Below are 57671 nucleotides of genomic sequence, written 5' to 3' on the forward strand. Positions count from 1 at the left end.
CTCGACAGGCTTCACGGTCTCCAACTCCACGGCGGTGTCAGTCACTTGACGTCTCTCCCATGATCGTCAGATCCGCCGTTAGATTTACACTCCCGAACCGCGCAAGATTTCTGCTACGAGAGCCTGACGATCATGTGAGACTTGCAGCATGGATATGGGGCGGGAATCGCGTTGGGAGAAGGACGCGATGACAGTGGAGATTATGTTCGCCCTAGTGACGGCTGCTGTCCTAGCCGCAGGCGTGTTCGGCGTGCTCTTGGTCCCAGCACTGGCCGTGGGTGTCTCCGAGCCTGCGGGGAAGAGTCTGCTCATGGTGGGGATCGTGCTAGCGGTCATTGCTGCGGTGTGGCGTGTGACGCGGGTGCTGCTCCGCTTCGATGTGAGTCGGCGCCAGGGGCGTTGACCCGAGGCTGCAAGTGGAGGGCACTGCCCAAGGACTTCCCGCCCTGGCGAACTTGCTATGGATTCATGGCTCGTTGGGCTGCCGCAGGAGTCATCGGGCAGATCCGTGACCAGCTCCGCAAACGCATCCGCCGGGAGATGGGCCGGGCCCCCGGAGCGGTCGCCACCGTCATCGACTCCCAGTTGGTCAAGGCCGCGGACACCGTCGGGCGTGACTCCCGCGGCTACGACGCCAGCAAGAAAATCAACGGCCGCAAGCGGCATCTGGTCGTGGACACCAAGGGCCTGCCGCTGTTCGTCATGGTCACCCCGGCTGACATCACGGACCGCAGCGCGGCCAAGGAAGTCCTCTTCCGGCTGCGGCTGATGCATCCCGAGATCACGATCGTCTGGGCCGGCTCTGCCTGTGCCGGACAGCTCGTCGACTGGGCGATGACTTACCTGAACCTGACGATCAAGACCGTCAGCTGCCCGAAGGACGCCGTCGGGTTCGTCGTTCTGCCCCGGCGCTGGGTCGTCGAACGCTCACACGCCTGGGTCATGCACGCCCGTCGGCACGCACGCGACTACGAACGGCTCATCCAGCACTCGGAATCGCTCATCACCTGGGCGGCGATCACCCTTATGACCAGGCGCATCACCCGCCGAAGCTCCCGCAGGAGCGGACAGCCGGCCTCCCGCGAAGCTCAACGCGACTGATCGTCTCGGCACTGACGGCCAGCAGTCCGGTGGGACCGGAATACGCCAGGAACCTGCCGCGAAGTTCAGTGCCGCTGGCCAGCAGCACTGGCACGGACTCGTGAGCCATCGCCGCATTTCAGAAGCGCACCCGGGCTGTTCTGCCAGCGGCAGAACGCCCGCCCGACCGGACTCGACGGTCACTACAGTCCAGTCTCATGGTGACGATTACCACGCGTACGGTCGAGTACCCGGCCGACGGCCTCACGATGATCGGGCACCTCGCGCTCCCCGCCGGTGTCGACTGCCGGCCCGCGGTCCTGATCGGGCCCGAGGGGATGGGGCTCAGCGATGTCGAGCGCCGCCGGGCCGATGCGCTCGCCGAGCTGGGATACGTGGCGCTGGCCTTCGACCTCCACGGCGGGCGCTATTTGGGCGACCCCGAGGAGATGCTGGCCCGTTGCATGCCACTGCTCGTCGACCCCGACCGGATGCGGGGCATCGGACACGCGGCGCTCGACGTGTTGCGCTGTGAACCGCGGGCCGACTCCGACCGGATCGCCGCCGTCGGTTACGGCACCGGGGGCGCAATCGTGCTGGAACTCGGGCGCGACGGCGTCAACCTGCGCGCGATCGGGACAGTCAACGCACTGACCACGGGCCGACCGGGCGAGGCGGCGCGCATTCGCTGCCCGGTGTGGGCCGGGGTCGGGTCGCAAGACCCGATCATGCCGCCCGCGCAACGGGACGCGTTCACCGCCGAGATGCAGGCCGCCGGCGTCGACTGGCGCCTCGTGGTCTACGGCGGAGCCCTGCACGCCTTCCACCACCCATCGGTCGACCACACCGTGCTGCCCGGCGTCGGCTACCACCCACGGCACGCACGGCGGGCCTGGCACGACATTGTCGACCTGCTCGCCGAGTGCTTGCCCGTGGCGGAGTGATCTGGTCGACAACCGCGATTCCGGGCCGCGCAACAGGCCGGTCGACCGCCACCGGCTCCGGTTGAGGGATGTCCCGTAATGATCTTTGATGGGCCATGTCAGCTTCATGCGGGCGAAGGTGTGCTCGATGTGGGCGCGAACTTGCTTGTGGGACCGGTTGTGTTCTTCTTTCCAGGCCGGGAGTTCGGCTTGCCCGACCGCTCGCCGGTGGGGGATCACCAGTCCGGTGCCCCGGTAGCCGCCATCGGCGAGCGTCGTGGTGGTGCCCACGGCGGCCTTGGCGCCGGATTCCTCCCAGCCGCGGGAGTCATGGCGATTTCCCGGCAGCGGTCGGCCGACCACGACGACCAAGCGGTGACGGCGTCGATCACGACCTGATGGGCAGTCGAGTAGCGGTAGTTTTTGGACTGTTCGGCGATCGAATGGTCGCGCGTGGGCACCAGGGTGCCGTCCACGATGAGCACGGTGTCCTTACGGAACCGCCGACGAGGCTGGAGCGCGAGCCGGGGGCCGAGGTGGTCAATGATGCGGTCGGCCGCGGACTTCGAGATGCCGAAGAGCGGGGCAAGCCGGCGCATCGTCAAGTTTGTGCGCCAGTATGTCGTCACGAGCAGCACGCGGTCTTCCAGCGGCAGACTCCACGGACGGCCCCGCCGCACCACATCCGCGCCCTCCCGTCGCAACGCGGCCACCAACCTGCCGAAGCAGCGCGGGCTCAGCCCAGTGAATGGAGCTATCCAGGACGGCTCGGACGCCGTGATCACAACTGCCACAGCGCGTCATCACCGCAAGGCAAGATCGCTTCGCCTTGAACACGATGGGCGCCCGCGACTGCGCGCTCCGTACCGCAATGCCGCCTCAAGCTGCGATGTCGGCTTCGGGTTGGAGTGCAGGGCCGAGCAGCAGGCCCCCGTCCAGGACGAATTCCGAGCCCGTAGCGAAAGATGCGTCCTGGGAGGTGATGAAGAGCAACAGGCGCGTGATCTCAGAGGGTTCGGCGAGGCGGGGGATGGCGAAGGGATCGGGCGAGTAGAAGTCGGCGATGGCCGGCTGGCCTGCGACGGTGGGTTCGTTGATCAGCGGTGTGGAGACGACGCCGGGGTGGATGGAGTTGACCCGGATGTTGTCCCGCCCCAGTTCCAGCGCGGCCGTCTTGGTCAGCCCGCGCACGGCCCACTTGCTGGCGGTATAGGGGGCGTAGAAGGCCGTGCCGAGGTGGGCCATGGTCGAGGCGATGTTGACGATGGTTCCGCCACCGCCCCTGCGCATCGACGGAGCCACGGCCTTGATGCCGAGGAACTGGCCGGTGACGTTGACGCTGAAGGTGCGCTCCCAGGTGCGGAGTTCGGTGTGCTCGATAAGGGCCGCCGGGTTCTGGACGCCCGCGTTGTTCACCAGGATGGTGATCGGCCCGAAGTGGCCTTCGACGTCTCGCACCACCGCCGCCCAGTCGTCCTCGCTGGCGACATCCAGGTGAACGGACAGAGCCCGATGACCGAGCTGAGCAGCGAGATCGCGGCCGGCGTCGGTGTCGCGGCCGGCAATGACGATGTTCGCCCCCTCGGCGTGGTAGCCCTGCACATGACTGCTGCCCATGCCCCCGCTGCCGCCGGTGACGATGACGGTCTGGCCCTCAAAGCGCCCCATGGTGCATCCTTCCAGGCTTGCATTAATAGTGAGCCGAGTGACTCACCTCCTCTCTCAAGGTAAGAGCGGGACCAGAGGCGAGTCAAGTGACTCACCTCGCAGGCAGGGGCATACTGAGGGCATGACGGCACAGCCTTCGGAATATCACCGGCGCGTGGCAGCGCAGAAGCGGACGTCCATCATCGAGGCAGCCACCGAGCTGTTCCTCGACTCCGGCTACGACGGCACCTCGCTGGCCCGCATCGCCGAGGCGGCCGGAGTGTCGAGGGCGACACTGTTCAAGCAGTTCACCACCAAAGCGGCCCTGTTCGAGGCGATCGTCACCGAACACTGGAAGGTCGACGAGGAGGAGGCTCCCCTCCCCGAGCCGGGGGACCTCCGTGCAGGGCTTGAGGCCATCGGACGCCGATACGTGGCGCTTCTCACCCAGCCCGGCATGGCTGCCCTCTTCCGCATCGTCATCGCCGAGGTACCGCGCTTCCCCGAGCTCGGCGAGACCCAGTTCAAGCTCGGCAAGATGCCCTACTTCGAATCGGTCCGCCGCTACCTGGCGGCGGAGAACGCCGCTGGTACAGCCCGGCTTGACGATGCGGAGATGGCAGCGACCCAATTCCTCGGGATGATCTCCAACTACGTGTTCTGGCCGCGGATGCTGCTCGCACGCTGGGAGCCCGACGACTCCGCCATCACCAACGCGGTCGACCAAGCGGTGCTGACCATGCTCGCCCGATACGGCGCGCCGGGGTCCCACGGCGCCTGAGACGCCAGGTGCCCCACCGAAGCCAAAGGCCGATTGCGGGACAGCCCTTAGCTTGATCTTTAACCTCACGTCGCTGCGGAATGCCTGCCGGTGGAGAAAATGCAGTGCGTGCTGGCACCACGCTGGTCAGACTCATGACATGACTGAGAAGATCACCCGCATCAACCCCGCGCAGCTGCATGAGACACCCGGCTACCACCACATCACCGTGGTGGAGGCAGGCCGTACCGCCTATCTGGCGGGGCAGTGCCCGCTTGATCGGAATGGTGACCTCGTCGGTTCCGGTTCCCTCAAGACGCAGGTCGACCAGGTTGTCGCGAACGCGCTCGCTGCCCTGGCAGCGGTGAGTGCCCAGCCTGAACATGTGGTGCGGTCAGTGATCTACGTGCGGAGCGATGAGAGGGACATTCTCGGAGCCGCATGGCGTCGGCTCACCGAGTCTGCCCTGGGTCCGGCGTTCACCACCGCCAGCACGCTCTTGGGCGTCGCCCAGCTGGGCTTTCCGGGACAGCTCGTCGAGGTGGATCTCACTGTGGCGCTGCCTGACTGACTTCGAACGGCGTATCGAACCGGGTAGCCCAGCTGGGCATTCGCGGGACGCTGGGGCGGCCTTCGTCTGATCATGTGCTCCGGCCAAGGTGCACCGATCAAGACGAAGGCCGTGAAGGTGAGTCTGCTGCCTGACGCCGGTCCCGGGGAAGCGTTCGCGCAAGCGTCACGCTTCCGCGAGGACCTGTTCGACTGCCTGACCGTGCGCGGGGACGAGCTGTTCGGGCTCGTGGACGCATTGCTGTGCGCGGACGGCCCGGTGACCTCGCCGGTGGACCTGACGCTGGTGGCCGAGCACCGGCGTGGGCACGGTGCGATGTACGACGCGCTGAACCACGGGAACGTGGACGTACCCCGGTTGCGGCAGGTGCTGGCCGGTCTGCCGATGCCGCGGGCCGCCGACGGGCCCCTGGTCCTGGCGGTCGATGTCAGCAACTGGCTCCGCCCCGACGCCCCGACGCCCCGACGCCCCGACCAGCGCGGATCGCCTGTTCTGCCACGTCTACGGCCGCAGCGGACGCTCCTCGGACCAGTTCATCCCCGGCCGGCCGTACTCGTTCGTCGCCGCCCTCGAATCGGGCCGGACGTCCTGGTGCCAGCTCCTGGACGCCGTCCGCCTCGGACCCGAGGACGACGTCGCCGAGGCCACCGCCTCCCAGCTCCGCCGGGTGGTCACCGACCTGATCGAGATGGGCCGCCGACACGTCGGCGACCGCGACATCCTCATCGTCTTCGACGCCGGCTACGACGCTCCACGCATATCCCACCTCCTCGACGGCCTCCCGGTCGAGGAGATGGGACGGATGCGTTCCGACCGCGTCATGCGACGGCCGACACCCTCGCTCAGGAAGTACGCCCTGGCCCATCCCCAGGGCGGGCGACCGCCGAAGCACGGCAAGGACTTCCGCTTCGCCAAAACGGACACCCGGGGTGAGCCGGACGCGGCCACGACTCAGGTCACCGACCGATACGGCACCACCCGCGCGATGGCCTGGGACCGTATCCACCCGCGCCTGACCACCCGCTCCGCCTGGATCGAGCACACCGGCGAACTCCCCCTCATCGACGGCACACTGATCCGCCTCCAGGTCGACCGACTGCCCGGCGGAGGAGACCCGCTGCCGCTCTGGCTGTGGTCGTCCGCCACCGGCCTGAACTGCGAGGACGTCGACGTGCGCTGGCAGGCATTGCTGAGGCGTTTCGACCTGGAACACACCTTCCGGCCGATGAAACAGACCCCCGGGCGGACCCGCCCGAAGCTGCGAACCCCCAAGGCCGGCGAGCGCTGGACCTGGCTGATCATCACCGCCCACACCCAGATCCGCCTTCTGCGCGAGGCCGCCGCCGACTTGCGGCAGCCGAGGGAGAAACCCGCCGAGCCCGGCCCACTCACCCCGGCCCGAGTCCGCCGGGGATTTCGGAACCCCCGCCCGCATCTGCACTGCCCGACCCACGCGCCAAAACCCCTCAACCCCCGGACCTGGCAGGCCACTTGACTCGACAAACCGGCGGCCCGCCACCCGTTACGACGTGGTAAAACCGTGAAACGACCAGAGAGCATCACCGAACAAAACCGACTCAAACCATAAAGAACAAGCTGAGTGCCTGTTCCTGATCCGGGTACGCCAAGCGGCGAGAGGATAGCCGACGGAGGACTACTGGCTCTGGCACATGATGCCGGTCCAGGATTTTCCGGGCTGCCGCACCTCCGTGCGGCCTGGTTGTCAGTACACGCTGATACAACTCTTGCGAACGACCCGGCGAGCAGAGGAGACCCCGTGGGCGACTGGGGAACTGGCAACTTCGAGAACGACACAGCCGCAGACCACCTGTCGATCCTCACGGACCGGCTCATCACCGAGGTCGCGGACGCGATGGCCGGCGACCCGGTCGGGATCGAACCCGACGAGTACTGGGGAGTCGCGGTGCCGGCCAACTTGGAGTTGCTGAGCCTCCTGGCGCGGCAGGGTTACGTAGGGGCGTCACTGCCTGAGGCTGATGTGGTCGAGGGGTGGAAGAAGACGTACATGGCGGTGTGGGAGGGCTACATCGACGAGTTGGAGGTCTCATCGGGTTACAAGGACGAGCGACGCGCAGTCCTGATCCGTACTTTCGACGAGCTGGCCGCGCTCCAGAGGAAGGAGAACTCGGACTGAGGCGTGCCCTGGAACGGACACTCACACGGCGTGCAGGACGAGCGGCACCTCCCCTCCACCAACTGGTACGGCGAGCTTGGAGGACCCCGGTCCGCTCGCCAGGATGAGATGCGCAGCCCGACCACCGCACACTGACCAGGCTCTGCGCCGCGCGGTGGGGACTCCCCACAGCCATCTTCCTTTCGTACGGTGGCCGCATGCACAGGGACGGCGCCTCTGGAGGTGGCCGTGGCCGACCCGTCGATCACCCCCGTGGACCTGGGCGGCAGCGGGCCCGTGTTCTGCAGCGCGGCGATCCGGCCGAGTTCGGCTCGTCACGGGACTCGGCCGAGGCACACCTCGTGCGGACGCGCCACAGCCCGGCGGCGCTGCTCCTGCGCCGCGTCCGAAGGTGACGGCCTACCTGCACGGTGCCTGTGTCGGCGCGGGCATCGAACTGGTGGCGTTCGCGGGCCACGTGGTGGCCGCCCCGGACACGACCGTCCGGCTGCCCGAGAGCGGCTGATCCCCGGCGCGGGTGGCACCGTGAGCCTGGCGGCCCGTATAGGTCGGCATCGGACCGCCTGCCTGACCCTTTCCGACACCGCGCTGCCTGCGACGGAGGCACTGCGCTGGGGGCTGGTCGACAAGGTCGTACGGCGTGGTCAGCCGGTCTCCGGGGGCCCCACCCGCACCAGTCCGCTCTGGTAGGCGACCACCACGAGCTGCGCACGGTCACGGGCCCCCACCTTCGTCATGGCCCGATGGATGTGACTGCGGACGGTGAACGGACTGAGGAACAGCGCGTCGGCGATCTCGTCGTTGGACCTGCCGAGCGCGGCGAGGGTGACGACCTCGCGTTCGCGGCCGGTGAGCGCGGAGAGGCTGTCGGCGCAGGCCAGGGGACCGTCGGTGTCCGGAGCGGCGAGGAAGCGGACGATGAGGGCTTTCGTAGCCGTGGGCGACAGCAGCGAGTCGCCGGCCGCCACGGTGCGGATGCCCGCGAGGAGGGCGTCCGCGCTCACGTCCTTGCCGAGGAAGCCGCTCGCCCCGGCGCGCAGGGCACGGGCGACGTTCTCGTCGTCGTCGAACGTCGTGAGCACCAGGACACGGGTGCCGGACAGCTCCTCACGTCCGCAGATGTCGGCGGTGGCGGCGAGCCCGTCGGTCGACGGCATCCGGATGTCCATGAGCACCACGTCCGGCCGGTGGGTGCGGGTGAGGTCGACCGCTTCCTGACCGTCCGCGGCCTCCGCGACGACCGTCATGTCCGGTTCGGACTCGATCAGGATGCGGAAGGTGGCCCTGAGCAGGGCCTGGTCGTCGGCGAGCAGGACGCGGATCGTCATGAAGCGGACCGTTCGTCGTCGTTCAGCGGGAGAGAGCAGAGGACCTCGAAGCCGCCCTGCGGGCGTGGTCCGGCCCGGAAGCTGCCCCCGGCGGCCAGGGCCCGCTCCCCCATGCCGACCAGTCCGAAGCCGCGTTCGGTGCGGCGCCGGCGGACCGCGCCGCCCCGGGGACTGCCGTCGTCGGTGACGGCGATGGTCAGGTCGGAGGGCGTGTAGGTGAGCCGGAGGCGGGCGGTGGCGGAGGCGGCGTGTTTGGTGACGTTGGTCAGCGCCTCCTGCACGATGCGGTACGCCGTCAGGTTCAGTCCGGGGTGCAGGACGCGCGGTTCCCCCCGCACCTCCACGGACACGTCCAGGCCGGCCTCCGCGCAGGTGTCGAGCAGGCCCGGCAGGTGTTCGAGGCCAGGAGCGGGAAGCAGATCGTCGGGGGTGTCGCCGTCCTGGCGGAGCAGGCCCACGGTGCGTTTCATCTCGCGCAGCGCCTGGGCGGTGGTGCCGGACAGGTGCTCCAGCATCTCCACGGCCTGGGCGAGGTTGGAGCGGGCCAGGTGGGCGGCGGTGCCGGCCTGGGCGTTGGCCAGGGCGAGGTGGTGGGCGACGACGTCGTGCAGTTCCCGGGCGATCCGCATGCGTTCCTGGACGACATGGTGCCGCGCCAGTTCCTCCCGTTCGCGCTCCTGGTGTTCGGCCCTCGCGGCGGCGTACTCGCGGCGCACCCGGGCATAGCTGCCGAAGGCCGCCGTCAGAAGCACCCACCCGACCGGGTTGATGAAGACGACGAACATCGAGCCGCGCAGGGACGGGGTGAGCCCCAGCCCGGCGAGCCCCATGCCCGCCGCGGCGGCCGAGGCGCTGTACCAGGTGGTGCTGCGGCCGGTGCGAAGGGCAACGGAGTACAGCGCGGCCAGCAGCGGTCCCATGACGAGCGGGGTCAGCAGGAAGCCGAGGGCACCCAGTGTCATGGTGCACAGGGCGGTCACGGCCAGCACGGTCAGCGGACGGCGGTGCCGCCACCACAGCGCCGCGCTGGCGGCGAGGCTCAGCAGGACGCTGGGCCACATCGACAGGGAGTCGGGTAGGAACCAGGCGGTGGTGAGACAGCTCACCGCCGTGACCACGAAGAGCGCGGCGGGTAGGGCGATACCGGAGGTCCGGGACCGGCTCGTGGTCCGGCGCCGCCAGGCTGTGCTCATCGAACGTTCTCTCCGAGGGGTTACGTGTGACCGGGCCATGTTCGCAGACCGAGCCACCACCTGGTTCGGCGTGGCGGCGACCCGGTCGCGCGTCCGCTCAGATACGGGCCGTTTCCCGCGGGCGGATCTCCTGCTCACCGGACGCGGGCGGCCCGGCGGTCAGGCCGGTGCCCTCGATGTCCACATTGGGCAGCAGCCGGTCGAGCCGGCGGGGCAGCCACCAGGCCTTGGCACCCAGGAGGGCGAGCACCGCCGGCACCAGCGCCATGCGGACCACGAAGGCGTCGAAGAGGACCGCCACCGCGAGTCCGAAGCCGATCGTCTTGATCATGGAGTCGCCCTCCCCGATGAATCCGGAGAAGACCGCGATCATGATGACGGCGGCTGCCGTGACCACGCGGGCGCTGTGCCGGAAGCCGGCGACGACCGCCTCTCCGGGACGGTCCCCGTGGGCGTAGGCCTCCCGCATCCGGGACACGAGGAAGACCTCGTAGTCCATGGCCAGTCCGAAGACGATACCCACCAGGAAGATCGGCATCAGGCTCATGATCGGGCCGGTCTGCTCCACGCCGATCAGCTCCGCTCCCCAGCCCCACTGGAAGACGGCCACCACCGAGCCGAGCGCCGCCAGCACCGACAGCAGGAACCCGAAGGCCGCCTTGACCGGCACCAGGACCGAGCGGAAGACCACCAGCAGCAGGACGAGGGCCAGGCCGACGATGACGGTCAGATACGGCACCAGGGCGTCCTGCAGTGCCTGGGCCACGTCGATGTTCATGGCGGTGGAGCCGGTCACCTCGAAGGTCGCGCCGGTGTCGGCCTCCAGTCCGGCCCGCTCCGCGCGGATGGCCTGGACCAGGTCCTTGGTCCGCTCGTCGGTCGGGCCGGTGCCGGGAACCGCCGAGACGAGCGCGGTGTCACCCGCCTCGTTGAAACGGGCGGGAGAGACGGAGACGACGCCCTCGGTGTCCTTGATCTTTTCGGCGACGGCCGCCGCCGCGGCCTCGGGGTCGTCGACGCCCTTGGCGTCCACCACGATCGTCAGCGGCCCGTTGAAGCCGGCGCCGAAACCGTCGGCGAGCGCATCGTAGGCCCGCCGCTCGGTCGTCGTGACCGGCTTCGACTCCGCGCCCGGCATGCCCATCTCCAGTTGGGCGGCGGGCAGGGCGAGCGCGCCGAGGCCCGCGACACAGACCAGCAGCACGGCGACGGGACGGCGCAGCACGAACCGCGCCCACCGGGTACCGGCGTTGTCCCGCTCCGGGGAACGTCCGGCGCCGGCCTGCTTCGTCTTGCGCGTCCGGCGGGGCAGGACCGCGTTCGGCCACATGCCCAGCAGCGCGGGGACCAGGGTGAGGGCGACCAGTACGGCGACCGCGACGGCACCCGCGGCGCAGATGCCCATCTTGGTCAGCATGGGCACGTTGATCACGGACAGCCCGACCAGGGCGATCACGACGGTAAGACCGGCGAAGACGACGGCCGAACCGGCCGTGCCGACGGCGAGGGCCGCCGCTTCCCGTGCCTCGTGCCCCTTGGCTCGCTCCTCTCGGTAGCGGGAGACGACGAACAGGGCGTAGTCGATGCCGACCGCGATGCCGAGCATTGAGGCGAGCGTGCCGGTGGTGGCGGTCAGGCCGAAGGTGCTGCCCAGCACGAAGATCGCACACATGGTGACGCCGACGCCCATGAGGGCGGTCAGCAGCGGCAGCCCGGCGGCGGCCAGCGAGCCGAAGGTGACCAGCAGGACCACCGCGGCCAGCGCGAAGCCGATGACCTCCGCGGCACCGCCCGCCCCAGGCGTCGTGGCGAGTGCGTCGCCGCCCACCTCGACGGTCAGTCCGGCGTCGCGAGCCATGTCGATGGACTTCTCCAGCGTGGTCTTGCTGGCGTCGGTGAGGTCGGCGGCCTTGACCTTGAAACTGACCGTGGCGTAGGCCGTGGAGCCGTCTTTGCTCACCGCGTTCGCCTGGAACGGGCCGGTGGCGGCGGCGACCTGGCGGCCGCCGCCGGTCTCCTCCACCAGCTTGTCGATGGCGGCGCGGTGGTCGGTGTCGGTGACCTTCTCCCCGCTTGGTGCGATGAAGACGATCCGGGCGCTGGCCCCGTTCGCGTCGGTGCCGGGGAAGCGGTCCCCGATCAGGTCGAAGGCTCGCTGCGCCTCGATGCCCGGCATGAAGGAGGCGTCGTCGTCACTGGCCCCGGGCGCCTTGGCGGCGCCGGCGCCGAGCGCACCGAGCAGCACGGCCCACAGCAGTACGACGAGCCATCGTCGCCGGAAGGCCGTACGGCCCACTCGATACAGGAAGGTAGCCACGAAGAAGGTACTCCAGGTCGGGTCTTGGGGAGATATCCAAGATCGCCTGTCGCCCCGGTCCGCGTCATCGTGCGTCTGCCGTCATTGCGGCTTGGTCGCTCCCTACCAGGCGAGACGACCAGCTCCGTCCCGAGCATGAGCGTCCCCTCCTCCTCAGGTATGAGTCGTGCACATGACAAGATGCCCCCGGTCAGCCTCAGCGTGCCGCCGGGAGCACTGTCCCATCGCACCCTCGGATCCGCCGCCGGTGGTGAGGACACGACTGAGGCAAGACCACGGCCACTGGGGCGGTTCGAGATCTTCCCGGCTCGGCCTGGATCTACGAAAGTGAACGCGGCACCGTATCAGCCGTCGGCGCAGTCTCAGACGACGAGACTGGAAGCTCTTCTCGATCACCCACTGCCGCTCGGCAACGTCCACGAGCCGGTTGACGTCGGTGCGCACCGGCGCATGGTCGCCCCGCAGCAAAGGCGGCGGGCTTTCCCGCCCCGGGCAGGAGCGGCGCATCCCGCTCGGGTCTGGGCCGAGCGAGCAAATACAGCCCTATGGACAATTGTACGGTCGTACAGCACCCTCCTATACACACGTACAACACCGTGCCCGGGAGGACATGTTGAGCCGAACAGCAGTGGTCACCGGCGGGGCGTCGGGGCTTGGGCGCGCGGTGTGCGCGCACCTGGCCCGGCACGGGCACCGGGTGGCGGTGCTCGACGTGCACGCCGCTGCCGCCGAGGAGGTGGCGGAGCGGTTGCGCGCGAACGGGGCGCGGGTGATCGCCGTGCGGGCCGATGTGACGGACCGCGCCGCCGTCGACAAGGCCTTCGAAGAGGTACGCGCCGCGCTGGGGCCTATCGAGGTGCTGGTCACCAGCGCGGGCATCTCGGCGTTCACGCCGTTCCCGGAGGTGACGGCGGACGACTGGGACCGGATGGTCCGGGTCAACCTCACCGGCACGTTCCACTGTCTGCAGGCCGCGATCGGCGACATGACGGCGGCCGGGTGGGGGCGCATCGTCACCGTCTCCTCCGCGGCCGGCCAGACGGGGTCGATGCGCCAGGCGCACTACGCGGCCTCCAAGGGGGGTGTCATCGCCCTCACCAAGGCGGTGGCGCTGGAATACGCGGCGCGGGGCATCACGGCGAACACCGTGCCGCCGTTCACGGCGGACACCCCGCTGCTGCGCGCCGCCCAGGAGGCCCGGAAGCTGCCCGGACCGGACGTGCTGGCGCGGATGGTGCCTGCGGGCCGCCTCGGACAGGGCGACGACATCGCGGCGGTGTGCGCGTTCCTGTGCTCGGACGCGGCCGGTTATGTCACTGGACAGGTCATCGGAGTGAACGGAGGGGCCGTCACATGAGTGACCGGTTCCGGCTCGACACACGGGTGGCCGTCGTCACCGGTGGCGGCACCGGCATCGGCCGGGCCTCGGCCCTGCTGCTCGCCGCGTACGGCGCCGATGTGGTCCTGGCCGGGCGGCGGCCCGGGCCACTGGGGGAGACCGCCGAGGAGATCGAGGCACTGGGACGGCGGGCGCTCGCCGTGCCCACCGACGTCAGCTGCGCGAAGGAGTGCCGCGAGCTGATCGACGCCGCGACGACCGCGTTCGGACGGCTGGACGTGCTGGTGAACTGCGCGGGCGGTGGCCCCACCAAGAGCCCGCTCAAGTGGACCGACGACGAGTGGGACGACATCCTGGCGCTCAACCTCGGCAGCGTCTTCCACCTCTCCCGCGCCGCCGCCGGGCCCATGCTCGCCCAGGGCAGCGGGTCGATCGTGAACATCTCCTCCGGGGCCTCGCTCCTCGCCATGCCTCAGGCGGCACCGTACGGCGCGGCGAAGGCGGCGGTGAACAACCTGACCGGCTCACTGGCCGCGGCGTGGACCCGCAAGGGAGTACGGGTGAACTGCGTCGCCGTGGGCGCGGTCCGGGCGGCGACCCTGGTGGACGAGGCGGAGCGGCAGGGCGTCGACCTCGGCACGATCGCCGCGACCAACGGATCGGGGCGACTCGGCGAACCCGACGAGATCGCGCACGCCGTACTGTTCTTCGCCTCCGACGCCTCCGGTTTCTGCTCGGGCCAGACGCTCTACGTGCACGGCGGCCCCGGGCTCGCCGGGGTCTGAAGGGGCTCCAGCCGGTCCAGGTACCGCTCCACAAAGGCGATCGTCTCGGCGTGGGCGGTCGTCATGCCGGCCGCTGCCTCCATGGCCATCACCCGGGGGATGTTCGTCATGAGGAAGACCAGCACCTCCGGCGCGGGTTCCACCGCCCCGGGCCCGGCGGGCACCGGGGACGGCGGTGCCTTCGCCAGGGCGTCGAGGGCCATCGCCCGGGCCTCCTCTCCTGCCCGTGCGATCTCGGCCCTGATCGTCTTGCGGTGATTGGACAGTGCCATGAGTTCGTAGGTGAGCGTGGCGGCGATCCAGTCACTTGCGTACGCCCACACCGCACGCAACGGCGGTCCCTTCGCCAGCCCTTCGGCGAGCAGGGCGAGCCCCTGCTCGCTGCGGTGCCGGACCAGGGCGGTGAACAGGTCGTCCAGGATGGGGAAGTAGTACTGGACCAAGCCCGATGTGACGCCGGCCCGGGCGGCGACGGCGCGGTAGGTGACCGCCGCGTACCCCTCGTCGAGCATGAGCTTCTCGGCGTGGGACAGCAGGGCCGCACGGGTCTTGGACGTCCGGTTGCCGACCCGCCGGGTTCCCGCCATGTGCCCTCGCTCCTCGCTTCCGCCGACCACGTGGGTCCGCGCCCCGCGTCGGGGCGGGGCGCGGCGTCGTCCGAGTCTATGAACCCGCACTGTCTTCGCTGCACCACCCCTCGACAATTGTACGACTGTAAAGCACGATGCCTTACGAGCGTACAGCGCATGTTGCTGCACCCCCGTCGAGGAGAGCCGATGTCCCAGACCGGCCTGTACTACGACCCGTACGACACCGTCCTGGACCAGGACCCCTATCCCACCTACCGTCGCCTGCGCGACGAGGCGCCGCTCTACCGCAACGACCGCCTGGGCTTCTGGGCGTTGAGCCGCTTCGCCGATGTGGACGCGGCCCTGAAGGACACCGTCCGCCTCAGTTCGGCCAAGGGCGACATCCTTGAGGTGGTGCAGGCCGATCCGGTGATGCCGCCCGGCGTGTTCATCCACGAGGATCCGCCGCAGCACACCGTGCACCGCGCCCTGGTGTCCCGCGCCTTCACGGCGCGGCGGATGCGGGCGGTCCAGGAGAAGATCCGTGCGTTCTGCCGCGCCTGCCTGGACCCGCTCAGCGGAGCCGACCGGTTCGACTTCGTGGCGGACCTCGGCGCCGAGCTTCCCATGCGGACCATCGGGATGCTGATCGGCATCCCCGACGCCGATCAGCCCAAGGTCCGTGACCACGCCCAGCGCAACCTGCGCAACGAGCCCGGCAAGCCGCTGCCCATCGACAAGGACAACTACGTCGACCCGGGCATGTACGCCGAGTACGTGGCGTGGCGCCGGAAGAACCCCTCGGACGACCTGATCAGCGAGTTGCTGGAAGTGGAGTTCAAGGACCTGGACGGAACCGTCCGCAAGCTGCGCGAGGAGGAACTCCTCACTTTCCTCACCGTGGTGGCGGGAGCGGGCGTGGAGACCACGGGCCGTCTCTTCGGCTGGATGGGCAAGGTACTCGCCGACCATCCCGCCCAGCGCCGGGAACTCGTAGCCGACCGGTCCCTGATACCCAACGCGATCGAGGAACTGCTGCGTTTCGAGCCGCCGGGACCGCACGTGGCCCGGTACGTCACCGAGGACGTCGAGTACCACGGCAGAACCGTCCCGGCGGGCTCCGCGATGCTGCTGATGGTGTCCGCCGCCAACCGGGACGAGCGGCGCTTCACCGACCCCGACCGGTTCGACATCCACCGCGACATCGGCCACCACGTCACGTTCGGTCACGGGGCGCACTTCTGCCTGGGTGCGGCGCTGGCCCGGCTCGAAGGCCGCATCGGCCTGGAAGAGGTTCTGGACCGTTTCCCCGAGTGGGAGATCGACGATGCGAACGCCAAGCGCTCCCCCACCACCACGGTGCGCGGCTGGGACAGCATGCCCGCCGTCCTCGCCTGACCGGGTGTCAGGCATGCCTGCCAGCGGGTCGCCTCGATGCCCTGCTCTGTGTGCGCCAGTTCCCAACGGTCCACTCGCGTACCGGAGTTGTCCATGACGCTGACGTCGTGGGTCGCGGTGGCCCAGTCCCATCCGATGAACACGGAAGCTGTACTCCTGTGACTTCGACGGAGCACCTGCCCGGTGGTGAGGTCGTCTGCCGGAAGCTCATTAATCGGCCCTCAGCGGGGCGTGTCCCTGAAGCCGATCAGACGGCCTCGGCCCGGCGGGGCCGGCATAACTCATGCTGGCCATCGCGTAGCACGCGAGCGCGGCCGTGCACCCGCCGGGACCGAGAGGTCACAACCCTACCCGTGAGGGCTGCAGAAGGGATGGTCCTCTAATGAGCGGCACACCGGAGCCGTCGGAGTTCTCCGCCGAGCGGCTGGCGCGGCTGGAGCGCGACGTGCGGTATCTGACCGACCGGCAGGAGATCCTCGACTGCGTCGCCCGGCACGCGCGCGGACACGACCGGTTCGACGTGGACCTGCTGACCGCCACCTACCACGAGGACGGCGTCGACGAGCACGGCCATGCCGTCAATTCAGGCCCCGAGTACGCGCGGTGGGCCAACACGGTGCACTCCGGGGCTGCCGAACTGCACACGCACAACATCACCACGCACCTGTGCGAGATCCACGGGGACACCGCACACTGCGAGAGCTACGTCCTGGTCGGCCTGCTGTCCCACGACGGCAGGACCACCCAGCTGATGAGCGGCCGCTACCTCGACCGACTGGAGCGGCGCGACGGCACCTGGCGCATCGCCGTACGCCGCAGCACCGTCGAGTTGGCGCTCACCGCGGACGCCTCCCTGCTGCAGTCGGGCTTCTTCAAGAAGCAGGGGTTCGTCAAGGGCACACGGGACGACACCGACCTGTCGTACCACCGGCCGCTGGACCTGGCGGACGAATCCGCGCAGCGGTGGTGACGGCTCTGCCTCCGGCAGGAGGACGGAAGGGAGGACGAGCGTGCGCATCGGACTGACCGGGGGCGCAGGCAGCATCGAACGGATGGTGCGGCAGGCCGAGGATGCGGAGCGGGACGGGTTCAGCTCGCTGTGGTACGCGAGCGCGGTGGCGGGCGACCCGCTGGCGGCGCTGGCGGTCGCCGGCCGGGCCACCTCGTCGATCGAGCTGGGCACGGCCGTGCTCCAGACCTATCCCTGCCACCCTGTCCTCCAGGCGAGCCGTGCCGCATCGGTGCCGTTCGCCATGGGCCGGGCGGGCTTCACCCTCGGCATCGGTCCGTCCCACCGGCCACTGGTCGAGGACGTGCTGGGACTGTCGTACGACGCTCCCGGAGCGGCCACGGAGGAGTACCTGCGCATCCTGACCACCCTGCTGCGGGGCGACCCGGCGGACGTCACCGGACAGCACTGGTCCGCGCACACCCCGCCGCCCGCCGTGCTGCCTCAGGCGGGGGTGCCGGTGCTGCTGGCGGCGCTGGGGCCGCGGCTGCTGCGGGTGGCCGGTGAGTGCGCGGACGGGGTGGTGCTGTGGATGGCCACAGACCGGGCAGTGGGTTCCCATGTGGCTCCGCGCCTGCACAAGGCCGCAGCGGACGCCGGACGCCCGGCCCCGCGGATCGTCGCCGGGCTGCCCGTGGCCGTGCACGACGATCCGGACGCCGCCCGGGAGTCGACGGCCCGCACCGCCGCGGTCTACGGCGACCTGCCCAACTACCGGCGCATCCTGGAGATCGGCGGCAAGTCCTCCCCCGCCGAGGCCGCCCTCGTGGGTGACGAGGCAGCCGTGCGCCGCCGGGTGCGCGCGCTGCTCGACGCAGGAGCCACCGACGTCTGGGCGTTCATCGTCCCGGTGGGGGACGACGGGGACAGCCGCCGGGCCTCGGTGCGCCGGAGCAGGGAACTGCTCCGGGAACTGGCCACCGAGGCCGAGTAGGTCCTCCGGTCAGAACTCCCGTCGCTCGGCCGCGGAGACGAAGCCCTTCATCAGCTGCTGGGGGACCGCCTCGCGCAGCTCGGCGTGCAGCGAGATCTGGCCGCCGCCGGGCACCGAGAACACGGCGCCGCTGATGCCGGCCGCCTCCTGCGTGGCGTTGAAGGAGAGGTGGCCCGGTGACGCGGCCTGCGGGCAGTACGCGTTGACGGTGATGCCGAAGCGCGTCAACTCCTTGGCGGCCGTCTTCGTCGGCGCCATGCTGCACATCTGGTTTGTGGGGACGTACGGACGGCGGTCGACCTGCCGGTCGGCCGCCGTCCGTACAGGCCACTCAGCTCGGTGCCGAGCCGAGCCGCCGGGCGATCGGCTCGAACTCCGCGTACGTGCTGACCAGCGGGGCCGACTCCCACGTCTGCTGCGCCATCACCCGCAGTCTCGGGAAAAGGGACTCGGTGGTCTTCTCCTCGGTCCAGGTGGTGGTTTCACCATCGTTCCAGAAGTGCACGGCGGAACCGCGGTTGGCGGGCTCCGCCGGATCGAGGTCGTGGAAGGGATACCCGCTGCCGTTGTCGTCGGTGTAGGCGAAGCCGTGGAAGCGGTGTACGGACCAGTTCTCGTACATGGCCCGGGGTGTGGCCGCGGGCGGGTTGAAATAGTCGGGGTAGGCGTAGGTGGGGTAGAAGCCGGCGTTGAGGACGGTGTAGCCCTGGGAGACGAGTTCTTGCGGGGCCACCGGGTTGGTGCTCGGTATCGGGGTGTTGAGGTCGGTCCACCACTCCACGATGACGTTGTCGTCGACCGGGAAGGCACTGCCGGGTATGAAGGTGTCGTTCCAGACGCGGAGAGTCTTGCCCCGGGATCGCACCAGGCTGTTGAACTCGTTGATCAGGCCGTGGATGCCGTCCAGCGCCGTGGCGGACGCGCCGAGCGTCTCCTTGGCGTACTGCTCCAGCTGCGGGTAGTCGGCGAACTCCGCCTCGCCGAGGAACTCGTCGGCGCCCATGTGCCAGTAGGGACCGGGAAACAGCGGCAGGAACTCCTCGACGATCTCGCGCAGGAAGTCGCGGGCCGCCGGAATCGAGTAGTCGAGCTTGTTGGGAGCTGCCTTGCCGTCCGCGTCCTTCAGCTGGAACTCGGGGTGGGCCTTCAGTGCCCAGCCCAGGTGGCCGGGCATGTCGACTTCGGGCACCACGGTGATGTGGTGCCGTGCCGCCAGTTCGATCAGGCTGCGTACCTGGTCCTTGGTGAGGAAGTCCGGTGACTGCAGGCCCGCCTCACTCTCGATGCGCCAGCCCTGGTCGTCGCTGAAGTGCCAATGGAGGTGGTTGAGCTTCAGGTAGGACAGTTCCTTGATGTGCTGTACGAACCAGTCGTAGGAGTGGTGCTGGCGGGCGGTGTCGATCATCAGACCGCGTTCCGCGTAGCGCGGCCAGTCACGGGCGGTGCCGGCGGGGACCGTTGTGTTCTGCCGCAGGAGCTGGAGGAGGGTGCGAGTGCCGTAGAAGACTCCGGTCGACGCCCTCGCGCTGATGCGGACGCTGTCGCCGACGGCGAGCTGGTACCCCTCGGTGCCGAGGACCGTGTCCCGTGCACACAGGTCGAGCACCACGTCACCGTCTCTGGGGGCGGCGTTCGTCACCACGACCGGGCAGGCCACGCCGGTCAGTGCCCGCAGGTCGTCAACGAAGAGCCGGACGTCGGAGCGAAGGCGTCGGGAGTCGGCGGGCCGGACGAGGATGCGGGAGGACGGGCCGAACCGGAAGGAACCGGAACGTGCCGCCCATTCCCGCAGTGCGGGGATGGTGACCGGCCGGGCCGACACATCGGCTGCGGACGACGCCGCGGACGCGGGGAGCGTGGTGGCCTGTGCCGTCTGTGCCGCCGCGGCGCCGGCCAGTGCGCCGAGCGCACCCGCCATGATCCTGCGCCTGCTGGGACCGTTGGTGCTCATAGCCAGTTCCTCTCTCGTGGACGACGTCCGGCCAGTCGGACGGGCGTCGGGAGTACGGACATGAACAGGGAGGGGCGGCCGGCACCCCGGCGGGGCACCGGCCGCGAGGTCACTTCACGGCGCCCGCGGAGAGCCCGGACTGCCAGAACCGCTGCAGCAGCAGGAACGCGATGACCAGGGGGGTGATCGATATCAGGGCGCCGGTGATGACCACGGAGAACAAAGCCTGCGCTCCACCGCCGGCGTTGGCGGTGGCGTTCATCTGGGCGAGTCCGACCGTGACGGGGTACCAGCGCGGGTCGCTGATCATGACCAGGGGCAGAAAGTAGTTGTTCCAGGTGGACACCAGGGAGAACAGGAACACCGTGGTGAAGCCCGGCACGGTCATCGGCAGGGCGATGCGGAAGAAGATCCTGGCCTCACCCGCCCCGTCGATACGCCCGGCCTCCAGCACCTCGTCGGGCACCGAGTCCGCCACGTAGGCGCGCATCAGATAGATGCCGATCGGGTTGACCAGCGAGGGCAGGATCACCGCCCACGGGGTGTCGGTGAGTCCCGCCTCGCTGAACATCAGATAGGTGGGGACGGCCAGTGCCGTCGTCGGCACGGCGATCGTGCCGAGGATCAGGGTGAACATGCCGGACCGGCCGAAGAAGGCGAACTTGGCGAACCCGTACCCCGCCGAGGTCGCCAGCAGGGCTGCTCCGAGTGCGCCGGCGATCGCGTACCAGGCGGAGTTGGCGAGCCAGTGCCAGAACACGCCGTCGGAGTACGCGAAGAGCTCCCGGACGTTGTCGAACAGGTGGAATCGCCCGGAGAACCAGAAGCCGAAGGAGTCGAACAGGTCACCGTTGGTCTTGGTCGCCGAAACGATCAGCCAGAAGAACGGTACGAGGAAGTAGCAGAGGAAGGCCAGGAGGAAGGCGGTCGCGATGACCGACTTCCGGTCCTTGCGCCGCCCGGTCCGGGCTTCCGAGGGCGCCGGCGTGCGGGAGACGGCGGGAGTGTCGAGGGTCTGGGTCATCGTGACCTCCGCAGCTTTCCGAGGCCGAAGACCAGGTACGTCGCCAGGAGGATGACCAGGCCGAGGGCGAAGGAGACCGCGGCGGCATAGTTGATCTGCTGGTCGGTGAAGGCGAGGTTGTAGACGTACAGGTTCGGTGTCCAGTCCGGCGTGATGGCCGCGCCCGCCGACGGGATGAGCACCTGCGGTTCGTTGAAGAGCTGGAACGCTCCGATGATCGAGAACAGCAGGATCACGCCGAGCGCGGGCCGCAGCAGGGGCAGTTTGACGTACAGGGCGGTACGGATCGGCCCGGCGCCGTCCAGTGCGGCTGCCTCGTAGAGATCGCCGGGGATGGCCTGGAGCGCCGCGTACAGGATGATCATGTTGTAGCCGGTGAACTCCCATGTCACGACGTTGGCGATCGAGGGGAGGAGGTGTCCGGCCGACAGGAAGTCCGGGTTGGACAGGCCGATGGATTCGGCGAGTTGGGTGAAGGCGCCGAACTTCCGCCCGTACATGTAGCCCCACAGGAGGCTGGCGACGACGGCCGGGACCGCGTACGGGACGAAGAACGCCAGCCGGAACACTTTCGGCGCCCACACCCGACCGGAGTCGATGAGCAGGGCGAAGACGGTGGCCAGGATCAGGGAGAGGGGGACCTGGACGAAGAAGAACTTGACGATGCGGGACAGGCCCGCGCGGAGCTGGGGGTCATTGAAGGCGTCGATGTAGTTGTCCAGGCCGGTGAAGACCGTGCCGCCGACGATCTGTTCGCGGAACAGACTCAGGTAGCCGGCGTAACCGAGCGGGGCCACGAACATCGCCGTGAACACGAGCATGAACGGTGCGACGAAGAGGAACCCTGCCAGGCCGTGCGGCCGGCGCTGCCGGGGGCGCCCTCGACGCCCGGAAAGTGCGAGAGCCATGACTCAGCCGGTCACCTTGAAGCCCTGCTTGCGGGCGTAGGCGGTGAGCGCGTCCTGCCACGCGTCCAGCGCGTCCGAGAGCGACTTCCTCCGGGTCAGGGCGGTGCCGAAGGTCGGGTTGTAGCTGCTGGTGACGTAGTCGTTGAACGGGCTCCACTGGAAGTCGGTGCTGACCGTCCCCGAGTACTCCGCGAACATCCGGTTGACCTGCTGGCCGCCGAAGAAGGCGGACTTCTCGTCGATGTAGGCCGGGTCCTCCAGCGTGCTGCGCAGCGGCGGGAACAGGGACAGGTCGGTCGCCATGCCCAGGGACGACTGCTTGTCATGGTTGATGAACATGGCGAGGGCGGCCGCGGCCTCCGGGTGCTTGGTCTGCACCGTGACCGCGTTCGTCGACCCTCCCCAGTTGCCCGACACTCGCGCCCCGTCGCTCCACTGCGGTATGGGTGCCACCCGCCACTTGCCGGAGCTTTTGGCGGCCGCGCCCTCCAGGAAGAGCGGAGCCCAGCCGGCGGTGACCCAGGTGGCGTACGTGCCCTTGGTGAGGCCGGCGTACCAGTCGTTGTTGAAGTCCGCGTCGGCCGAGACGACGCCCTGCTGCACGAGCGGGGTCCAGAAGTCGGCCAGTTCCTTCATCTTCGCCGAGTTGACACCGATGGTGACTTTCGTGCCGTTCACCTTGAAGGGCCGGGCGCCGGCCTGCCAAGCCAGCCCGAACAGGTTCGGCGCGTCGTTGTTCGGCAGGTTCGTCATCGCGATCGCGGGGTTCGCGGCGTGCAGCTTGCGGCCCTGCTCGGCGAACTCCTCCCAGGTCTCCGGGACGGTCAGCTTGTAGCGGTCGAAGACGTCCTCGCGGTACAGCATGCCGAGCGGGCCGGTGTCCTGTGGAAGCGCGTAGACCTTGACGCCGTCGGACACCTGCTTCCACGTCCAGTCGACGTAGTCGTCCTTGAGGTCGCCCGCGCCGTACGGTGCCAGGTCCAGCAGGTCCTCGGTGACCACGAAGGCGCTGAGGGTGTCGAAGCCGATCTGCACCACGTCGGGCGCGCCCTTGCCCGCTTTCAGGGCCGTCCTGAGCTTCTTGTACTCGTCGTTGCTCTGGCCGGCGTTGACGACCTTGACCTTGATGTTCGGATACTTCTCCTCGAACATCGCCACCTGCTTCTTGAGATCGACCCAGGTCCAGAAGGTGATCTCCGCCGGCTTCTTCAGCGCGGCGGCCATGCTCGCCGACGACAGCGGCTCGACCGCCTTGTCGGACGAGCCGTCCGAGCCGGAACAGGCGGTCAGCGCCGTCCCCGCGGTGGCCAAGGCGCTCGTGGCGAGGAAGGAGCGACGGCTCCACCCTCTCGAACGGTTCTCCTGCTGACTGGTCATGGGTAGCGCACTCCCTCTTCCGGGCGATCGAACGCCCAGGTGCTGTCGAACATCGACCGCGACGGACACTGCATGTCGGCACAGAGCGACTGCGTCGCCTGGTTACGGGCGCAACGGTTCGGTCACGCCGCCGCCTGAGCCCGGGCGGACGTCCACCCTGACCCCAGGGGGCGCACCACGCCTGCGCGGCACAGTCCGTGCCGGGACGCGGCGGACCGTGCCGCCGGCGCCGCTCGTGTCCCTTCCTCGATTCGGGGCGACGATCTCCGGTGGGTCACGGACCCCACCGCCGGTCTGTCTCCCGGCACGGCGAGACCGAGCACGGCGGCGATCGCTCTGCGAGCCCCCTTCGTCTTCTGCCTGACTACGAAGTCAAGCGGTACCCTGAACGCTCGGGCGCACACGTGTCAAGAGTGTTGCCACTCCCAGTTTCTCTGCCTCACAGTCACAGATCGGTGGCGCCGGATGGGCGGCGATCTGAATTCTTCCCATTCCGAGGATGACTACGTAGTCTGAGCGCGTCCAACTGCCCGGCGCCGAGTCACCACCGGGCGGATCGAGCGATGAAGGGATCGGTGAGCCGTGGTACCGACCGGCGGGGACGGGGTCGCTCCCCGGCCTGCGAGCACCGACGTGGCACGCCTGGCCGGCGTGTCACAGAAGACGGTGTCCCGGGTGATGAGGGGCGAGCCGCACGTTCGTCCCGAGGTCCGGGAGAAAGTGCTGCGCGCGGCGCGACAGCTTCGGTACCGCCCCAACGCGGCGGCCCGCAGCCTGAACTCCGGGCGCACGGGGCGCATCGGTGTCGTCGCGCTCGGCGCCCGGCTGTACGGTCCTACGACACTGCTGGTCGCCGCGGAGGAGGCTGCGCGCAGGCTGGGTTACGCGACCATCGTCGCGCACTCCGACGAGGACGACGGTCACGCTCTGGTGGGTCCCATCGAGCGGCTCCTGGAACAGGGCGTGGACGGCCTCATCCTTCCCGAGGACATCGATGAGGGCCCCCTCGCGGTGACCGTCGACGTGCCGGTGCTCACCATGGGACGGTTCCACAGCATCGCCGCCCCACGCCGTATAGAGGCGGCGGAACGCGCCGATCGCAGTGGCTATGTGGCCACCCGCCACCTCATCGACCTCGGCCACACGGAGATCCGCCACGTCTGCGGTCCCGACCGCTGGTGGGCGGCGCGGGACCGGGCCGACGGCTGGCGCTCCGCGCTCACCGACGCCGGTCTTCCGGTGGCCGACCCGGTCGAGGGCGACTGGTCCTGCGCGGGCGGCTACGCGGCAGGGCTCCGGCTCGCCGAGGACGCGGCCATGACCGGTGTTTTCGTCGCCAACGACGAGATGGCGATCGGTCTGATACGGGCCCTGCACGAGCGGGGACTTCGGGTGCCGGACGACGTGAGCGTCGTGGCCATGGACGACATCCCGGCGGCACGCTTCCTCAACCCCGCCCTCACCACCATCGTCCAGGACCTGGACGCCATGGCGGCCGAAGGTGTCGCGCTGCTCGTCGAGGAGATCGCCTCTCCCACCCCCACCGGCCGCCGTATGCATCTCGGTGAACCGACGCTCGCCGTCCGCGAGTCGACCGCGCCGCCCAGATGACCGACAACGCACAGTCAGGAGTATTCGTGACGGACACGACGCGTCTGCCACGCCGCGTCCTCTTCGGAGCGGCCTACTACGCCGAGTACCAGCGCGGCAGGCGGGTCACCGAGGACTTCGACCGCATGGCCTCCGCCGGATTCAGCGTCATCCGCGTGGGCGAGTCCGTGTGGTCGACCTGGGAACCCGAGGACGGCCGTTTCGACCTGGACTGGCTGCAACCGGTTCTCGACCAGGCGCACGCCCGGGGCATCCGGGTCGTACTCGGTACGCCCACCTACGCGGTGCCGCCGTGGCTCGCCCGTAGATACCCCGAGATCGCCGGTGAGACCTCGACCGGTGTGCGCGTCGGCTGGGGCGCGCGCCAGGAGGTCGATTTCACCCACGCCGCCTTCCGCTTCCACGCCGAGCGGGTCATCCGCGCCATCATGAACCGCTACGTCTCCCACCCCGCGGTCATCGGCGTCCAGGTCGACAACGAACCCGGCTTCCACCTGCTGCACAATCACGGCGTCTTCCAGAGCTTCGTCGACCACCTGCGCCACCGCTACGGGGACATCGAGACGCTCAACGAGGAATGGGGGCTGGTCTACTGGTCGCATCGCCTTTCCGACTGGTCCGACCTGTGGCGGCCGGACGGCAACGTCCAGCCGCAGTACGACCTGGCTTGGCGCCGCTTCCAGGCCGAGCAGACGGCTCAGTTCATCCGCTGGCAGGCCGGTGTCGTGCGGGAGTACACCGAGCCCGGCCAGTTCGTCACCACCTGCATTGCCTATCAACTCCCAGCCATGGACGACCAATTGGTCGCTCGCGAACTGGACATCACCTCCGGTAACGCCTACTACGGCATGCAGGACTCGCTACGGCTGCCGCAGCCCGAGCACCTGCCGCGGTACTGGTTCACCACCGGCGTGCACGCCCTGCACCTGACGGCCGACCGTATGTACGCCTCCCGCCAAGCGCCCTTCCTGGTGACCGAGACGAACGCCTCGTCGATCAACGACGCGGGGCACCGGAAGCCCGCCTACGACGGCCAGTGGCGGCAGGCCGCCTGGGCCCTGGTGGCCCGGGGCGCCGGGATGATCGAGTACTGGCACTGGCACACCCTGCACTTCGGCGCCGAGACGTACTGGGGCGGCGTCATGCCGCACAGCAACGTGCCCGGCCGTGCCTACCGGGAGATAGCGAGGCTCGGAGCCGAGTTCGCCACCGCGGGTGAGACGGTCGTCGGCCTGACCCCGCACAGCGATGTGGTCTTCCTGTACTCCGCCGCCAGCAAGTGGCTGATGGAGAAGCAGCCGCCGCTCGCCGACCCGTACGGCCGTCCGGACCAGCGCGCGTACCAGGAGATCTTCGACGCCTTCTACCGGGGCGCGTTCGACGCCCGGCTGCAGGCACGGCTCGTCCACGACCAGCAGATCCTCCACGGAGCACCGGGCGAAGAAAGCCCGGACCCCGAGCGCTTCGCCGCTGAGCACCCGCTGCTCGTCGCCGCGGGGGCGCAGGTGGCCGACCGGCGCCTGCTCGACTGGCTCACCGCTTACGCCGCCGCCGGTGGCCACCTCGTCCTGGGTCCACGCACCGGATACACCGACGAGGAGGGCCGCGCCCGGGAAGCGGTCGCGCCCCCGGTCCTGTCGGGGCCAGCCGGCGCCCACTACGAGGAGTCAAGCAACCTCGACGCGAAGCTGACCGCGACCGCCACCCCCGACGGCGGGCTGCGGCTGCCGGACGACGCCTCGGCCCATCGGTGGGCGGACGGCCTGATCGCCACCGACGCGCAGGTTCTGGCCTCCTACGAGCACCCGCACTTCGGACAGTTCGCGGCCGTGACGACCCGGTCGTACGGCGAGGGCCGCATCACCTGCGTGGGCACCCTGCCCGGCCTCTCGTTCGCCAAGGCCCTGTTCGAGTGGGCCCGCCCCACGGCCGCGCTGTGGGGCGCGCTGCCGCACAGCGTCACCGTCAACAGCGCGGCCAACGACGGCGGCCGGACCGTGCACGTCCTCCACAACTGGGCGTGGAAGCCGCAGACGGTCACCGTGCCCGTCGATCTGGAGGACGTGCTCGCCGACCGCAAGTTCCGCGCCGGGGACGTCGTCGAACTGGGTCCATGGGACGTCGTCGTCACCGTCGAGCCCTGAGAGGAGCACATCATGGCCCACCGGCCCAACCCTCTGATCCCGGGTTTCCACCCGGACCCAAGCGTGGTGCTCGTCGACGGTGTGTACTACCTGGTGACCTCGACGTTCGAGTACCTCCCCGGCCTGCCGGTGTTCCGTAGTACCGATCTGGTCGACTGGGAGCACATCGGCCATGTCGCCGACCGCCCGGAGCAGGTGGAGGTCTCGTCCGTCGCCACCGGCGCCGGTGTCTTCGCGCCCACCATCCGCTACCACGACGGCCTCTTCCACGTCATTGTCACGGTGGTCGGCAGCTCCCGCGGCTGTGTCGTGTTCACCGCGACCGATCCCGTCGGCCCGTGGAGCGACGGGGTGACCATCAGCGGCGTGGACGGCATCGACCCCGACCTCGCCTGGGACGACGACGGCACCGCCTACGTCACCTACTCCGGGCTACGGCTGACCGGGGAGGACGCGGGACACCACTACGGCATCGAGCAGGTCCGAGTCGACCTGGCCGGCGGCCGGGCCCTGGAGCGCCCCCGCCCGCTGTGGTCCGGTTCCGGACTGCGGTTCCCCGAGGCCCCGCACCTGTACCGGCACGGTGACCACTGGTACTTGGTGATCGCCGAGGGCGGCACCGAGCGCGGGCACGCCGTCAGCGTCGCCCGTGGACCGTCGCTCACCGGTCCGTTCACCGGTCATCCGGCCAACCCGTTGCTGACGGCAAGCGGGTCCCCGCGGTGCGTCCAGAACACGGGGCACGCCGATCTGGTCGAGACTCCGGACGGCGGCTGGGCGCTGGTCCTGCTCGGAGTGCGTCCGGTAGGTGAGGCACAGGCGTTCTCCCCGCTGGGCCGGGAGACGTTCCTCACCGATGTCACCTGGACCGAGGACGGCTGGCCGGTCCTCGCCCCCGTCGACCTGGCGCCCCGCACAGGCATCGAGAGTGTCGTGTTCTCGTTCGAGGACGGCACCGCACTCGACGATCCCGGCTGGCTGGCCGTCCGCGCCACGCCGCGGAGCATGGCCGAGGTCAGGGGCGGTCACCTGGTTCTGCGTGGCCGCGAGGCCGGGCTCGACGACCCACGTCCGGTCTTCGTCGGCCGTCGGCAGCGCCACCTCGACGCGGACGTGACCACGAGGGTGGACGCGTCCGGCGGCGTGGGCGGTCTGGCGGCACGGTACGACGAACAACATCACTTCGGTCTGGAAGCGAGGACTGAGGACGGAGCCACGGTCGTCACCGCGTGGGGTTCCGTCGTCGGCCTGCGTCAGGAGTGGCGGCGGTCGTTCCCCGCCGGCCCGGTCGAACTGCGCATGGAACTGCGTACGCCGACAGCGGCCGCCTCGGCGGCGCGTGCCGACCGGATCACGTTGTTGGCCGACGGGACGCCCCTCGCCGAACTGGACGGGCGGTACTGGACGGCGGAGACCTGCGCATCGTTCACCGGCCGCGTCGTCGGCCTGCACGCGAGCGAGGGCACGGTGCGGTTCGCCGACTTCCGCTACGCGGGCTGGGAGACCGGGCCCGGAACGGACCAGTGACACCCAGCGACCGACGGGCTGCGAATCCGCCGCCTCAGCCGTGCATCACCGATGGGACCCCACCGTGCAGGACCACTCCATAGACGCCGTCACCGGCCAGTTGCTCGTGAACGGAGAGCCGTATCTGATCCGCGGCATCGAAGTGCACAATTCCTCGTCGTCCAGCGCGAACTACCTGCGGCCGCTGTGGCAGCGTTTCACCGACTCGGCGGTGAACACCGTGCTCGCTCCGGTGAGCTGGGAACTCGTGGAGCCGCAGGAGGGGAAGTTCGACTTCGACCTGGTCGACGCGATGCTGTCCGGCGCACGCGAGCACGGGCTCAAGCTGGTGCTGTTGTGGTTCGGGAGCTGGAAGAACGGCTGCTCAAGCTACGTGCCGGCCTGGGTCAAACTCGACCCGTCCCGGTTTCCGCTGCAGACCGACGAGCACGGCGAGCCGTACGACAACCTCAGCCCCTTTTCCGAGGCCAACCGGGACGCCGACGCCACCGCGTTCGCCGCCTTCATGGAGCACCTCGGGCGTGTCGACGGCCATGAGAAGACCGTGATCATGGTGCAGGTGGAGAACGAGGTCGGTCTCCTCGGTACCGCCCGTTCGTACGGAGGGGACGCGACGGCCGCCTGGGCGGCGCCCGTACCGTCCGCCCTGGTGGAGGCGGTGCGCGCGGAGGCCTTTCCGTACGTCCGCTGCCCCGCCGAGGCTTCCACCCCGACCTGGGACGGCCTGGTGGGCGACGCCGCCCGGACGGCCGAGCTGTTCATGGCCTGGCACTATGCGGCTTACGTCGAGCACGTCGCCGCCGCGGGCCTGAAACGCTATGACGTACCGCTGTTCGTCAACGCGTGGCTCGACTCGATCGTCCCGGATGCCTCCGGGTCACAGGACGCCGCCTTCGCCGGCGGCCAGGTGCCTGGTGTCTTCCCCAGCGGGGGACCACTCCCGCACGTCAGCACGGCCTGGAAGCTGGCCGCGCCCTCGATCGCGTTTCTCGCGCCGGACGTGTACTTCGGCGACTTCGAGATCCCGTTCAAGAGCTACTCCGACACCAACTCCACCTTGTTCGTGCCCGAGATGCGCGCCGACGCCCATGGCGTCTCGAACATCTTCCTCGCCATCGGAAAGTACGGTGCCATCGGCGTCGCTCCGTTCGGCGTCGACTCCTTGACCGATCAGGAGACCCTTGCTCTTCGCCGCGCGTACGCCCAACTCGCGGCCGTGCAGAAAGAAGTCCTCGATGCCGGGACGCAGGACCTTCTGCGCGGCTTCAGAGTATCCGGGCAGGAAGAGGAGACGATCACCCTCGGCCGGAACCGGTTCCTGGTCAAGACCGCCACGGAACGCGGCGACAGCGAGGGCTGCGGGTACGGGCTCCTGCTGCAGAGCGACGAACACACCTACCTCGCCATCGGCCACAACTTCTCGGTGAGCCTCCTGCCCCGGGACGGCCGGCCGGTCGCCGTCCTGCGGGCTGAGGAGATGGTGGCCGAGAACGGCGGACTCGTACCGCGCAGGAGGCTGAACGGGGACGAGACCGGCGCCGGCACCCAGATAAGGGTCGCGACCGAGCCGACCCGCGTACACGGCTTCATGCCCACCAGCGAGATCCCGTCCGGGGTGGTGCGCTTCTCGGTGTACTCCCTCGGGAGCGCATGACACTCGAACCCCGGGCCGACGCCGCACGGATCGGCCCAGGGCCGCCGGACCGTCAGACCTGGCCGGTCGTACGTCACACCACGAGCCGTGGGGTGAACACCTCGTTCCGCACCTCGGACCGGCCGCGGATGCGCTCCAGCAGGAGTTGGGCGGCGATCACGCCCATCTCGTGACCGGACTGGTCCACGCTGGTGAGGGAGATGGGCGTGAGGGCGCCGGTGAAGGAATTGCTGGGACGCGAGACGTTCCTGGCCGGTGTTGGCTGGCGGGACGGCTGGCCGGTCTTCCACAAGGACGGTACCGGGTGCCCGCGGTGTCGACGGCGTTCGAGGACCGTTTCGACGACACCTCCCTGCACGAGCGCTGGATCGTGCCCGGCGGCGAGGCGGCGACGACCGTGGAGCCGGAACCGAGGGGGGTACGTGGGCTGCCCTGGGCCGCCCCGTCCGACGGCTCGGATGGCTCCGTTGGACTCCTGGCCACGCGCGTGCGGGACCTGCGGAGGCGACGATCGAGGGCAGCGGTCGGTTCCTGCTGCGGCTCGATCACCGTCATCACTACGGACTGATTCTGCGCGACGGCACGGTCGAAGCCAGCGCCCGTATCGGGGACCCGGACATCGTCGTGGTGTCAGCCCCGGTACCGGAGCCGGACGGTCCTGTGGTGCTGCGACTGACGGCCGAGTCACCGGCGTCGCCGCCGGTGCCGCTGGGTGACGCCGGTCCGGACACGATCCGAGGTTGGCCGCCAGGGCGCGGCGGGGGACGTACCGGCCTCACCCGTGGATGTTCTCCCGTGGTCCGCGGGCACGAGCCTGCGGACCACGGGCTGGGTCCGGGATGTGAGACTGGGGGCATGCTCGTACAGTTCATGACCGCGGTCGGTGTCCTGGCCGTGCTGACCATGGTGCCCGGGCCGGACATGGCCGTGGTCACCAAGCGGGCCGTCAGTGCCGGATGGCAGGACGGACTGCGGACGGTCGGCGGAATCACCCTGGGGCTGCTGGTCTGGGGGGTGCTCACGGTGGCCGGACTCGCGGCGGTCCTGGCCGCGTCCGCTGCCGTGTACACGGTCGTCAAGCTGGCCGGGGCCGCCTACCTGGTGTTCCTCGGTGTCCAAGCGCTGTTGCAGAGTCGTCGGGACCGGTCGCGGGCACCGGCGGCGCCACTCGCCCCACCTGCCGGCAACCCCTGGCGGACCGGCCTGGTCAGCAACGTCTTCAATCCCAAGATCGCCGTCTTCTACACCGGCCTGTTGCCGACACTGGCACCGTCCGGACTGTCTCCGCACGCCGGGATGGCCTTGCTGGTCCTCGTGCACACATCGCTCACCGCCGTGTGGCTCGGCGGGTACGTCATGCTGCTGTCCAGGGCCCGCGCGTTCTTCGAGAGGCCCGCCGTGCGCCGGACCATGGACCGTGTCACCGGCGCCGTACTGATCGGGTTCGGACTGAAGGTCGCCACGGCCCAGCCCTGAGCGGCGGGTCAATAGGTCGCGCGCCCGCCGCTGATGTCGTATACCGCGCCGGTGGAGAAGCTGACGCGGTCCGAGGAGAGGAAGGCGACGAGTTCGGCCACCTCCTCGGGGCGTCCGATGCGGCCCATGGGGATCAGGGACGTGAGTCGTTCCAGTACGTCCGGTGCCGTGGTCTCGTTCATCGGCGTGGCGATGACGGCGGGTGTGACCACGTTGACCAGAACCCCGCTGGTGGCCAGTTCCTTGCCGACGGCCTTGGTGAGGGCGATCACGGCGGCTTTGGAGGCCGAGTACGCGGCGAGGTCGGGGTTGCCGTCCTTGCCCGCCATGCTGGCGAAGTTGACGACTCTGCCCCACCCTCGGTCGCGCATGCCGGGTACGAACAGCCGCATGGTGTTCACGGTCCCGAGGACATTGACGTCGAGGACGCGCAGCCATTCGTCGCGTTCGGTCTCCAGCAGGGGCTTGTTCGGTCCGACGATGCCGGCCGAGTTGACCAGCACGTCCACGGGGCCCATCGCTTCGGCCGCGCGTCGCAGCGCCGTCTCGTCGGTGATGTCGACGCACACATCGGCGCCGTCGAGATCGAGGGTCGTCACCTTCAGACCGTCGCCGCGCAGGCGCTCGGCGGTAGCGGCGCCCAGTCCGCGGGCACCGCCGGTCACGAGGGCGGTCCTGACGTTCATGCGGTGTCTCCCGTGCGTCGGTGGAGCGGGCTGGTCACGTCATCGAGGAGTTCGAGCACGTGGCGGTAAGGGTGTCCGGTCGCTCTGGTCATGCCGAGTTCGCAGGTGCGGTTGACGGAGGCGTGAGCGGCCGCCGGGTGCCGGCGCACGGCCCGTGCCTCGGCGGCGGTCGCCGACGCGGTCAGTTCCGGGTGCAGCAGGCCCCGGTCACCGGCGAAGGCACAGCAGCTCCAGTCCTCGGGCTGCACGACCTCCTCCGCGACCACGGTCGCCACCCGCAACAACGCCGGGTTGATGCCGAGCTGTGTGGAGGAGCACGTGGGGTGGATGACGACCGAGGGCAGACGGCGGGCGGGCGGGAGGCCGGGCAACACGTGCGTGTCGACGAACTCCACGGCGTCCATGACGCGAAGTCCTTCCCCGGCGAGCATGCGCGTCAGTCCTTCGGTGCACGAGGCAGCGTCCACCACCACGGGGAGCGCGCCGCCGTCCGCGGCCTCGCGCAGGACGGGCCGCACCCGGTCGCGCATGGCCGTGTGCCCGTCGGTCAGGCCTTTGGACTTCCACGGCGTACCGCAGCACAGGGAGGCGATCTCCTCCGGTACCCGGACCTCCACACCGGCTCGCCGGCACAGGGCCAGGAAAGCGTCATGGACTCCCGTGCCCGTCGCGACATCGGCCGGTGCGAACATCGTGGACAGGCAGGCCGGGAAGTAGACCGCCTGCGGTGACCCCGCTCGGACGGGGCGGCGGCGGCTGCCGCCGCGCGGCAGGTCGACGGACCAGGCGGGGACCGTCTCGGGGCCGAGCAGCGCCCGCCCGGCGGAGGTGGCCCGGGTGGGCAGTGCGTCGGGCACGGCACGCGCGGTGGTCAGCGCCACGCCGGCCACCCTCGTGGCGCCGTCCCAGTGCCGGGCGGCGTAGGCCCACACCTTCTGCTCGGTCCGTCCGCGCTGTCCGGCGCGCAGCCTGCGCGTCAGGTCGCCGGTGTCGATGCCGACCGGGCACGCCGTGGCGCACATGCCGTCGACGGCGCACGTGTCGATCCCGTCGTACTGATAGTCACTCTCCAGTTCGGCCAGCAGTCCGGCGTCGCCCGCTCCCTCGGCCCGGGCCATCTCCCGGCGCAGCACGATGCGCCGGCGCGGTGATGTGGTGAGGTCCTGGCTGGGGCAGACCGGTTCGCAGTAGCCGCACTCGACGCACCGGTCGACCTCCTCCTCGACCGTTGGCGTGGACTTGAGGTGGCTGATGTGCCCGGCCGGGTCCTCGTCGAGCAGCACACCGGGGTTGAGCAGGCCGTGCGGGTCGAGGAGCCGTTTGACTTCACGCATGACCTCGTAGAGCTCGTCGCCGTACTGGCGGCGGACGTACGGTGCCATGATCCTTCCGGTGCCGTGCTCGGCCTTGAGGGTGCCGTCGGCGCCGAGCACGAGGTCGGCCATGTCGTCGGTGAAGCGCAGGTAGCGGTCGATGTTGCCGGGGGTGCCGAAGTCCTCGTTGAGCAGGAAGTGGATGTTGCCGTCCTTGGCGTGGCCGAAGATGACGCTGCCGCCGTAGCCGTGGGCGTCCAACAGCCGGGTCAGTTCGGAGCAGGTGGGCAGCAGCGCGTCGACCGGGACGGCGATGTCCTCCAGCAGCGCCGTCGTCCCGGACGGGCGGGCGCCGGCGACGGTGGCGTAGAGCCCCTTGCGGATGTGCCAAAGGGCCGCCCGGTCGGCGGCGTCGGTGCTCAGCTCCGTGGGTGACATCAGGGGGAGCCGGGCGAACAGGCGGGAGGAGTCGTCGATCCGGTCGGTGAGTTCCTCGCGCGTCGGGCTCTGATGTTCCACCAGCAGCGCGGCGTGCTCGTGCACCGTGAGGGCGCGCAGCGCGGTGATCGCCCGGGGGTCGCGCTGGGCGACGCGCAGGCTGGTGGCGTCGAGCAGTTCGACCGTGGCGAAGCCGGCGTCGACCAGGGCGGGCAGGGCGCCGGTGGCTGCCGCCAGGTCGGGGAAGAACAGCAGCGCGGTGGCGGCGTGTGGGTGCGCCGGGACGGTACGGAAGGTCGCCTCGGCGACGAAGGCGAGGGTGCCCTCGCTGCCGATCACCAGGTGCAGCAGGAGGTCGACCGGGCGGGTGTGGTCGACGAAGGAGTTGACCCCGTAGCCCATCGTGTTCTTGATCGAGTACAGCTTCTCGATCGTGCGGACCGAGGCGGGGTTGCCCCGCACCCGGTCGCGCAGGCGGGCCAGCCCCTCGTGGAGGGCGGGTTCCAGTGCGCGCAGCCGTTCGTCGGCGTCGTGGGCCGCGGTGTCGAGCACGGTGCCGCTGGGCAGCACCAGGACGGCGGACTCCAGCGTCCGGTAGGTGTTGGCCTCGGTGCCGCAGGCCATGCCGGAGGAGTTGTCGGCGACGACCCCGCCGATGGTGCAGGCTGATTCGCTGGCCGGGTCGGGGCCGAGCTTGCGGCCGTGGCGGGCCAGGCGGGTGTTGACGGCGCGCACGGTCGCGCCGGGCTGGACGCGGACGCGCGCGCCGTCGTCCAGGACCTCGATGCCGCGGAAGTTGCGGCGGGTGTCGACCAGCACCCCGTCGTTGGTGGCCTGCCCGGACAGGCTGGTGCCGCCGGAGCGGAATGTCAGCGGGAGGTCGTGTGCGGCCGCGACGCGCAGCAGGGCGGCGACCTCGGCGGCGTCGCGAGGAGTGACGACGGCCCGGGGGACGAGCAGGTAGTGGGAGGCGTCGTGGGCGAAGGACAGCCGGTCGACGGGCCGGCCGGTGACCGCGCCCGGTGCCGCCGACTCCAGTCGCGCCAGCAGAGTCCCCTCGGCGGTGAGCGGACCGGGACTCGCGGTCCGCTCGGCGCGGGGTCGGTCAGTGCGACTCACGGCTCACCTCCGATCCGCTGGAACCGGTGAGGAAGTCCAGGTCGGCGCCGGTGTCGGCCTGCTGGACGTGGTCGACGTAGAGCCGTTCCCATCCGCGACGCGGGGCGGCGAAGCCGGCGACGGTCGCCTCGTTGGGGGTGCGTCGGGCGAGTTCGCCTGCGGGGACTTCGAGGTCGATGCGGCGGGCCTCGACGTCCAGGCTGATGATGTCCCCGGTGCGCACCAGGGCGAGGGGGCCGCCGGCGGCCGCCTCGGGCGCCACGTGCAGCACGACCGTGCCGTAGGCGGTGCCGCTCATCCGGCCGTCGCAGACGCGGACCATGTCGCGCACGCCCTGTTCGAGCAGTTTCCTGGGCAGTGGCATGTTGGAGACTTCCGGCATGCCCGGGTAACCCTTGGGGCCGCAGCCGCGCAGAACCATGACGGAGTCGGCGTCGATGTCGAGTTGGGGATCGTCGACGCGGGCGTGAAAGTCCTCGATGCTGTCGAAGACGACCGCTCTGCCGCGGTGGCGCAGCAGGTTCGGTGAGGCCGCCGCCGGTTTGATGAGGGCGCCCCGGGGGGCGAGACTGCCGCGCAGGACGGCGATGCCGCCCTCGGCGACCAGCGGCTCCTGCCGGGTTCGGATCACCTCGGGATCCCAGATCGGGGCATCGTCGAGGTGGTCCACCAGCGGGGTGCCGGTGACGGTCAGTGCCTCCGGGTCGAGCAGGTCGCGGACCTCGCGCAGGACGGCGAGCAGTCCGCCGGCCCGGTGGAAGTCGTCCATGAGGAACCGTCCGGCCGGCAGCAGGTCCACGAGGACCGGCACACGGGAGCCGATGCGGTCGAAGTCGTCCAAGGTCAGGTCGATGCTGAGGCGGCCGGCGATCGCCAGGAGGTGCACGACCGCGTTGGTGGAGCCGCCGACGGCCGCGAGCGCCACGATGGCGTTGTGGAAGGAGGCCTTGGTCAGGAAGGTGCCGGGCCTGCGGTCTGCGGACACCATGTCGACGGCGAGGCGGCCGGTGCCGTGTGCGGCCTCCAGGAGGCGGCTGTCGGGGGCGGGGGTGCCGGCGGTGCCGGGCAGGGTGGTGCCGAGCGCCTCGGCGACGACGGCCATCGTGGACGCGGTCCCCATGGTGTTGCAGTGCCCGCGGCTGCGGATCATCGCGGACTCGGAGCGGGTGAACTCCTCGTTCGACAGCGTGCCCGCCCTGACCTCCTCCGAGAGGCGCCATACGTCGGTGCCGCAGCCAAGCGGTGCGCCCCGGAAGGTACCGGTCAGCATCGGACCGCCGGGGACGACGACGGCGGGAAGGTCCACCGAGGCGGCGGCCATGAGCAGCGAGGGGATGGTCTTGTCGCAACCGCCGAGCAGCACGACGCCGTCGATGGGGTTGGCCCGCAGCATCTCCTCCGTGGCCATGGCCGCCATGTTGCGCCAGAGCATGGCGGTGGGGCGCATCTGGGTCTCGCCCAGGGAGATCACGGGAAGTTCCAGCGGTATGCCGCCCGCCTCGTACACGCCGTTGCGGACGGCGGCGGCCACCTCGGTCAGGTGTGTGTTGCACGGCGTCAGCTCGGAGGCGGTGTTGGCGATGGCGATCTGCGGACGGCCCGTGAACGCGTCACCCGGTACACCGCGGCGCATCCAGGCCCGGTGGATGTAGGCGTTGCGGTCCTGACCCGCGTACCACTGCGCACTACGGAGCTTCACACACGGCTCTTTTCATTAATCGGCATGATGGTCTGAGATTTGGAACACGAGAAGCACGGAGGAGCATACGCAGATTCAACGCGGGCCGACAGACCCTGCGGACGGGAAGCGCCCGGTCGGCGGGCGCGTAGGCCGGCCACCGCGGCAAGGTCGCGCCGTTGGGAGTGCCCGTGTGGGACAGCCCGCTCAGCGCGGTGAGCAGGAGCGCGTCGACGGCAGTGAACGGTCGGTTTCGCAATCGTCGTGTCGGCGCCGCGCGACGAACGCTGCCAAGGCATCGCCCAACCCTGACGGACTTTTCATTAGTCGGTACGGTGGTCTACGGTTTGGAACACGATGGAGTACAACGAGATGTCGACACACACCACGGACGAAAGCCACACCGACCGCGGTGACATCCAGCGCCTGGTGGGTTCGGACCGGGTCCTGGCCGTCCTCAAGGAACTCGCCCGTCATCCCGACGGCGTGGGGCTGGAGGAGATGACCCGGGCGATCGGAGCCCCGAAGCCGACGGTGCACCGGGCACTCGGCGCGCTGCGCCGGGCCGGCCTCGCCGACCAGGACGGGCGAGGCCGTTACCTGCTGGGCGACGAGTTCCTCCGGATGGCGTTCGCCCACCACGAGGCCCGGCCGGAGCACCGGCGCATCACCCCCCTGCTGGACACCCTGGCCGCCCGGTTCGGCGAGACGGCGCACTACGCCGTGCTCGACGGTCGCGAGGTGGTCTACCGGGCCAAGGTCGACCCGCCCAGCGGCGCGGTGCGGCTTACCTCCACGGTCGGAGGCCGCAACCCGGCCCACTCCACGGCCGTCGGCAAGCTGCTGCTCGCGCACCGGCTGCCCACGTCGGAGGCCGTTCGGGACTGGGTGGGTGACGATCCGCTCGCGCGCCGCACGGACCGGACCCGGTGCACGGCCGAGGATCTGCACCAGGAGTTCGAGCTGATCCGGGAGCGCGGGTACGCCGTCGACGACCAGGAGAACGAAACCGGGGTCAATTGCGTCGCGCTGCCGGTCTACGCAGCTGCACCGGGCGTTCCCACCGGCGCGGTCAGCGTGAGCGCCGTGGCCTACCGCACTCCGCTGAGCACCCTGACAGACGCCTTCCAGGAGATCAGAGACCTGCTCGGCGTACTGGGCACGGCTCACCTCTGACCTACGCCCTCACCCAACCCACTTGGAGAACGATCCGTGTTCCTCATGCGCATCGGCGCCCCCGGCACCGAGAAGCCCGTCGCCCGCATCGACGCCGACACCTATGTCGACCTGTCGGACGTCGTCACCGACTTCGACGAAGCCTTCTTCGGCTCCGGCGGCATCGACCGGGTTCGTCCCGTCATGGCGGAGCGCGCCGCCGCAGGACAGGTGTCCCGCTTCGCCGGGGAACGGATCGGCGCACCGATCGCCCGGCCGCACCAGATCCTGTGCATCGGCCTCAACTACCGCGACCACGCGGCCGAGACGGGACAGGCCGTGCCCGACGAGCCGATCCTGTTCACCAAGTCGCCCAACACCCTGATCGGCCCGAACGACGACGTGCGCATTCCCCGCGGCTCCACCAAGCCGGACTGGGAAGTGGAACTCGGCATCGTCATCGGCAGGCGGACCAGCTATCTGGACTCGGTGGACGAGGCCCGGGACGCCATCGCCGGCTACCTCGTGGTCAACGACGTCAGCGAGAGGGCCTTCCAGATGGAGCGCGGCGGGCAGTGGGCCAAGGGCAAGTCCGCCGAGACGTTCAACCCCGCCGGACCGTGGCTCGCCACTCCCGACGAGATCGACGACGTCCTCGCCCTCGACATGTGGCTGGACGTCAACGGCGTGCGCCGGCAGAACGGCAGCACCAAGACGATGATCTTCGATCCGTACTTCATCGTGCACCACCTCAGCCAGTTCCTCGTCCTCGAACCGGGCGACCTGATCAACACCGGCACCCCGCCCGGTGTCGGCATGGGTTTCAACCCGCCGGTGTGGCTGCAGCCGGGCGACGTCATGGAACTGGGCATCCAGCAGTTGGGCAGTCAGCGGCAGAACGTGCTCGGACCTCGGTGAACGGCACCACCATGCGCGCGTTCGTCCTGACGGCACCCCGCGCGTACGAGGTCCAGGAAGTGCCCTCGCCGGTGGCCGGCCCCGGCGAGGCGGTGATCGACGTCGAACGGGTCGGCGTCTGCGGAACCGACGTCGAGTTCTTCACCGGTGACATGGCCTACCTCCACTCGGGCCACGCCTCCTATCCCCTGCGTCCGGGCCACGAGTGGTCAGGGCGGGTGGCCGCGGTCGGTCCCGGCGTGGACCCCTCCTGGACGGGCCGACGGGTCATGGGCGACACCATGCTGGGTGACGGGACCTGTAGGCGGTGCCTCAAGGGGCATCAGCACGTGTGCGCGAAGCGCCAGGAGGTGGGTGTTCGAGGGGACCGCCCCGGAGCGCTGGCCGAGTGTCTCGCCGTGCCGGTCTCCTCGCTGCACGCCCTGCCCGACAGTGTCGACCCCGCCCTCGGGGCTTTGGTGGAACCCGGTGGCAACGCCCTGCGCGCCGCGCAGGCCGCCGGCGTCGGGCCTGGGGACCGTGTCCTGGTCCTCGGCCCCGGCACGATCGGCCTGCTGGTCGCGATGTTCGCCCGTACGACCGGCGCCGAGGTGCACCTGATGGGACGGACCGACGAATCGCTCGCGTTCGCCCAGAGCCTCGGCTTCGAGCACGTCTGGCGGGAGAGCGAGCTACCGGCGCTGCCCTTCGACGCGGTCGTGGACGCCTCGAACGCGATGCACCTGCCCGCCGCCGCCCTCGACCTGGTCGAGCCCGGCGGACGCGTCGTGTACATCGGACTGGCGGGCGAGCCCAGCCGGATCGACACCCGCACCCTGGCCCTGAAGGATGTCACCGCCGTCGGCATCCTGTCCGCCTCCCCCGGCCTCGACGCCACCATCCGGGCCTACGCCGACAAGACCGTCGACCCCGGGCCGCTGGTCGCCGCCACCGTCGGTCTCGACCAGGTGGGTGCCGTCCTGGCCGGCCGACGACCGCCCGACGCGGGCCCCGGTCCGAAGATCCATGTCAATCCCCGTCTGCCCTGACCGAAGAGGGTTCTGTGAGTGAATTCAGCGGTCTCGCCGCACTCGTGACAGGTGGGTGCAGCGGAATCGGAGCCGCCACCGCCGCCCTCCTGCGAGACAAGGGCGCACAAGTCGCCGTCCTGGATCTGCGCGTCGAGGGAGCGCCCACCGGCGTCACGGCCCTGCGCTGCGACATCACCGACCGGGGTGCGGTCGATACGGCCGTCGCCCAGGTCGCGGGGCGCTTCGGCGGTCTCGACGTCCTGGTCAACAATGCCGGTATCGGCGCGGTCGGCGCCGTCGACGCCAATGACGACACCCAGTGGGCCCGCGTTCTCGACGTGAACGTCACCGGCATCGCCCGGACCACCACGGCCGCGCTTTCGCACCTGCGGCGGTCGTCGCACGCGGCGGTGGTGAACCTCTGCTCGGCCGTCGCGTTCGTCGGCGTACGCCAAAGAGCCCTGTACAGCGCCAGTAAGGGCGCGGTCCACGCGCTCACTCTCGCCATGGCCGCCGACCACGCGGCAGACGGGATCCGGGTGAACGCGGTGGCTCCGGGCACCGCCGACACCCCGTGGGTCGGCCGCCTGCTCGACGACGCGGAGGACCCGGCCGCGGCAGCCGAGGCACTGCGGGCGCGGCAGCCGCTCGGGCGCCTGGTGACCGCCGAGGAGGTAGCGCACGCTATCGTCTCGCTCGCGTCTCCGCGCGCGGGAGCCACCACCGGAACGGTCCTCCGCGTCGACGGGGGGATGACCAGCCTGCGTCTGTGACCAGCCGCATCCGTGCCGGGCGACCCATTCGCCGAGTTCACCGACGCATCACCTTCGACGGCCGGCTCTACGGGCTGCGGGGCTGAGACGACCCGGGTGCACGGCGCCCTGAACACCGTCAAACGCTACGCCCGAGCCGATCAGAGGGTCGTGCGGATGCCGACCGCAGTCACATCTCTGCACGCAGACTCGCCCAGATGCTGCTCACCAGGCCCGACGACCTCGCCCCACGTCCGCGCAGTCGACTTGCCCGGGGTGCCATCCGCCCCAGTGAGCCGCCCCCTTGGCGTGTGCTCGGCCTCCTGCGTGGCAACGATACTGAAGAGCTATGCCAGGGCGGTGAGCTTGGCCGCAGCAGGAGCGACCGCATCGGAGTGATCAGCCCGGACGCAACCGTCAAGAACAAATCCGGAGGTATCGAGAGACATGTTGATTGAGAAGGTGTTCCAGAGCGAAGACTTGCCGGCTTCCGACCGCTTTGACTTCTGGCGCCAGTTGGTCGGGCAGACGCATGCGCCGTTGGAGTTGCGCAGTGACCACTGGGCCGACTTCCGGGCTTCTCAGCGTGTGATCGACCTCGGGTGCGTAACGGTGTGGCCGACAACGTTCCAGCCGGTGTGCTTCGGGCGGACGCCGAAACTGATCAAGCAATCCGATCCCGAGGGGCTGCATCTGTCCCTGCCGTTGAGCGGGGCGTTACACGTGACCAGGGGCGAGCAGGAGACTGTGTACGGTCCGGACAGCCTGTGCGTCGTGGACACCTCTCGGCCCATCGACGTTCGTGGGGGCCATGGCTCGGGCTCGCACACGGGGGTGGGTGTTGAGGTTCCTAAGGCGCTGCTGCCACTGCCGCGGAACCAACTCGACCGGGTGGTCGGGCTACGGCTACCGGCCGATGAGGGTTTCGGTGCTCTGCTGGCACAGTTGCTCACCCAACTCTCACAGGGCGCCGGCGCTTACCGGTCCGAGGACGGGCCCCGCCTGGGAACCGTGGCCGTCGACCTCCTGTCCGCACTGTTCGCCCACGCCCTCGACACCAGCAGTTCCCTCCCGCCAGAGACCCACCGACAGACCCTCGTGCTACGCATCCGGCACTTCATCCAACAGCATCTGCACGACCCGCAATTGACCCCGCGCACCATCGCTGCCACGCACCACATCTCCACTGGCTACCTGCACCGCCTCTTCCAGCAGGAGGACCAGACGGTCGCTGCCTGGATTCGCAGCCAACGCCTGGAGCGCGCGCGCCGTGCGCTCGCCGACCCCACGATGCGCGCCACCCCCATCCACGCCATCGGTGCGTTCTGCGGCTTCCCACGCGCGTCCGACTTCACCCGCGCCTTCCGCACCGCCTACGGTGTCCCGCCCAAGGAGTACCGCTACCAAGCGCAGCGCATCACCGAGTAGACCCATCGCCAAGCAGGTGGGCACTCAGTGCTAACGAAATCCTGGATGCTGCCATATACCTTGAGACGCACCGAGGGACCTCAGTCGGACCCAGGCCCTCTGGCCTGCTGAAGAGGGAGTCGAAGATGAACCGCATCAGCAAGACCCTTATCACTCTGACCATGGTTGCCACCGCCGGAAGCGGAGTTGCCGGTGGTACAGCACTCATCACAGCAAGCCCAGCCCAAGCATGGTCGTGGGATTGTCAGGAGTATCTGCGGGACAAGGGATATAACGTGCCCGTAGGGGGGAGGGTTGCAGCAGCATGCAGCATCGCGGAAGACGGCGAGGGGTCGGCTAACTCGCTGTCAATATGCGCAACGCGCCTCGAACAACTGGACGTCCGCTGGCAATACGTCAAACCCGCTTGCCGACTCGGGGCCGCGCGGTAAGACGGCCGGGCGGATCGGGTTCCGCGTTCCCTGGCCGGGGAACGACGTTTCCCCGGCCGCCATTGCTAGAGGTTGAAACTATTCGAGCATCACCCCGACACGAGCAGTGGCACGATTGGAAGCTGCTCCGGCTGGAAAACCGAGGTGACCTGACCTTCGAGCTCCGCGAACGCCGGGTCTTTCGAGATCTTGAAGGTGCCCGAGCGGTGCGGTCTCAGATGTCGTTTTATCCCCTTGACCCTGTGATGTCGGGTCGCGTCAGGAGATGGTGGCTTCGCCGGTGACGATGCTCCGCTTGCGGCCCACGGTCTTCTTCGCTGCGTCGGTGCCCTGGCTGGAGGCATGAACGCTGCTGGAGGTCTTGACACTCTGGGCGTCGATCACACAGGCCGATGGCTCCGCGTCCCGCCCCTCCTTCTCCCGCAGCAGCCGCCTGAGCAGACCGTTGAGCTGAGCGAACACGCCTTCCTGCTGCCACTTGGCGAAGTATCCGTAAGCCGTGCTCCAGTGCGGGAAGTCGCGGCCGATGTTCAGTGCATGCCGACGACGCTTGGCCGGCCAGGCCGTCAGCAACGGCGGTCAACTCCCGGGGGGCATCGGACAGATCACTCGGACACTCCATCTCAGGCGTCACCCCATGCAACGCATCCGCCCCCCACTCGGCCCACACAACCCGGCCCAACGACGGATCCGCACCGAAAAATGCAACGCACTGGGTGGGCAGTAGCGCGGACTTGGCGGTTTCCTCAACTGGGCAGGCGTCCGCTGAGTCGGCCGTCAGAGGTCGGCCGTGGGTAGGACCCTCGGGCGTCCACCAGATGGTCTGGGCTGGGGCGATCAACGCGCGTACGACCGCTGTCTCACAGCTGGGGCCCCGACGTCCGGTACCGACGGCTCGCAGGCGTCGGCCCCGGAGACGTCAGGGGGACCACGACCGGGTAGGCGCTGTTCGCCGGTGTCTCCGCCGCCGCCCGGCCGGCATCAGTAGGGTTCGGGGTCGGGAATCACGTGCATCGCCGCCTCCTCCGCCGACGCCCCAGCCCCGTCCAGCCCCATATCGGACGCGAACAAGTCGGACTCGGTGATCGTGTGGCTGCCTTCGTCCGGCGCGACGAGTTGTCCCGCCCGCTCGTGACCGGCCTCGTCGTCGATCAGCTCCCCGTCCGTGCCCCAGACATCGCCGATTCCGTCACCCTCCGGGACACCGATGTCAGGCAACTCCTCCGAGAGACGTTCATCCAGGCTCTCCCCCCGCCACCGCTCCGACGCCGTGACACCGGTGTGCTCCACGCCCCACGGCCTGTCCGGGGCTGAGTAGCCCTCGTCCAAGACCTCATCACCGCCCCGGTCATCCAGGGTGTCGGACGCATCCAGCACGCCGGCGTCGTCCTGCACCTCGGCCCCGTCCGGCTGATATACCTCGTCGCCCATCATTTCGGCAGTCATCTGTTGTGTTTGTCCTCGTTCCGGCCTGGAGAAATGGGTTGCCATCCCTCAAGTCGTCGGGCCGCACCGGTGTTCTGTCGGAAGACCAGGGTGGCGTGTCCGCCTTGATCGCTGGATCAGGCGCCGTCGCCTGCTCTGAAAGGGCTCACCTGAGGTACCGACGCCTTGCCGGTGTTGGAGACCTCGCCACCGGTCCAGCTCACCGAGATCGATGTCGTCTCGTCGGGCGGAGTGATGAGCAGAGCCGCCGGTGTCACGCTGGTGACACCGGTGATCGCCGGATTGGCATACGTCATTGCCGACCAGGCGCTGGCACCGGGAGTGAGCGTCACGGTCGGTTCCTCCTCGCCGCTGGCCCGCTCAGGATCCGGGGTGACTTCCTCGCCTTGGCGGTTGACGAACGCCACTCCGGGAAAGCCGCGGACCGAGCACGTACGGCGGGAACCGTTGGTCAGAACAACGGCGAAGTTCGACTGGCCGGCTCCCGGGTGGTTGGCCCCGACGGACGCCCGCAGTTCGGAGGTATGGCAGCGGCGACTCGTGGCCGGTACGGCGGAGCTTGATGACGACGTTCCCGCGTCGAGGGATGTGGTCGGGGACGCGGTGGAGGTGCCGGTGTCGGCAGCTCCCGGAACGGGGGTCTCTGTCGGTGACGAAGAACCGGACGCAGTCGGGCTGGCCCCCACGGCTCCGTCCGTTCCTTGGTCGGTACACCCGACCAGTACGCTGCAGCAAATGAGAGCGCTTGGCAGAAGTATTCGGTGTTTCATGTCGCTTTCCTGGCCTGGCGGCTGTACGCGGCCCACGTCAAACGGGAGGCGCGGTCGGTGCGTAAGGAACACTAGGGCTGCGGAGGGAGGCTGACTTGTCCGTCTGTGCCCTGCTATTGGCCTGTCCGTGCTCACGTGGGAGTTAGCCGCTCCCCTGGGCGACGTCCTGGGGCGCCGCACGGTGATCCATGCAGGACCCGCGCACGGCACCGGGTTGCTGGTACGCACGCACGTAGACCGCGATCTCCTCGGGGAAGAGCATGTCGGGCTGGGTGAGCCAGGTCTCCTCACGGCCGGCGATCAATGCCTCGGGAATGTCGGGCACGCCGAGGAAGGTGAAGATGCTGCCGACCCGGGCTCCGCTGAACTAGCCACCCGCGCCCGATGGCGCGCCCTCGTCACCGCCCGCCGGCACCGTCGGGATCGCCGCGGCTGGTCCGTAGGCGGTTGACCGGTTCGTTATTCTGTGGGAGCGAAGTTGTCGAAACACAGGCTTCCGCTGAACGGATGGCGCCAGCGCGGTGCGCCGCTTCGACCGCACAACCGCGTTGAGGAGTTTCCATGTCGCTCGTTCTGTCGTCTGCTGCGCTGTCCGCATCGGATCGAGCGGCCTTCTGGCGGGATGCCGTATCGAAAACTTTCATTCCGCTCAATGTCGACCTGCACGAAGAAACGCCTTCGGCAGCCACCATCCGCACCACTCAGCTGGACTACCTGCACGTCTCGGCGGTCGCGGCCGGGCCGCAGACGGTCGTCCGCAGCCCGCGGATGATCGCCAGGGACAGCAAGGAGTGCCTGACGCTGACCCTCCAGCATCAGGGCATCGCCGAGCGCTCACAGGACGGGCGGGACACGGTGGTGCTTCCCGGGCAGTTCTCGCTCTCCGATTCCAGGCGGCCCTTCAGCAAAACGCTAGGACAAGCATTCAGCTTCACCTCGTTCCACTTCTCCAGGTCCGCTCTTCACGTCACCGACCGCGATCTGCAGGCCGTCACCGCGACAGCCTTCGACCAGGACGGGAACGTCTCCGGTCTCATCGCCCAGTACCTGGAGCACCTGGGCAAGGGAGCAGCGTCGCTCACCCCGGCGGAAGGCCGCAGACTCGCTCTGATCACCTGCGACCTGCTGGGCCTCTTGATCCAGGAGCGTCAGGGGCGGCTGAGCAGCCCCCAAGCACCCGAGGCCTCAAACGCCCTGCTGGTTTGCGTCAAGGAGTACGTGCTGCGGCATCTGGCCGATCCGGAGCTGTCCCCAGTACTGATCGCCTCGGCCAACCACGTGTCTGTCAGGTATCTGCACAAGCTCTTCGAGCCCGAGGGCATCACTGTGAGCCGGTGGATTCAAAAACAGCGTCTGGAGCGCTGCCGAAGGGACCTGGCGCGGGCCACGGCCCACGGACCCGGCATAGCGGCCGTGGCCCACCGCTGGGGCTTTGTGAGCCCTTCCCACTTCAGCCGTGCCTTCCGGTCCGCCTATGGCGCCTCCCCCAAGGAATGGCAGGCGGCTGCACGCGTAAGCGAAACCAGCTGACCTGCGTCTGTCATACCGAACAACCCTGTGTGACAGACGCCCGTCCGGACAGCTCATGAGAAGGCACCTCACACAGACGCTCCTCGACGCCTTCGCTCAACCAGGCGCTACAGGGGTCGGCGGCGGTGCCGCAGGAGCCGGCGCGGGGCCGGGACTGCCGGTGAAGATGCCTTGTCCGTCAGTGCACCATCTGTCTCGCCCGCACCCCAGAGGTGCGCGGGCGAGGGACGATCTGGAACCTTGGGAAACAGTGCGCCGGTGCGCACTCCTTGTGCACTCACAGGCAAGAAGCGGTGCACTCAGGAACGACACACGGCAAGGCGTGCGCCCTAGCGTCATGCCATCCCGTGCTGCGCACGCCGCGAACGCCCGGACATCGACCGCCGATGAGCCGTGTCGGTTCACACAGTGCCCTGCTCGTCAAGTTGCCATGCGGTCCTGCGCGCACCAGTCACGCCGTAAGAGGAAGAGACGTTGCCATACATCACCGTGGGTCAGACGCCGCCACCGTTGACCTCTACTACGAGGGCCACGGCACCGGGCAGCCGGTCGTCCTCATCCACGGCCTCCCTCTCGACGGGCACTTCTGGGAACGGCAGAGCACCGTGCTGCTTGACGCGGGCCAGTGATCACGTACGACCGTCGCGGTTTCGGACAGTCCAGCCGGCCGACGACCGGGTACGGCTGCGACACTTTCGCGGCCGGCCTGTACATGTCCGCATACGGCTCCGCCCGGGACTCCGTATGTGCAGATCGAGGGCGACCCGCACGGACTGCTGTGGACCCACGCGGAGGAGGTCGATGCCGCGCTCCTCGCCTTCCTGAGGAAGTGATCCCGGCGCAGGCTTACCCGGCTTTCCTGCCGCACGTTTCCTCGCCGGCGCGGCAACGAGCCGGAACCGGATCGCTGCGACGGCCACGGTGCCCAGGCGATTCCCGCGAGCGCGCGCCAGTGCCGTCGAAATCTCCGTTCCCAGTGATCCCGGCGGGCGGTCTCGATCTGCGCTCGTCGTCGTGGCATGTCCGGCCGCGCAACTCACGCGGTGGCACTGTGCACACCCCTCACGTCGGGTTCGGCGTCGGTGCAAGTCCGTGACCGGTGCGACTGGTATCACCTGGCTCGTACGGGCCTGGCGCCTTTCGCACTCGGTCCGCTGATGGCTTCGGACTGCCGCTGTCTCGCCCTCGGCGTGTACGACGGCATCGCGCTAGCCACGCCCGGCGGCCCGCCGGCCCTCGATTCGCCCTTGATCACCTCGGGCTCGTCCGGGCCTGCGTGGTGGTGGCCGGCGCGGTGAACGGCAGTTGTCACGGTGATGGGCAACCGTTCGGCTGACGCCGATCGTCGGGGCGGCGGCCCTTGGTCCAAAGGCAGAGGCCGCGATCACCAACGTCTTCATCCGGGTGGCCGACGCGCCTGGTTCTGGCCCGGCACCACCCAGTTCGTCGCTACATATAGATACATATAGATACATATAGAAGAGGACACCCATGGACCGATCTCGGCAGCCGTTCCAGTCTCAGGCCGCAGGGGGGACGCAGACGCCGTTGCGGGGCAGGGACGAGGAACTGGCCTTCATCTCCGCCCGATTCGACGCGCTGCTGAAGGGCCGCGGGGGCGTCGTGTGCATCGAGGGTGCTCCCGGCAGCGGCAAGACCCGCCTTTTGGCCGAGGCCCAGGGTATGGCGCTGCGCCGCGGGATCCGGGTGTTCCAGGGGGGTGCCGATCCGGAGGGCCAGTTCGTCCCGCTGGGGCCGCTGCTGGACGGGTTGCTCTCCGGTGCCGGCTCGTTGTTCGATATGGGCAGGTTGCGGGATCTGGCGTCCGCCCCGGAGCAGCGGTTCTGGCTGCTGCAGGAGCTGCAGGACCGGCTGGAGCAGGCCGCCCTGGACACTCCGCTGGTCATCACCCTGGACGACATGCAGTGGCTGGACGACGTGACGCTCCTGGCCCTGCGTACCCTTTCGGCCCGGTTGTCGTCCCATGCCCTGCTGTGGCTGGTGACCGTGCGCAGCGCCGCCGCGGCCCCCGGCGTGCGGGCGACGATGGAGCAGTTGGAACAGCGCGGCGGGCACCGGATCGTCCTCGGTCCGCTCGCCGACGCCGCCGTCGCTCAGATCGCGCAGGACGTTCTGGCAGCCGTGCCCGATGCGGGGGCGCTGAATGTGGCCCGCCGCGCGGAGGGTGTTCCTTTGATGCTGGTCGACCTGCTGCGCGGCATGCTGGAGGAGCATGCGGTGGTCGTTCGGGACGATGTGGCGCGGTTGGTGGGCGATCAGGTGCCCATGCGCTTCCAGAGCTCCGTACAGCGGCACCTGGACCGGTTTTCTCCGCTCGCGCGGGAGGTCGTACAGACGGCGTCCGCGGTCGGCCGCTCCGTCACCATCGGTCTTCTGGCCGAGTTGCTCGGCAAGCCCTCGGCAGCGCTGATCGCCCCTGTCCAGGAGGCGGTCGATGCGGATCTGTTCGTCGAGCGGGACGAACGGCTGTTGTTCCGCCACGACCTGCTCCGCGAGGCGGTGGAAACCGGTCTGCCCGTGTCCGTACGCCGGGCGGTGAGACGTCACGCCGCCGACGTCCTGATGACACGGGGGGCACCGGTGACCGAGACGGCCGCGCTGCTGGTGGACAGTGCGGAGCCCGGTGACCGGGGCGCCGTGGAAGTGCTGCGGGCGGCCGCGGGGGAACTGTCCGCATCGGCGCCGGCCTCGGCTCAGGAACTGAGCAGCAGGGCGCTTGATCTCACGGCTGCCGACGCGCCGGAGCGTGCGGCGATCGTCGCGGAGACCATGTTGTTGATGTGGCAGGCCGGCCAGGTTTCCGAGGCCCGGGCGCTTGCGGCAACGGCGCCGCCCGGCAGCATGCCGCCGGAGGACGAAGCGTGGCTGCGGCTCGGCCTGGCCCGGGTTTCGAGCCAGTACGACTTCGCCGAGGCTGCCCACCAGGCCGGAGCGGGAGCCGCCCTTCCCGGTATCTCTTCGCAGCTGCGCGCCCAGCTTCTGGCGTTGAAGTGCCTGAATCTGTCCATGGTCGGGGACTTTGCAGCCACTGCGGAGGCGGTCGAGGAGGCGCTGGAGGCGGCGTCCGAGGCCCAGGACAAGGCGGCCCGGGCCACAGCAATCGCTGTCGACTCGGTGGTGCGGTTCTACCAGTTGGACTGGACGGCGGCGTTCGAACTGGCCGACCACTCCATTTCCCTGGCGGCCGAGGAGGGCATCGCGCATTCGCTGTGGGTACCGGAGGCGCTGTGGAGAACATTCTTGCTGAATGCGGCCGGCCGCTCGGACGAGGCGCTGGCCGAGGCCGACGCGGGCTTTCGCGAGAGCCAGCGGCACGAGCAGGCGGCGGCCATGGACCTGTGGCTGAACGTCCGTTTCCGGGCGCTGCTGGATGCGGGGCGGCTGGAGGACGCGCGGGCCGAGGCCGAGGCGGCAGCTGCCATGTCGAACGAGATGGACCCGGGTGACTTCGCCGACGCCACGGTGCTGTACACCCTGATGCGTGTCGCCCTGCACACAGACGACTGGGACGCGGTGCAGGCCCTCTCGGCCGGCGTGCAGCGGATGCTCGCCGCGCCGGCCGTTCTCGTGCGCAACATCGGCTCCTGGCTGCTGGCGCTCATCGCCGACGCCAAGGGCCGCTCCGGGGCGGCCATGGAACTCCTCACCGAGGCGATCAGCACCTTCAGTCTGCCGGGCCCCTCCCTGGCGAGCCCGGACGACCCGGCTGACGCTCCTGTCTTCGTACGCATGGCGCTGAGGGCGGGGGCCATCGATCATGCTGCCGCAGTGGTCGGCATGGCGGAAGGCCGGGCGTCGCACAACCCGGACTTTCCCCTCCTTGCGGCCGCTGCCGCGCACGCCCGGGGGCTGCTCGACAATGACCTCACCCTGCTGCTGCGCGCCGTCGAACTCTACGAGAGCGTGAACCGACTGCTTCCCCGGGCCTCCGCGCTTGAGGACGCGGGACGATGGCTTGCCGCGCGGAGCGCTGCCGAAGCGGTGTCCCATCTCGACGCGGCACTCAATCTGTATATGAAGGCAGGAGCCGAGCGCGACGCGGTGCGCGTCCGCCGCCGGCTCCGGGCCGCCGGGGCGCCCCGCCGCCACACTTCTGGCGGCAGGTTCACCGCGGCCTGGCCGGAACTGACGGCTTCCGAGGTCGCCGTCGTCCGTATCGTGGTGCAAGGTCTGACAAACCGCCAGGTGGCAGAGCGCCTGGGCATCTCCCCGCACACGGTCAACTCGCACCTGCGGCACGCCTTCACCAAGCTCGGCATCACGTCCCGGGCCGACCTCACCCGGCTCGCCGGCGAAAGGGAACACGGAGCGTAACGGCTTCGTATCACACGTTCCGCCTTCCGCTCGGGCGGATGCGAGTGATGCTCGTGCCACGGCCCCTCAGCCATGATCGTATGCAGAGAGGGGAGACGATCATGACATCCAAGGCACTGGTGCTCGACACCGAAGGCGTCACCAGCCGTACTCACACCACCGTTTCGCCGTCCGGGGCCGACAGGCAGACGTACGGGCGCCCCGCCCTGTCCCATACCTGCGGGGCGCGGCGCGTCTTCTTCTTCGGCGAGGCCTGCTGCGGCACCATACGGACGACGTCACCGGGCCTGCTCCAAGCCGTCACCGTGCACGCCGACAGCCTCACCGCCCAGCGCACCGGCCGGCTTGCCGCCCAGGACAGCGAACACAGGTACGTCCTGATCACCTTGCTGCAACACGGCACGGCCCGTCTGGGACAAGACGGCCGCGAGTCAGCCCTGGGACCGGGGGACATCTTCGTCTGCGACATGACGCGGCCGTTCCGGATAAGCCTCCCTCGCCCGTTCCGTGCGAGGGCCCTGATGGTGCACCACGACATGCTGGGCATGACGGAGCCGGAGCTGGCCCGCATCACCGCCCTTCCCCTCCGCCCGGACGCACCGCTCGGCAAGCTGCTGTCCCCCGTCATCAACTGGCTCGTGGACCATGCGGAGACCTATCCCCCGCATGTCAGCGAACTCGTGGCCCGCAATGCCGTACGACTCCTCACAGCACTGGCCGAGGAGCGCCTCGGGAGCCGGCACGGCGGAGCATCGACAGGAAACAGCACGCTGCTCTCGCAGATCAAAGCGTTCATCCTGGAACACCTCACCGATCCCGGCCTGTCACCCGCGGACATCGCCCGGGCGCAGCACATCTCGCTGCGCTACCTGCACAAGCTGTTCCAGAGCGAAGGTACGACCGTGCGCCGCTGGATACAGCAGCACCGGCTGGAAGCGTGCCGCTGTGACCTGGCCCGCCACGACATGCTGGACCGCACGATAGCCGCGGTGGCACGCCACCGCGGCTTCAACAACGCCGCCCACTTCAGCAGAATGTTCCGGGCCGCCTACGGCGTCTCCCCCACTGACTGGCGCCAGGCCAACGCGCTTGAGCACCTGTAGCCGGCAAAGGCAGTCGAGCGATAGAGGGCGGAGGCCGCGCCGCACAGCCGGACCGCCCGTGCACCGGCTGCGCGAAGTCAGCGCACGGCCGGACAACGGCGAAGCCCGCACGGCACGGCACAGCCTCCCAGCCCGACGCCCGCACCCGCACGGCCCGGGTCTGTCGCCGATACGCCGCGCAGACGGCACGGCACGTGCGCACCGTCCGAAGTCCTCCGAAATCCTCGATGCCCGGCGCCCCTCCGCCGGCTCGACAGCGGCTCGGCTCGGCCCGCCATACACACCCGCGAGGCTTTGCCGGCCCGCCGTGCCCGTCCGGCCTCGCCCCCCGGACCACATCCCCGCAGTGCCGCGCGCAGCCGGCGAAAGGCCCGACGCACAGCACCCGAAGCCCCCTGCCTGCGCCGCCACCGGCAGCCGCGCCTTCACACACCCGCCGGCACCGCGCCCCGCCCCCACCAGAAAGCCCGAACATGGTCACCGTTCCGACCGCCGTACTTGTACACGGTGCCTTCACCGACGCCGGCATCTGGTCCGGCGTCATCCCGAAGCTGCAACACCACGGCATCCCGGTCCTCGCGCCGCCGAACCCGCTGCGCGGACCGGTATCCGATGCCGCGTACGTCGCCTCTGTCGCCGCCCAGATCACCGGCCCCGTCGTCCTGGTCGGCCACGGCTACGGCGGCGCGGTCATCACCGTGGCAGGCACCGCCGAGAACGTCGTGGGCCTCGTCTACATCGCCGCTCCCCTGCCGCAGGAGGGCGAAAGCCTGACGCAACTGCACCGGCGTTTCCCTCTTCCCTCCCTGGCCGACGCCCTCCGGCCAAGCACCTTCCCCGCCTTCGGCGACGGTCGGCCGACGACCGAAGTCACCCTCTCCGACCAGGCCTTCCACTGCGTCTTCGCCGCCGACGTGCCGCCCCGCACCGCCAGGATCCTGGCAGCGGCCCAACGCCCCTTGGCGGTCTCGGCGTGTGCGGAGACGATCCCGGCCGCGGCATGGAGGAACAAGCCCTCGTGGGTACTCGTGGCCGGCGCCGACAGAGCCGTCAGCCCTGAACTCGTGCGGCACGGCGCCCGGCGGGCCGAAGCAACAGTCCTCGAAGCAGAAGGCGCCTCACACGCCGTCCCTCTCTCCCAGCCCCAGGAAGCAGCAGAGCTGATACGCGACGCGGTGCGAGCAACAACCTGACACCAGCCCCTGACGCCCGCGGGGACACGGTGCGGCTCGGGTGGATCCGCTTCCCGCCGTCGACCGGGCTTCCGTTTCGGTCCGTCCAGACGCGGCCGTTGTCGCGCCCTGCACCGCGGGGCGGTTCGACGCCGCCTCCCGTGCGCCCCCGCGACCGGCTTCAGGAGCGGCTGCGCGCGACCGAGCAGGGACGGCGGCCCCCGCTCGCCGCTGCGCGGACCAGTCGGCCCGACCCCTCGGGCCGACGTTCGGCCTGCCGCGCCCGGCCGCCGAGGAAATCGGCGGGCGCGGCGCTGTTCTTCCTCCGAGCCTGTGTCCGACCGCCGGTCGGATCAGCGCACGTCGTCATCGGGGTACCGCCTGCTCGAAGGGCTCGGGGAAGCGCGTGCCGGACGGGGGGCGGCCCGGCCGAGGTTCAGGACACCGGCTGGGAAACCGGCAGGGCCGGCTTCGGCGGTGCGAACGTCACCAGGTGCTGCGGCCCTCGGGCGGGGCGACGCTGTACACGGTGGCGGACAGCAGTCCGGTGATCGTCGCTCCTATGGCCAGGAACACCGCCGCGCTGGCGAGCGCGGCTGCGATGCCGATGCCGGTGGTGAACGGCAGGAGTGCCAGCGCCACGGTCACCAGGCCCGCGATCCATGCGAAGAAGGCGCGCGGCCGAGCGACGGTCACCAGCAGCAGGTGCAGCAGTCCGGTGGCCAGGGCGGCGGCGGCCGCAGCCCAGCCTGCCAGGTATCCCGTCGTGGCGTCGCCCCACGTGCCCGCCCGCCGCGGCGCGAACAGCGGGATGTCGAGGACGCCGCGAACGAGCATCGTCGCCACGACCGCGACCAGCGCGGCCACCACCGCCGTCGCGGCACCCGTCGCCCACAACCGCCCGGCCGCGACCGCCTGTGGCCCGGGCGGCACTTGCTCCCCCGGTCCGCCGCGCGGACTGTAGCGGGAAACGTCGCCGTAGGGAGCAGAGCCGTCCATGAGTCACCTTTCCGAAAGTGGTTGACGCGTGTCGGTCCGGGTCATACGCCCGGGGAGGGCAGCCACCGGGTCGTCCAGGCGGTCGGCTCGGCCACCGACACCACCCGGCCGGTCGCCCGAGGTCCGGTCCCGGCGGCCGCCCCGTCGTGCGGGTCGAGGAGGTCCGGGACGTAGGGGTGCTGGTCCTGGATCGCGGCGAAGCCGAAGTCGCTGTTCGCGGCGGCCGGGGCGTTGGCGGTCAGCAGGCGGTGGCCACCGTGTGGGCGGAAAAGGACGCCGAAGCGGCTGGGGTTCACGGGGCAGCCTTCCGGTGCAGGGTGCAGGGGTGCGGGGGTGCAGGGGAGGTCGGCCGTCGGCGCGTCAGCCGGCGTCCGGAGCGGTCCGTCGGCGCCGGGCCAGGACGGCGACTGCGGTGAGCAGGACGAGCAGGATGGCGGCGAACCAGGTCATGACCGTGGTGGCGGCGAAGCTCAGGGTGGCCACGCCGATGCCGATGACGGGCAGAGTCAGTCCGAGGTAGGCGATGAGGAACAGTCCGGCGAGAGCCTCACCGCGCTCGGCCGGGGCGGACATCGCGGTGACCGTGCCGACGGCGGCCTTGAACAGGACGCCGGCGCCGATACCCGCGAGGACGCCGCCGGTGAGGAACGCGGCCAGGCTGGCGGTGTGCATCCCGGCGACCAGCACCGCGACACCCACGGCCTGGCCGAACAGGCCCAGGGCCCGCTTCGCACCGGCGCTCAGGCCGACGGTCAGGGACTGCGCCGCCGCGGCGGCACCGAAGACGGCGAAGACGATCAGTCCGGCCAGGGCGCGGGACGGGTGGTGCAGGGTGCCGGCGACGAAGCCCGGGGCGACCGAGTTGAACAGCCCGAACACGGCGAAGGACGCGAAGGCGCCGACCGCCGCGCCGAGATAGCCGACGCGGTCACCGTGGTCGACGCTGATCCGCTGGGGCCGGTAGGCGGGCCTGGCGAACTGCTCCTCGACCGTCTCCGGGGTCAGCGCGACGGCGACCAGGCTCGCCAGCAGCAGCACGGCGAACACGACGTACGGGGTGCGCAGCGGCGTGCCGGCCCACTGGGCGAGGAAGCCGGCGACCAGGGGGCCGACGCCGAGGCCGCCGATGTTCGCCCCGGTCGACACCAGCTCGAAGCGCTGGGTGGACGCGCCGGGCCGGTGGGCGGTGTGCAGATCGTGCAGGTGGGCGGTGGCGGTGGCGGTCACCATGCCGACGCCGAGACCGGTGATGAGCCGGGCGGCGAGCAGTACCGGCAGTGCGGTACTGGTCAGGAACAGCACTGCGGCGACCAGTTCCAGAGCGATCGCCGGTATAAGGACCTTCTTGCGGCCGACCCAGTCCGAGATGTGCCCGGCGAGCAGCAGGCTGATGACGACGCCGACCGCGTAGGCGGCGAAGACGACGGTGACCATGAAGGTGGAGAACCCGTCACGCGCCATGTACAGCGGATACAGGGGCGTCGGCACGGTGGAGAAGGCCATCGCGGTCAGGAAGGCGAACGCGATGAGGACGAAGCCGACGCCGTGCCGGCGCCCGGCGCCGTCGTGCGCGTAGGTCCTGGCGGGCCGGTGCCGTGCGGTGGGCTGGGACGTTGTCCGTGCCATGAGGTGTTCCGATCACGAGGTTGATAATTGAATCTTTAACAGAATCGAAGGGGGGTATGCCCCATCCGTTGCGTCACCGGTCCGCCTCCCACGTGCCGTCCTCGGGCGGAACGACCTGCTTCTCCTCCGCGAAGTGACAGGCCGAATCGTGGAAGGCCGGGGAACCCGGACTTCGGAAGCGCTCGGGGACGGTGAGCGTCGGCTCGTCCTGGGCGCATCGCTCCTGGGCCTTCCAGCAGCGGGTGCGGAAGCGGCAGCCGGAGGGGATGTTCGCCGGGGAGGGCACGTCGCCGGCGAGGATGATCCGTTCCCGGTGCTCCCGGGCCTCCGGGTCGGGCACGGGCACGGCGGACAGCAGGGCCTGGGTATAGGGGTGCGTCGGGTGATCGTAGATCTCGGCGTCCCGGCCGGTCTCCACGATGCGCCCCAGGTACATCACGCCGACCCGGTCGGAGATGTGCCGCACGATCGACAGATCGTGCGCGATGAAGACGTAACTGAGGTCGAACTCGTCCTGGAGGCGGTCCAGCAGATTGATGACCTGGGCTTGTACGGAGACGTCGAGCGCGGAGACCGGCTCGTCCGCCACGATGATCTCCGGGCGCAGGGCGAGGCCCCGGGCGATGCCGATGCGCTGGCGCTGACCGCCGGAGAACTGGTGCGGGTAGCGATTGACGTACTCGGGGTTCAGGCCGACCACGTCGAGGAGGTCCCGCACCCGTTTCCTGCGCTCACCCTTGGGCGCCACCTCCGGGTGGATGTCGTACGGCTCACCGATGATGTCGCCGACCGTCATGCGGGGGTTGAGGGAGGTGTACGGGTCCTGGAAGACCATCTGGATGTTGCGGCGCACCGCCTTCAGAGCCCGGCCCGACAGCTTGGTGATGTCCTCGCCCTTGTAGCGGATCGCGCCCGCCGTCGGCCGTTCCAGGTTCACCAGCATCCGGGCGACCGTGGACTTGCCGCAGCCGGACTCGCCCACGATGCCGAGGGTCTCGCCCCGGTCCAGGGTGAAGTCCACCCCGTCGACCGCCTTGACGGCTCCGACCTGCTTGCGGAACACGATGCCCCGGGTGAGCGGATAGTGCTTCACCAGCCCGCTGACCTCCAGAATCGCCTCAGCCATCCAGGCACTCCCGCCAGAAGTGGCACGCGCTGCCGCGGACGTCGGAGACCTCGTACAGCGGTGGCTCGTCGGTGCGGCACATGTCGCGGGCCATCGGGCAGCGCGGGTGGAAGGCGCAGCCCGGCGGGATGTGCATCACATTGGGGGGCAGCCCCGCGATCGCGTAGAGCTCCCGGCCCTTTTGGTCCAGGCGCGGGATCGACTCCAGAAGGCCTCTGGTGTACGGGTGTGCGGGCGCCTTGTAGAGGTCGTGGACCGGGGCCGACTCGACGATCCGGCCCGCGTACATGACGGCGATCCGGTCGGCTACGTCGGCGACCACCCCGAGGTCGTGGGTGATGAGGATGAGGCCCATGCCGAGTTCGCGCTGCAACTCGGCGAGGAGGTCCATGACCTGGGCCTGGACGGTGACGTCGAGCGCGGTGGTCGGCTCGTCGGCGATGATCAGGGCCGGTTCGAGCGCCAGCGCCATGGCGATCATGATGCGCTGGCGCATGCCGCCGGAGAACTGGTGCGGATAGTCCCGTACGCGCTGGGCGGCGGCCGGGATGCGTACCCGGTCCATCAGCTCGACCGCCTTGGTACGGGCGTCCTTGCGGGACATTCCGCGGTGGACGGTGAACATCTCGCCGAGCTGGTCGCCGACCGTGAGCACGGGGTTCAGGGAGGACAGCGCGTCCTGGAAGATCATCGCCATCTCCGCGCCGCGGACCGTGCGCCGTTCGTCCTCTTTCAGCTTCAGCAGGTCACGGCCCTGGAAGAGGATCTCGCCGCCGGTGATCCGGCTCGGCGGTGTGTCGAGGATGCCCATGATCGCCTGGGCGGTCACGGACTTGCCGGAGCCGGACTCGCCGAGCACGGCGAGCGTCTCGCCCTTGTCCACGTGGTAGTCGACCCCGTTGACGGCCTTGGCCACCCCGTCCCGGGTGCGGAACTCCACGCGCAGATCGCGCACT

General features: G+C 69.6%; 47 protein-coding genes and 5 pseudogenes (1 of these 52 running past the window's edge). 28 read left to right on the top strand and 24 right to left on the bottom strand.

The genetic code is table 11. The features are described from left to right. The first annotated feature begins 148 nt into the window (after nt 1–148). The 3 genes and pseudogenes from ACFYTE_RS27450 to ACFYTE_RS27460 all read left to right on the top strand — a co-directional run bounded on the left by ACFYTE_RS27450 (nt 149) and on the right by ACFYTE_RS27460 (nt 2024). Nucleotides 149–403, top strand: coding sequence for a DUF6332 family protein (locus ACFYTE_RS27450; RefSeq protein ID WP_388715715.1), 255 nt, complete (start codon nt 149–151; stop codon nt 401–403). A 5-nt stretch (nt 404–408) separates the two neighbouring features. Next, nucleotides 409–1058 (top strand): annotated as a pseudogene (locus ACFYTE_RS27455) (IS5 family transposase); the annotation flags it as partial. A gap of 240 nt (nt 1059–1298) precedes the next feature. Continuing rightward, entirely contained in the window at nt 1299–2024 is a 726-nt protein-coding gene (locus ACFYTE_RS27460) for a dienelactone hydrolase family protein (protein ID WP_388715717.1), read from the top strand. 87 nt (nt 2025–2111) lie between these two features. Here the strand turns inward: ACFYTE_RS27460 and ACFYTE_RS27465 are convergent. Both ACFYTE_RS27465 and ACFYTE_RS27470 read right to left on the bottom strand, forming a co-directional pair. Further along, nucleotides 2112–2797: pseudogene (locus tag ACFYTE_RS27465) on the bottom strand (transposase); the annotation flags it as partial. An 85-nt stretch (nt 2798–2882) separates the two neighbouring features. Then, complete coding sequence (locus ACFYTE_RS27470) at nt 2883–3671, bottom strand: SDR family NAD(P)-dependent oxidoreductase (protein WP_388715721.1); 789 nt, start codon at nt 3669–3671, stop codon at nt 2883–2885. Nucleotides 3672–3792: 121 nt separating this feature from the next. Here ACFYTE_RS27470 and ACFYTE_RS27475 point away from each other — a divergent pair, with 121 nt between their 5' ends. The 4 genes and pseudogenes from ACFYTE_RS27475 to ACFYTE_RS27490 all read left to right on the top strand — a co-directional run bounded on the left by ACFYTE_RS27475 (nt 3793) and on the right by ACFYTE_RS27490 (nt 7136). After that, nucleotides 3793–4431, top strand: coding sequence for a TetR/AcrR family transcriptional regulator (locus ACFYTE_RS27475; protein ID WP_388715724.1), 639 nt, complete (start codon nt 3793–3795; stop codon nt 4429–4431). Between the two features lie 139 nt (nt 4432–4570). Further along, a complete protein-coding gene (locus tag ACFYTE_RS27480; protein ID WP_388715726.1) occupies nt 4571–4981 on the top strand; it encodes a RidA family protein in 411 nt (136 codons plus the stop codon). Nucleotides 4982–5098: 117 nt separating this feature from the next. Next, nucleotides 5099–6569 (top strand): annotated as a pseudogene (locus tag ACFYTE_RS27485) (NF041680 family putative transposase). Nucleotides 6570–6758: 189 nt separating this feature from the next. Next, on the top strand, nt 6759–7136 hold the full coding sequence (locus ACFYTE_RS27490; RefSeq protein WP_388715729.1) for a DUF4259 domain-containing protein: 378 nt from the start codon (nt 6759–6761) through the stop codon (nt 7134–7136). A 644-nt stretch (nt 7137–7780) separates the two neighbouring features. On the opposite strand, the gene ACFYTE_RS27495 is transcribed toward ACFYTE_RS27490, so the two are convergent. The 3 genes from ACFYTE_RS27495 to ACFYTE_RS27505 form a co-directional block, all read right to left on the bottom strand. Continuing rightward, nucleotides 7781–8464 carry a response regulator gene (locus ACFYTE_RS27495; RefSeq protein WP_388715731.1) on the bottom strand — a complete coding sequence of 228 codons (684 nt, stop codon included), beginning with the start codon at nt 8462–8464 and terminating at the stop codon, nt 7781–7783. After that, nucleotides 8461–9657, bottom strand: coding sequence for a sensor histidine kinase (locus tag ACFYTE_RS27500; protein ID WP_388715734.1), 1197 nt, complete (start codon nt 9655–9657; stop codon nt 8461–8463). Before ACFYTE_RS27500 ends, ACFYTE_RS27495 begins: the two co-directional genes overlap by 4 nt. A gap of 97 nt (nt 9658–9754) precedes the next feature. After that, on the bottom strand, nt 9755–11974 hold the full coding sequence (locus ACFYTE_RS27505; protein ID WP_388715737.1) for an MMPL family transporter: 2220 nt from the start codon (nt 11972–11974) through the stop codon (nt 9755–9757). A 613-nt stretch (nt 11975–12587) separates the two neighbouring features. On the opposite strand from ACFYTE_RS27505, the gene ACFYTE_RS27510 reads away from it, so the two are divergent. Further along, entirely contained in the window at nt 12588–13331 is a 744-nt protein-coding gene (locus tag ACFYTE_RS27510) for an SDR family oxidoreductase (protein WP_388715740.1), read from the top strand. After that, nucleotides 13328–14098 carry an SDR family NAD(P)-dependent oxidoreductase gene (locus ACFYTE_RS27515; RefSeq protein WP_388715743.1) on the top strand — a complete coding sequence of 257 codons (771 nt, stop codon included), beginning with the start codon at nt 13328–13330 and terminating at the stop codon, nt 14096–14098. The genes ACFYTE_RS27510 and ACFYTE_RS27515 overlap by 4 nt, the downstream gene beginning before the upstream one ends. On the opposite strand, the gene ACFYTE_RS27520 is transcribed toward ACFYTE_RS27515, so the two are convergent. Beyond that, nucleotides 14062–14685 (bottom strand): TetR/AcrR family transcriptional regulator, encoded by a 624-nt coding sequence (locus ACFYTE_RS27520; protein ID WP_388715746.1) that lies wholly within the window; start codon nt 14683–14685, stop codon nt 14062–14064. The genes ACFYTE_RS27515 and ACFYTE_RS27520 overlap by 37 nt on opposite strands. A gap of 189 nt (nt 14686–14874) precedes the next feature. Between ACFYTE_RS27520 and ACFYTE_RS27525 the strand changes: the two genes are divergently transcribed. From ACFYTE_RS27525 to ACFYTE_RS27535, 3 genes are all read left to right on the top strand, one after another. Further along, on the top strand, nt 14875–16065 hold the full coding sequence (locus tag ACFYTE_RS27525) for a cytochrome P450 (RefSeq protein ID WP_388715748.1): 1191 nt from the start codon (nt 14875–14877) through the stop codon (nt 16063–16065). A 382-nt stretch (nt 16066–16447) separates the two neighbouring features. Then, a complete protein-coding gene (locus tag ACFYTE_RS27530; RefSeq protein WP_388715751.1) occupies nt 16448–17035 on the top strand; it encodes a nuclear transport factor 2 family protein in 588 nt (195 codons plus the stop codon). 40 nt (nt 17036–17075) lie between these two features. Continuing rightward, nucleotides 17076–18008 (top strand): TIGR03564 family F420-dependent LLM class oxidoreductase, encoded by a 933-nt coding sequence (locus ACFYTE_RS27535; protein ID WP_388715753.1) that lies wholly within the window; start codon nt 17076–17078, stop codon nt 18006–18008. 9 nt (nt 18009–18017) lie between these two features. Here ACFYTE_RS27535 and ACFYTE_RS27540 read toward each other — a convergent pair whose 3' ends face one another. From ACFYTE_RS27540 to ACFYTE_RS27560, 5 genes are all read right to left on the bottom strand, one after another. Next, nucleotides 18018–18266: a hypothetical protein gene (locus ACFYTE_RS27540; RefSeq protein ID WP_388715756.1), complete on the bottom strand. Its 249-nt coding sequence runs from the start codon at nt 18264–18266 to the stop codon at nt 18018–18020. Nucleotides 18267–18339: 73 nt separating this feature from the next. Continuing rightward, nucleotides 18340–19959: a family 20 glycosylhydrolase gene (locus ACFYTE_RS27545; protein WP_388715759.1), complete on the bottom strand. Its 1620-nt coding sequence runs from the start codon at nt 19957–19959 to the stop codon at nt 18340–18342. Between the two features lie 109 nt (nt 19960–20068). Further along, complete coding sequence (locus ACFYTE_RS27550) at nt 20069–20983, bottom strand: carbohydrate ABC transporter permease (protein ID WP_388715762.1); 915 nt, start codon at nt 20981–20983, stop codon at nt 20069–20071. Then, on the bottom strand, nt 20980–21891 hold the full coding sequence (locus tag ACFYTE_RS27555; protein WP_388715764.1) for a carbohydrate ABC transporter permease: 912 nt from the start codon (nt 21889–21891) through the stop codon (nt 20980–20982). Before ACFYTE_RS27555 ends, ACFYTE_RS27550 begins: the two co-directional genes overlap by 4 nt. Before the next feature lie 3 nt (nt 21892–21894). Next, nucleotides 21895–23268 carry an extracellular solute-binding protein gene (locus ACFYTE_RS27560; RefSeq protein ID WP_388715766.1) on the bottom strand — a complete coding sequence of 458 codons (1374 nt, stop codon included), beginning with the start codon at nt 23266–23268 and terminating at the stop codon, nt 21895–21897. 633 nt (nt 23269–23901) lie between these two features. Between ACFYTE_RS27560 and ACFYTE_RS27565 the strand changes: the two genes are divergently transcribed. The 4 genes from ACFYTE_RS27565 (at nt 23902) to ACFYTE_RS27580 (ending at nt 30204) form a co-directional block, all read left to right on the top strand. Further along, nucleotides 23902–24879: a LacI family DNA-binding transcriptional regulator gene (locus tag ACFYTE_RS27565; RefSeq protein WP_388715767.1), complete on the top strand. Its 978-nt coding sequence runs from the start codon at nt 23902–23904 to the stop codon at nt 24877–24879. After that, entirely contained in the window at nt 24876–27023 is a 2148-nt protein-coding gene (locus ACFYTE_RS27570; protein ID WP_388715769.1) for a beta-galactosidase, read from the top strand. Before ACFYTE_RS27565 ends, ACFYTE_RS27570 begins: the two co-directional genes overlap by 4 nt. Before the next feature lie 12 nt (nt 27024–27035). Next, nucleotides 27036–28550: a family 43 glycosylhydrolase gene (locus tag ACFYTE_RS27575; RefSeq protein WP_388715772.1), complete on the top strand. Its 1515-nt coding sequence runs from the start codon at nt 27036–27038 to the stop codon at nt 28548–28550. 64 nt (nt 28551–28614) lie between these two features. Next, the gene (locus ACFYTE_RS27580; protein WP_388715775.1) at nt 28615–30204 is read left to right on the top strand and encodes a DUF5597 domain-containing protein; all 1590 of its coding nucleotides are present in this window, start codon (nt 28615–28617) and stop codon (nt 30202–30204) included. A 73-nt stretch (nt 30205–30277) separates the two neighbouring features. Here ACFYTE_RS27580 and ACFYTE_RS27585 read toward each other — a convergent pair whose 3' ends face one another. Then, entirely contained in the window at nt 30278–30496 is a 219-nt protein-coding gene (locus ACFYTE_RS27585) for a hypothetical protein (RefSeq protein ID WP_388715778.1), read from the bottom strand. A 12-nt stretch (nt 30497–30508) separates the two neighbouring features. On the opposite strand from ACFYTE_RS27585, the gene ACFYTE_RS27590 reads away from it, so the two are divergent. Further along, entirely contained in the window at nt 30509–30772 is a 264-nt protein-coding gene (locus ACFYTE_RS27590) for a hypothetical protein (protein WP_388715780.1), read from the top strand. Nucleotides 30773–31059: 287 nt separating this feature from the next. Continuing rightward, nucleotides 31060–31680 (top strand): LysE family translocator, encoded by a 621-nt coding sequence (locus ACFYTE_RS27595; RefSeq protein ID WP_388715784.1) that lies wholly within the window; start codon nt 31060–31062, stop codon nt 31678–31680. Nucleotides 31681–31688: 8 nt separating this feature from the next. On the opposite strand, the gene ACFYTE_RS27600 is transcribed toward ACFYTE_RS27595, so the two are convergent. From ACFYTE_RS27600 to ACFYTE_RS27610, 3 genes are read right to left on the bottom strand one after another with little or no spacing between them, the layout of a single operon-like run. Next, entirely contained in the window at nt 31689–32366 is a 678-nt protein-coding gene (locus ACFYTE_RS27600) for an SDR family NAD(P)-dependent oxidoreductase (protein ID WP_388715787.1), read from the bottom strand. Next, nucleotides 32363–35236, bottom strand: coding sequence for an FAD-binding and (Fe-S)-binding domain-containing protein (locus ACFYTE_RS27605; RefSeq protein ID WP_388715789.1), 2874 nt, complete (start codon nt 35234–35236; stop codon nt 32363–32365). The genes ACFYTE_RS27600 and ACFYTE_RS27605 overlap by 4 nt, the downstream gene beginning before the upstream one ends. After that, nucleotides 35223–36935 carry an IlvD/Edd family dehydratase gene (locus tag ACFYTE_RS27610; protein WP_388715792.1) on the bottom strand — a complete coding sequence of 571 codons (1713 nt, stop codon included), beginning with the start codon at nt 36933–36935 and terminating at the stop codon, nt 35223–35225. The genes ACFYTE_RS27605 and ACFYTE_RS27610 overlap by 14 nt, the downstream gene beginning before the upstream one ends. 336 nt (nt 36936–37271) lie before the next feature. On the opposite strand from ACFYTE_RS27610, the gene ACFYTE_RS27615 reads away from it, so the two are divergent. The 5 genes from ACFYTE_RS27615 (at nt 37272) to ACFYTE_RS27635 (ending at nt 42177) form a co-directional block, all read left to right on the top strand. After that, a complete protein-coding gene (locus ACFYTE_RS27615) occupies nt 37272–38090 on the top strand; it encodes an IclR family transcriptional regulator (protein WP_388715795.1) in 819 nt (272 codons plus the stop codon). A gap of 36 nt (nt 38091–38126) precedes the next feature. Beyond that, complete coding sequence (locus tag ACFYTE_RS27620) at nt 38127–38987, top strand: fumarylacetoacetate hydrolase family protein (RefSeq protein ID WP_388715797.1); 861 nt, start codon at nt 38127–38129, stop codon at nt 38985–38987. An 11-nt stretch (nt 38988–38998) separates the two neighbouring features. After that, nucleotides 38999–40015, top strand: coding sequence for a zinc-binding dehydrogenase (locus tag ACFYTE_RS27625; RefSeq protein ID WP_388716096.1), 1017 nt, complete (start codon nt 38999–39001; stop codon nt 40013–40015). Nucleotides 40016–40029: 14 nt separating this feature from the next. Then, on the top strand, nt 40030–40770 hold the full coding sequence (locus tag ACFYTE_RS27630; protein WP_388715800.1) for an SDR family NAD(P)-dependent oxidoreductase: 741 nt from the start codon (nt 40030–40032) through the stop codon (nt 40768–40770). A 426-nt stretch (nt 40771–41196) separates the two neighbouring features. Beyond that, nucleotides 41197–42177, top strand: a complete 981-nt coding sequence (locus ACFYTE_RS27635; protein WP_388715803.1) for a helix-turn-helix domain-containing protein — start codon at nt 41197–41199, stop codon at nt 42175–42177. Between the two features lie 710 nt (nt 42178–42887). Here ACFYTE_RS27635 and ACFYTE_RS27640 read toward each other — a convergent pair. The 4 genes and pseudogenes from ACFYTE_RS27640 to ACFYTE_RS27655 all read right to left on the bottom strand — a co-directional run. Beyond that, a pseudogene (locus tag ACFYTE_RS27640) lies at nt 42888–43230 on the bottom strand (IS5/IS1182 family transposase); the annotation flags it as partial. 359 nt (nt 43231–43589) lie between these two features. Continuing rightward, nucleotides 43590–44054 (bottom strand): DUF5709 domain-containing protein, encoded by a 465-nt coding sequence (locus tag ACFYTE_RS27645; protein WP_388715806.1) that lies wholly within the window; start codon nt 44052–44054, stop codon nt 43590–43592. A gap of 116 nt (nt 44055–44170) precedes the next feature. After that, nucleotides 44171–44824, bottom strand: a complete 654-nt coding sequence (locus ACFYTE_RS27650; protein WP_388716099.1) for a DUF4232 domain-containing protein — start codon at nt 44822–44824, stop codon at nt 44171–44173. Between the two features lie 142 nt (nt 44825–44966). Continuing rightward, nucleotides 44967–45149 (bottom strand): hypothetical protein, encoded by a 183-nt coding sequence (locus tag ACFYTE_RS27655; protein WP_388715809.1) that lies wholly within the window; start codon nt 45147–45149, stop codon nt 44967–44969. 236 nt (nt 45150–45385) lie between these two features. Between ACFYTE_RS27655 and ACFYTE_RS27660 the strand changes: the two genes are divergently transcribed. The 5 genes and pseudogenes from ACFYTE_RS27660 to ACFYTE_RS27680 all read left to right on the top strand — a co-directional run bounded on the left by ACFYTE_RS27660 (nt 45386) and on the right by ACFYTE_RS27680 (nt 52985). Then, entirely contained in the window at nt 45386–46354 is a 969-nt protein-coding gene (locus ACFYTE_RS27660) for a helix-turn-helix domain-containing protein (protein WP_388715811.1), read from the top strand. Nucleotides 46355–46828: 474 nt separating this feature from the next. Then, a pseudogene (locus ACFYTE_RS27665) lies at nt 46829–47063 on the top strand (alpha/beta fold hydrolase); the annotation flags it as partial. A 782-nt stretch (nt 47064–47845) separates the two neighbouring features. Next, nucleotides 47846–50689: an ATP-binding protein gene (locus tag ACFYTE_RS27670; protein WP_388715815.1), complete on the top strand. Its 2844-nt coding sequence runs from the start codon at nt 47846–47848 to the stop codon at nt 50687–50689. 101 nt (nt 50690–50790) lie between these two features. Next, nucleotides 50791–51792, top strand: a complete 1002-nt coding sequence (locus ACFYTE_RS27675; RefSeq protein ID WP_388715818.1) for a helix-turn-helix domain-containing protein — start codon at nt 50791–50793, stop codon at nt 51790–51792. 473 nt (nt 51793–52265) lie between these two features. After that, nucleotides 52266–52985, top strand: a complete 720-nt coding sequence (locus ACFYTE_RS27680) for an alpha/beta fold hydrolase (protein ID WP_388715821.1) — start codon at nt 52266–52268, stop codon at nt 52983–52985. 465 nt (nt 52986–53450) lie between these two features. Here ACFYTE_RS27680 and ACFYTE_RS27685 read toward each other — a convergent pair whose 3' ends face one another. From ACFYTE_RS27685 to ACFYTE_RS27705, 5 genes are all read right to left on the bottom strand, one after another. After that, the gene (locus ACFYTE_RS27685) at nt 53451–53963 is read right to left on the bottom strand and encodes a DUF6069 family protein (protein WP_388715824.1); all 513 of its coding nucleotides are present in this window, start codon (nt 53961–53963) and stop codon (nt 53451–53453) included. 41 nt (nt 53964–54004) lie between these two features. Further along, nucleotides 54005–54259, bottom strand: a complete 255-nt coding sequence (locus ACFYTE_RS27690; RefSeq protein ID WP_388715828.1) for a hypothetical protein — start codon at nt 54257–54259, stop codon at nt 54005–54007. Nucleotides 54260–54323: 64 nt separating this feature from the next. Then, nucleotides 54324–55589, bottom strand: coding sequence for an MFS transporter (locus tag ACFYTE_RS27695; RefSeq protein ID WP_388715831.1), 1266 nt, complete (start codon nt 55587–55589; stop codon nt 54324–54326). A 73-nt stretch (nt 55590–55662) separates the two neighbouring features. Beyond that, a complete protein-coding gene (locus tag ACFYTE_RS27700; protein ID WP_388715834.1) occupies nt 55663–56715 on the bottom strand; it encodes an ABC transporter ATP-binding protein in 1053 nt (350 codons plus the stop codon). Then, a protein-coding gene (locus tag ACFYTE_RS27705; protein WP_388715837.1) for an ABC transporter ATP-binding protein crosses the window boundary here: on the bottom strand, nt 56708–57671 show its 3' portion. Its footprint extends 11 nt past the window's final position; 964 of the gene's 975 nt are visible here — the last part of the coding sequence; its start codon lies off the right edge, out of view; its stop codon occupies nt 56708–56710. The genes ACFYTE_RS27700 and ACFYTE_RS27705 overlap by 8 nt, the downstream gene beginning before the upstream one ends.

It is taken from the genome of Streptomyces sp. NPDC004629 (assembly GCF_042873595.1).
Taxonomy (GTDB): Bacteria; Actinomycetota; Actinomycetes; order Streptomycetales; family Streptomycetaceae; genus Streptomyces.

What these genes read in the sequence shown, in the direction of transcription:
- ACFYTE_RS27520 (WP_388715746.1), bottom strand. Translation starts at nt 14,685, where the DNA reads ATGGCGGGAACCCGGCGGGTCGGCAACCGGACGTCCAAGACCCGTGCG.
- ACFYTE_RS27680 (WP_388715821.1), top strand. Translation starts at nt 52,266, where the DNA reads ATGGTCACCGTTCCGACCGCCGTACTTGTACACGGTGCCTTCACCGAC.
- ACFYTE_RS27495 (WP_388715731.1), bottom strand. Translation starts at nt 8,464, where the DNA reads ATGACGATCCGCGTCCTGCTCGCCGACGACCAGGCCCTGCTCAGGGCC.
- ACFYTE_RS27635 (WP_388715803.1), top strand. Translation starts at nt 41,197, where the DNA reads ATGTTGATTGAGAAGGTGTTCCAGAGCGAAGACTTGCCGGCTTCCGAC.
- ACFYTE_RS27515 (WP_388715743.1), top strand. Translation starts at nt 13,328, where the DNA reads ATGAGTGACCGGTTCCGGCTCGACACACGGGTGGCCGTCGTCACCGGT.
- ACFYTE_RS27615 (WP_388715795.1), top strand. Translation starts at nt 37,272, where the DNA reads ATGGAGTACAACGAGATGTCGACACACACCACGGACGAAAGCCACACC.
- ACFYTE_RS27595 (WP_388715784.1), top strand. Translation starts at nt 31,060, where the DNA reads ATGCTCGTACAGTTCATGACCGCGGTCGGTGTCCTGGCCGTGCTGACC.
- ACFYTE_RS27540 (WP_388715756.1), bottom strand. Translation starts at nt 18,266, where the DNA reads ATGGCGCCGACGAAGACGGCCGCCAAGGAGTTGACGCGCTTCGGCATC.
- ACFYTE_RS27560 (WP_388715766.1), bottom strand. Translation starts at nt 23,268, where the DNA reads ATGACCAGTCAGCAGGAGAACCGTTCGAGAGGGTGGAGCCGTCGCTCC.
- ACFYTE_RS27450 (WP_388715715.1), top strand. Translation starts at nt 149, where the DNA reads ATGGATATGGGGCGGGAATCGCGTTGGGAGAAGGACGCGATGACAGTG.
- ACFYTE_RS27625 (WP_388716096.1), top strand. Translation starts at nt 38,999, where the DNA reads ATGCGCGCGTTCGTCCTGACGGCACCCCGCGCGTACGAGGTCCAGGAA.
- ACFYTE_RS27645 (WP_388715806.1), bottom strand. Translation starts at nt 44,054, where the DNA reads ATGACTGCCGAAATGATGGGCGACGAGGTATATCAGCCGGACGGGGCC.
- ACFYTE_RS27660 (WP_388715811.1), top strand. Translation starts at nt 45,386, where the DNA reads ATGTCGCTCGTTCTGTCGTCTGCTGCGCTGTCCGCATCGGATCGAGCG.
- ACFYTE_RS27675 (WP_388715818.1), top strand. Translation starts at nt 50,791, where the DNA reads ATGACATCCAAGGCACTGGTGCTCGACACCGAAGGCGTCACCAGCCGT.
- ACFYTE_RS27600 (WP_388715787.1), bottom strand. Translation starts at nt 32,366, where the DNA reads ATGAACGTCAGGACCGCCCTCGTGACCGGCGGTGCCCGCGGACTGGGC.
- ACFYTE_RS27695 (WP_388715831.1), bottom strand. Translation starts at nt 55,589, where the DNA reads ATGGCACGGACAACGTCCCAGCCCACCGCACGGCACCGGCCCGCCAGG.
- ACFYTE_RS27530 (WP_388715751.1), top strand. Translation starts at nt 16,448, where the DNA reads ATGAGCGGCACACCGGAGCCGTCGGAGTTCTCCGCCGAGCGGCTGGCG.
- ACFYTE_RS27570 (WP_388715769.1), top strand. Translation starts at nt 24,876, where the DNA reads ATGACCGACAACGCACAGTCAGGAGTATTCGTGACGGACACGACGCGT.
- ACFYTE_RS27500 (WP_388715734.1), bottom strand. Translation starts at nt 9,657, where the DNA reads ATGAGCACAGCCTGGCGGCGCCGGACCACGAGCCGGTCCCGGACCTCC.
- ACFYTE_RS27545 (WP_388715759.1), bottom strand. Translation starts at nt 19,959, where the DNA reads ATGAGCACCAACGGTCCCAGCAGGCGCAGGATCATGGCGGGTGCGCTC.
- ACFYTE_RS27685 (WP_388715824.1), bottom strand. Translation starts at nt 53,963, where the DNA reads ATGGACGGCTCTGCTCCCTACGGCGACGTTTCCCGCTACAGTCCGCGC.
- ACFYTE_RS27460 (WP_388715717.1), top strand. Translation starts at nt 1,299, where the DNA reads ATGGTGACGATTACCACGCGTACGGTCGAGTACCCGGCCGACGGCCTC.
- ACFYTE_RS27550 (WP_388715762.1), bottom strand. Translation starts at nt 20,983, where the DNA reads ATGACCCAGACCCTCGACACTCCCGCCGTCTCCCGCACGCCGGCGCCC.
- ACFYTE_RS27475 (WP_388715724.1), top strand. Translation starts at nt 3,793, where the DNA reads ATGACGGCACAGCCTTCGGAATATCACCGGCGCGTGGCAGCGCAGAAG.
- ACFYTE_RS27480 (WP_388715726.1), top strand. Translation starts at nt 4,571, where the DNA reads ATGACTGAGAAGATCACCCGCATCAACCCCGCGCAGCTGCATGAGACA.
- ACFYTE_RS27525 (WP_388715748.1), top strand. Translation starts at nt 14,875, where the DNA reads ATGTCCCAGACCGGCCTGTACTACGACCCGTACGACACCGTCCTGGAC.
- ACFYTE_RS27700 (WP_388715834.1), bottom strand. Translation starts at nt 56,715, where the DNA reads ATGGCTGAGGCGATTCTGGAGGTCAGCGGGCTGGTGAAGCACTATCCG.
- ACFYTE_RS27470 (WP_388715721.1), bottom strand. Translation starts at nt 3,671, where the DNA reads ATGGGGCGCTTTGAGGGCCAGACCGTCATCGTCACCGGCGGCAGCGGG.
- ACFYTE_RS27650 (WP_388716099.1), bottom strand. Translation starts at nt 44,824, where the DNA reads ATGAAACACCGAATACTTCTGCCAAGCGCTCTCATTTGCTGCAGCGTA.
- ACFYTE_RS27670 (WP_388715815.1), top strand. Translation starts at nt 47,846, where the DNA reads ATGGACCGATCTCGGCAGCCGTTCCAGTCTCAGGCCGCAGGGGGGACG.
- ACFYTE_RS27575 (WP_388715772.1), top strand. Translation starts at nt 27,036, where the DNA reads ATGGCCCACCGGCCCAACCCTCTGATCCCGGGTTTCCACCCGGACCCA.
- ACFYTE_RS27555 (WP_388715764.1), bottom strand. Translation starts at nt 21,891, where the DNA reads ATGGCTCTCGCACTTTCCGGGCGTCGAGGGCGCCCCCGGCAGCGCCGG.